This window comes from Acidovorax sp. GW821-FHT09A11, from assembly GCF_059418365.1.
Map to the genome: position 1 here is coordinate 677,119 of NZ_JBWKPS010000003.1, position 57,522 is coordinate 734,640.

48 protein-coding genes (2 of these 48 cut by a window edge) are annotated in these 57,522 nt (G+C 64.2%); 26 read left to right on the forward strand and 22 right to left on the reverse strand.

The genetic code is table 11. The features are described from left to right. The 6 genes in view from AC07PV_RS10710 to AC07PV_RS10735 are tightly spaced (at most 16 nt apart) and all read left to right on the forward strand, a layout consistent with a single transcriptional unit that may run on beyond the window. Positions 1–585: the 3' portion of an FAD-dependent oxidoreductase gene (locus AC07PV_RS10710; protein WP_494630200.1), read on the forward strand. The gene continues 558 nt to the left of window position 1, outside the view; 585 of the gene's 1,143 nt are visible here — the last part of the coding sequence; the start codon falls outside the window, past its left edge; it ends in the stop codon at positions 583–585. Then, positions 582–1,376: an NAD-dependent epimerase/dehydratase family protein gene (locus tag AC07PV_RS10715; RefSeq protein WP_494630201.1), complete on the forward strand. Its 795-nt coding sequence runs from the start codon at positions 582–584 to the stop codon at positions 1,374–1,376. Before AC07PV_RS10710 ends, AC07PV_RS10715 begins: the two co-directional genes overlap by 4 nt. Next, on the forward strand, positions 1,373–2,203 hold the full coding sequence (locus tag AC07PV_RS10720; RefSeq protein ID WP_218339306.1) for a sugar phosphate isomerase/epimerase family protein: 831 nt from the start codon (positions 1,373–1,375) through the stop codon (positions 2,201–2,203). The genes AC07PV_RS10715 and AC07PV_RS10720 overlap by 4 nt, the downstream gene beginning before the upstream one ends. Next, positions 2,203–2,559, forward strand: a complete 357-nt coding sequence (locus AC07PV_RS10725; RefSeq protein ID WP_218339307.1) for a DMT family transporter — start codon at positions 2,203–2,205, stop codon at positions 2,557–2,559. The genes AC07PV_RS10720 and AC07PV_RS10725 overlap by 1 nt, the downstream gene beginning before the upstream one ends. A 5-nt stretch (positions 2,560–2,564) precedes the next feature. Beyond that, positions 2,565–3,377 carry a glycosyltransferase family 2 protein gene (locus tag AC07PV_RS10730; protein WP_218339308.1) on the forward strand — a complete coding sequence of 271 codons (813 nt, stop codon included), beginning with the start codon at positions 2,565–2,567 and terminating at the stop codon, positions 3,375–3,377. A 16-nt stretch (positions 3,378–3,393) separates the two neighbouring features. Then, positions 3,394–4,902: a hypothetical protein gene (locus AC07PV_RS10735; protein WP_494630202.1), complete on the forward strand. Its 1,509-nt coding sequence runs from the start codon at positions 3,394–3,396 to the stop codon at positions 4,900–4,902. A gap of 223 nt (positions 4,903–5,125) precedes the next feature. Here AC07PV_RS10735 and AC07PV_RS10740 read toward each other — a convergent pair whose 3' ends face one another. The 3 genes from AC07PV_RS10740 to AC07PV_RS10750 all read right to left on the reverse strand — a co-directional run bounded on the left by AC07PV_RS10740 (position 5,126) and on the right by AC07PV_RS10750 (position 7,956). Next, on the reverse strand, positions 5,126–5,290 hold the full coding sequence (locus AC07PV_RS10740; protein ID WP_494630203.1) for a hypothetical protein: 165 nt from the start codon (positions 5,288–5,290) through the stop codon (positions 5,126–5,128). A gap of 133 nt (positions 5,291–5,423) precedes the next feature. Then, the gene (locus AC07PV_RS10745) at positions 5,424–5,753 is read right to left on the reverse strand and encodes a hypothetical protein (protein ID WP_494630205.1); all 330 of its coding nucleotides are present in this window, start codon (positions 5,751–5,753) and stop codon (positions 5,424–5,426) included. 1,201 nt (positions 5,754–6,954) lie between these two features. Continuing rightward, on the reverse strand, positions 6,955–7,956 hold the full coding sequence (locus AC07PV_RS10750) for a recombination-associated protein RdgC (RefSeq protein ID WP_494630206.1): 1,002 nt from the start codon (positions 7,954–7,956) through the stop codon (positions 6,955–6,957). Positions 7,957–8,279: 323 nt separating this feature from the next. Between AC07PV_RS10750 and AC07PV_RS10755 the strand changes: the two genes are divergently transcribed. Beyond that, positions 8,280–8,831 carry a Spy/CpxP family protein refolding chaperone gene (locus AC07PV_RS10755; RefSeq protein WP_494630207.1) on the forward strand — a complete coding sequence of 184 codons (552 nt, stop codon included), beginning with the start codon at positions 8,280–8,282 and terminating at the stop codon, positions 8,829–8,831. Positions 8,832–9,863: 1,032 nt separating this feature from the next. Here AC07PV_RS10755 and AC07PV_RS10760 read toward each other — a convergent pair. Beyond that, a complete protein-coding gene (locus tag AC07PV_RS10760) occupies positions 9,864–14,738 on the reverse strand; it encodes an EAL domain-containing protein (RefSeq protein WP_218339314.1) in 4,875 nt (1,624 codons plus the stop codon). A 301-nt stretch (positions 14,739–15,039) separates the two neighbouring features. Between AC07PV_RS10760 and AC07PV_RS10765 the strand changes: the two genes are divergently transcribed. Both AC07PV_RS10765 and AC07PV_RS10770 read left to right on the forward strand, forming a co-directional pair. Then, positions 15,040–15,507 (forward strand): MerR family DNA-binding transcriptional regulator, encoded by a 468-nt coding sequence (locus AC07PV_RS10765; protein ID WP_218339315.1) that lies wholly within the window; start codon positions 15,040–15,042, stop codon positions 15,505–15,507. Continuing rightward, positions 15,504–15,962, forward strand: a complete 459-nt coding sequence (locus AC07PV_RS10770; protein ID WP_370627748.1) for a PaaI family thioesterase — start codon at positions 15,504–15,506, stop codon at positions 15,960–15,962. Before AC07PV_RS10765 ends, AC07PV_RS10770 begins: the two co-directional genes overlap by 4 nt. Before the next feature lie 44 nt (positions 15,963–16,006). Here the strand turns inward: AC07PV_RS10770 and AC07PV_RS10775 are convergent, their stop codons facing one another. From AC07PV_RS10775 to leuA, 3 genes are all read right to left on the reverse strand, one after another. Then, positions 16,007–17,107 (reverse strand): 3-deoxy-7-phosphoheptulonate synthase, encoded by a 1,101-nt coding sequence (locus tag AC07PV_RS10775; protein WP_494630209.1) that lies wholly within the window; start codon positions 17,105–17,107, stop codon positions 16,007–16,009. A gap of 167 nt (positions 17,108–17,274) precedes the next feature. After that, positions 17,275–17,778 (reverse strand): C40 family peptidase, encoded by a 504-nt coding sequence (locus tag AC07PV_RS10780; RefSeq protein ID WP_218296386.1) that lies wholly within the window; start codon positions 17,776–17,778, stop codon positions 17,275–17,277. A gap of 131 nt (positions 17,779–17,909) precedes the next feature. Continuing rightward, a complete protein-coding gene (gene leuA, locus AC07PV_RS10785) occupies positions 17,910–19,589 on the reverse strand; it encodes a 2-isopropylmalate synthase (protein WP_218339318.1) in 1,680 nt (559 codons plus the stop codon). Positions 19,590–20,024: 435 nt separating this feature from the next. Here leuA and AC07PV_RS10790 point away from each other — a divergent pair, with 435 nt between their 5' ends. Continuing rightward, positions 20,025–20,387 (forward strand): YciI family protein, encoded by a 363-nt coding sequence (locus AC07PV_RS10790; RefSeq protein WP_218296384.1) that lies wholly within the window; start codon positions 20,025–20,027, stop codon positions 20,385–20,387. 9 nt (positions 20,388–20,396) lie between these two features. Here the strand turns inward: AC07PV_RS10790 and AC07PV_RS10795 are convergent, their stop codons facing one another. The 4 genes from AC07PV_RS10795 to AC07PV_RS10810 form a co-directional block, all read right to left on the reverse strand. Next, on the reverse strand, positions 20,397–22,340 hold the full coding sequence (locus AC07PV_RS10795; protein WP_255590943.1) for a putative bifunctional diguanylate cyclase/phosphodiesterase: 1,944 nt from the start codon (positions 22,338–22,340) through the stop codon (positions 20,397–20,399). An 8-nt stretch (positions 22,341–22,348) separates the two neighbouring features. Further along, the gene (locus tag AC07PV_RS10800) at positions 22,349–22,894 is read right to left on the reverse strand and encodes a YfiR family protein (protein WP_218296383.1); all 546 of its coding nucleotides are present in this window, start codon (positions 22,892–22,894) and stop codon (positions 22,349–22,351) included. Between the two features lie 3 nt (positions 22,895–22,897). Further along, entirely contained in the window at positions 22,898–24,913 is a 2,016-nt protein-coding gene (locus tag AC07PV_RS10805; protein ID WP_494630211.1) for a TonB-dependent receptor plug domain-containing protein, read from the reverse strand. 188 nt (positions 24,914–25,101) lie between these two features. Further along, the gene (locus AC07PV_RS10810) at positions 25,102–29,070 is read right to left on the reverse strand and encodes a WG repeat-containing protein (RefSeq protein ID WP_494630213.1); all 3,969 of its coding nucleotides are present in this window, start codon (positions 29,068–29,070) and stop codon (positions 25,102–25,104) included. A 260-nt stretch (positions 29,071–29,330) separates the two neighbouring features. Here AC07PV_RS10810 and AC07PV_RS10815 point away from each other — a divergent pair, with 260 nt between their 5' ends. The 5 genes from AC07PV_RS10815 to AC07PV_RS10835 all read left to right on the forward strand — a co-directional run bounded on the left by AC07PV_RS10815 (position 29,331) and on the right by AC07PV_RS10835 (position 32,738). Beyond that, a complete protein-coding gene (locus tag AC07PV_RS10815) occupies positions 29,331–29,747 on the forward strand; it encodes a YciI family protein (RefSeq protein ID WP_218339320.1) in 417 nt (138 codons plus the stop codon). Between the two features lie 29 nt (positions 29,748–29,776). Further along, complete coding sequence (locus tag AC07PV_RS10820; RefSeq protein WP_494630214.1) at positions 29,777–30,313, forward strand: SRPBCC family protein; 537 nt, start codon at positions 29,777–29,779, stop codon at positions 30,311–30,313. A 62-nt stretch (positions 30,314–30,375) separates the two neighbouring features. Then, complete coding sequence (locus AC07PV_RS10825) at positions 30,376–30,783, forward strand: VOC family protein (protein WP_218296378.1); 408 nt, start codon at positions 30,376–30,378, stop codon at positions 30,781–30,783. Positions 30,784–30,802: 19 nt separating this feature from the next. Continuing rightward, positions 30,803–32,107, forward strand: coding sequence for an RNA polymerase sigma factor (locus AC07PV_RS10830; protein ID WP_494630215.1), 1,305 nt, complete (start codon positions 30,803–30,805; stop codon positions 32,105–32,107). Positions 32,108–32,216: 109 nt separating this feature from the next. Further along, the gene (locus AC07PV_RS10835; RefSeq protein WP_494630216.1) at positions 32,217–32,738 is read left to right on the forward strand and encodes a GFA family protein; all 522 of its coding nucleotides are present in this window, start codon (positions 32,217–32,219) and stop codon (positions 32,736–32,738) included. Positions 32,739–32,758: 20 nt separating this feature from the next. On the opposite strand, the gene AC07PV_RS10840 is transcribed toward AC07PV_RS10835, so the two are convergent. The 3 genes from AC07PV_RS10840 to AC07PV_RS10850 form a co-directional block, all read right to left on the reverse strand. After that, positions 32,759–33,241, reverse strand: coding sequence for a reverse transcriptase-like protein (locus AC07PV_RS10840; RefSeq protein ID WP_370627749.1), 483 nt, complete (start codon positions 33,239–33,241; stop codon positions 32,759–32,761). Between the two features lie 48 nt (positions 33,242–33,289). After that, positions 33,290–33,556, reverse strand: a complete 267-nt coding sequence (locus AC07PV_RS10845; RefSeq protein WP_369640933.1) for a DUF3297 family protein — start codon at positions 33,554–33,556, stop codon at positions 33,290–33,292. A 157-nt stretch (positions 33,557–33,713) separates the two neighbouring features. Then, entirely contained in the window at positions 33,714–34,325 is a 612-nt protein-coding gene (locus AC07PV_RS10850; protein WP_492246111.1) for a 3'-5' exonuclease, read from the reverse strand. A 190-nt stretch (positions 34,326–34,515) separates the two neighbouring features. Between AC07PV_RS10850 and AC07PV_RS10855 the strand changes: the two genes are divergently transcribed. Next, entirely contained in the window at positions 34,516–35,547 is a 1,032-nt protein-coding gene (locus AC07PV_RS10855) for a M28 family peptidase (protein ID WP_494630217.1), read from the forward strand. Between the two features lie 9 nt (positions 35,548–35,556). Here the strand turns inward: AC07PV_RS10855 and AC07PV_RS10860 are convergent, their stop codons facing one another. The 6 genes from AC07PV_RS10860 to dinG all read right to left on the reverse strand — a co-directional run bounded on the left by AC07PV_RS10860 (position 35,557) and on the right by dinG (position 41,092). Then, entirely contained in the window at positions 35,557–36,825 is a 1,269-nt protein-coding gene (locus tag AC07PV_RS10860) for an extracellular catalytic domain type 1 short-chain-length polyhydroxyalkanoate depolymerase (protein WP_494630219.1), read from the reverse strand. A gap of 34 nt (positions 36,826–36,859) precedes the next feature. Then, a complete protein-coding gene (locus AC07PV_RS10865; protein WP_494630220.1) occupies positions 36,860–37,288 on the reverse strand; it encodes a CopG family transcriptional regulator in 429 nt (142 codons plus the stop codon). Between the two features lie 160 nt (positions 37,289–37,448). Then, on the reverse strand, positions 37,449–37,697 hold the full coding sequence (locus AC07PV_RS10870) for a hypothetical protein (protein WP_494630221.1): 249 nt from the start codon (positions 37,695–37,697) through the stop codon (positions 37,449–37,451). Positions 37,698–37,743: 46 nt separating this feature from the next. Beyond that, positions 37,744–38,247: a pyridoxamine 5'-phosphate oxidase family protein gene (locus tag AC07PV_RS10875; RefSeq protein ID WP_218296369.1), complete on the reverse strand. Its 504-nt coding sequence runs from the start codon at positions 38,245–38,247 to the stop codon at positions 37,744–37,746. 171 nt (positions 38,248–38,418) lie between these two features. Next, positions 38,419–38,775, reverse strand: coding sequence for a zinc ribbon domain-containing protein YjdM (locus tag AC07PV_RS10880; RefSeq protein WP_494630222.1), 357 nt, complete (start codon positions 38,773–38,775; stop codon positions 38,419–38,421). 142 nt (positions 38,776–38,917) lie between these two features. Beyond that, positions 38,918–41,092 (reverse strand): ATP-dependent DNA helicase DinG, encoded by a 2,175-nt coding sequence (gene dinG, locus AC07PV_RS10885; RefSeq protein WP_492255443.1) that lies wholly within the window; start codon positions 41,090–41,092, stop codon positions 38,918–38,920. 138 nt (positions 41,093–41,230) lie between these two features. On the opposite strand from dinG, the gene AC07PV_RS10890 reads away from it, so the two are divergent. Beyond that, on the forward strand, positions 41,231–41,527 hold the full coding sequence (locus tag AC07PV_RS10890; protein WP_218296367.1) for a hypothetical protein: 297 nt from the start codon (positions 41,231–41,233) through the stop codon (positions 41,525–41,527). A gap of 12 nt (positions 41,528–41,539) precedes the next feature. Here the strand turns inward: AC07PV_RS10890 and AC07PV_RS10895 are convergent, their stop codons facing one another. Further along, positions 41,540–42,094, reverse strand: a complete 555-nt coding sequence (locus tag AC07PV_RS10895) for an HAD family hydrolase (protein ID WP_255594801.1) — start codon at positions 42,092–42,094, stop codon at positions 41,540–41,542. 415 nt (positions 42,095–42,509) lie between these two features. Here AC07PV_RS10895 and AC07PV_RS10900 point away from each other — a divergent pair, with 415 nt between their 5' ends. The 9 genes from AC07PV_RS10900 to AC07PV_RS10940 all read left to right on the forward strand — a co-directional run bounded on the left by AC07PV_RS10900 (position 42,510) and on the right by AC07PV_RS10940 (position 56,440). Next, positions 42,510–47,087 carry a carboxypeptidase regulatory-like domain-containing protein gene (locus AC07PV_RS10900; RefSeq protein WP_494630224.1) on the forward strand — a complete coding sequence of 1,526 codons (4,578 nt, stop codon included), beginning with the start codon at positions 42,510–42,512 and terminating at the stop codon, positions 47,085–47,087. Positions 47,088–47,170: 83 nt separating this feature from the next. Further along, positions 47,171–50,299, forward strand: coding sequence for a transglutaminase-like domain-containing protein (locus tag AC07PV_RS10905; RefSeq protein WP_494630225.1), 3,129 nt, complete (start codon positions 47,171–47,173; stop codon positions 50,297–50,299). A gap of 354 nt (positions 50,300–50,653) precedes the next feature. Next, the gene (locus AC07PV_RS10910) at positions 50,654–51,151 is read left to right on the forward strand and encodes a hypothetical protein (protein WP_494601183.1); all 498 of its coding nucleotides are present in this window, start codon (positions 50,654–50,656) and stop codon (positions 51,149–51,151) included. A gap of 325 nt (positions 51,152–51,476) precedes the next feature. Beyond that, positions 51,477–52,499 (forward strand): hypothetical protein, encoded by a 1,023-nt coding sequence (locus AC07PV_RS10915; RefSeq protein ID WP_494630226.1) that lies wholly within the window; start codon positions 51,477–51,479, stop codon positions 52,497–52,499. Beyond that, positions 52,499–52,882 (forward strand): hypothetical protein, encoded by a 384-nt coding sequence (locus AC07PV_RS10920; protein WP_494601179.1) that lies wholly within the window; start codon positions 52,499–52,501, stop codon positions 52,880–52,882. Before AC07PV_RS10915 ends, AC07PV_RS10920 begins: the two co-directional genes overlap by 1 nt. A gap of 135 nt (positions 52,883–53,017) precedes the next feature. Next, complete coding sequence (locus AC07PV_RS10925) at positions 53,018–53,902, forward strand: hypothetical protein (RefSeq protein WP_494630227.1); 885 nt, start codon at positions 53,018–53,020, stop codon at positions 53,900–53,902. A gap of 670 nt (positions 53,903–54,572) precedes the next feature. Further along, on the forward strand, positions 54,573–55,403 hold the full coding sequence (locus AC07PV_RS10930) for a hypothetical protein (protein ID WP_494630229.1): 831 nt from the start codon (positions 54,573–54,575) through the stop codon (positions 55,401–55,403). Between the two features lies 1 nt (position 55,404). After that, positions 55,405–55,686, forward strand: a complete 282-nt coding sequence (locus AC07PV_RS10935) for a hypothetical protein (RefSeq protein ID WP_218296363.1) — start codon at positions 55,405–55,407, stop codon at positions 55,684–55,686. Between the two features lie 157 nt (positions 55,687–55,843). Then, positions 55,844–56,440 carry a hypothetical protein gene (locus AC07PV_RS10940; protein WP_494630230.1) on the forward strand — a complete coding sequence of 199 codons (597 nt, stop codon included), beginning with the start codon at positions 55,844–55,846 and terminating at the stop codon, positions 56,438–56,440. 243 nt (positions 56,441–56,683) lie between these two features. Here AC07PV_RS10940 and AC07PV_RS10945 read toward each other — a convergent pair whose 3' ends face one another. Further along, a protein-coding gene (locus AC07PV_RS10945) for a B12-binding domain-containing radical SAM protein (RefSeq protein WP_494601173.1) crosses the window boundary here: on the reverse strand, positions 56,684–57,522 show its 3' end. Its footprint extends 1,072 nt past the window's final position; only the last 839 of its 1,911 coding nucleotides appear in the window; the start codon falls outside the window, past its right edge; the stop codon is at positions 56,684–56,686.

Sequence of the window (57,522 nt, forward strand, 5' to 3'; positions counted from 1 at the left end):
CTGGAGAGCACTCATGAGAAAAAACAGACCATCCACAGCAAGTATCTTTTCAATTGCACTTACAGCGGCCTCAATCAACTGAAAGGTGATTACCCCGGCAGCCACACCAAACTGAAGCATGAAATAACTGAACTGGCGCTCATAGAAATGCCTTCAGAAATTAAAAAAATAGGGATTACCGTCATGGATGGCCCCTTCTTTTCGGTGATGCCTTTTCCATCGCAAGGATTGCACACCCTCTCGCATGTTCGATACACGCCGCATTTCAGCTGGGAAGACAAGCAGGATTCAGATCCCTATCAACAGCTTGCCAACTATGATGGTGCTACGCGATTCGACCGCATGATCCGAGACGTAGCCAGGTATATTCCGATAGTCCAGAAATCCAAACACGTTAGATCATTCTTCGAAGTTAAAACCGTACTAAAGAAGAATGAAAATGATGACGGTAGGCCCATTCTCTTTGAAAAATACACCGAATTGCCGGGATGTTATTCCATACTAGGCGGAAAAATAGACAATATCTATGACGCACTGGAAAAACTAGACTCTGAAAATCTCTCGATACCCCAAGGCATTTCATGAAAACAGCACTGATTGGCTTCTCTGGATTTGTGGGCAGCACATTGCTCAAGCAATTTTCGTTTGATGAGCTCTATAGATCAAAAAATATTCAGGATATTCCAGGAAAAAGATTCGACATGGTCGTTTGTGCCGCGGCTCCTGCACAAAAATGGATAGCCAATCGCGAGCCTGAAGCCGACAAGAAAATAGTAGATGCCCTCATCCATCATCTTAATGCAATTGAGTGCGGGAAGTTTATTTTGATCAGCACCGTGGATGTTTTCAAAAAACCTGTGGAGGTGACCGAAGAGACCACGGTCGATGAAGAAGGTTTACATGCCTACGGATTGCATAGGCGTTATCTCGAGAAATTCGTCCAGTCCCGGTTTCCCGAGCATCTCATAGTTAGACTACCGGGATTGGTAGGCCCTGGACTGCGAAAGAACATCGTTTACGATTTTCACAACAGTAACAACCTCAAATCCATTGATAGCCGGAATATTTTTCAATTTTATCCGATGGTCAACCTATGGAGCGATATAGAAATCGCCCTGGCGGCTGAATTGAAATTGGTTCATCTCACGGCAGAACCGGTACGTGTTGAAGAGGTGGCACGCCAAGGCTTCGGCATGCCCTTCCAGAATCATTTGGAAGGCATTCCCGTTAAATATGACATGAGGACTTGCCACGCGTCCCTTTTCGGAAGCCATGGTAGCTATCAATACAGCTGCCGCGAGACCCTTCAGGCGATTCGCTCCTACGCACAATCCGAGCCTTCTTCATCGATCTCCAATCCACACGTGGCTTCATGAGAATATCTTTTTCCAATATTGCGTGGGACACCGCCGAAGACGAAGCGGTGGCCCAGGTCCTCCATGAGCAAGGCGTGGATGCCATCGACATAGCTCCAGCGAAATATTTTCCCCACAATGACACAGTTACTGACAAGGAGATCGCCACCGTCAGGGATTGGTGGGGTGCGCGCGGCATCACCATCGTAGGGATGCAGGCGCTCATGTTTGGTACTACGGGGCTGAACATGTTTGGCGCCGATGAGTCCCGGAGCGCGATGCTCAGCCACCTCGCTTCCATATGCAGGATAGGAAGCTGCTTGGGTGCCACCAAACTGGTCTTCGGCTCTCCCCGGAACAGAGACCGATCAGGATTGGAAGTCAATGAAGCAACAGATCGTGCCGTTTCCTTCTTTCGCACATTGGGAGATATTGCGCAGACCCATGGCGTTGAAATTTGTCTCGAACCGAACCCTCCATCCTATGGGGCCAACTTCATGATAGACAGCACTGAGACAGCGCACGTCGTCAATATTGTTTCGCATCCTGCCATCCGCATGCAGCTGGATACCGGGGCTATGTTCATCAACGGCGAATGCGCTCCCGAGGTGATCGCGCAAAACGCCCATTTGATTGGCCACATTCACGCAAGCGAACCACAATTGTCACCCCTGGGCGACCCGGGAACAGATCATCGTGGCATCAGGGAAGCGCTGATGAACTACTTGCCCAAACACATCCTGACGATAGAAATGCTTGCGACCAGCAATGAGCCGCATCTAGCGGCTATCCAGCGTGCATTGGCCTTTGCAAAAAGCACTTACCAAGTTCAACAAGGCTCTATTTGATGAAATGGGTCATTCTTTTGATGGGTATTGCGGCCAATGCCTCAGCGAGCGTATTGATTAAACTTGCAATGCTGCCTCCCCGAAAATTCCCTTCGCTTTCAGACCCGATGGCAGCATTTACCAACTGGCCATTCTGGCTTGGTCTTGGTCTATACGGTGGAGCATTTCTACTATATGCCGCGGCGCTTGCAAGATTTCCTCTGAATGTTGCCCATCCCATATTAACCAGCGGGGCTGTCGCCACCGTGGCAGTACTCTCAGCCATAGTTTTCAAGGAACCTTTTCATTGGATGACCGTGGCGGGAATATTTTTGGTGATTGCTGGCGTATTCCTTATCTCCTCACGCATTACATGACAACCATGCCAACCATGTCCGACATTGCTCCTGAAGCAAGAGCCTCTTGGCAGATTCCCGACTTTGATGCGCCTCTCTGGTTGGGTCGTGAGCACCCTTGGTGCGTTGTGGTTCCCGTCATCAATGAAGGGGAACGCATTCAGAAGCTGTTGCAGCGCATGCAGGCGTGCGACATTTCGAAGCTGGCTGACATCATCATCGTGGATGGTGGAAGCAGCGACGGTTCCACCAATCCCGCCACCTTGAAGAACCTTGATGTCAGTGGTTTGCTTGTCAAGAAAGGGCCTGGAAAGCTCAGTGCGCAACTACGCTGTGCCTATGCCTTTGCCCTCGACCACGGATATCAGGGAATTGTCACCATCGACGGCAATGACAAAGATGATCCAGAGGCCATTCCGCGCTTCATCCAAGCCCTTCAAAAGGGGGTCGATTTTGTTCAGGCTTCCCGTTTCATTTCAGGCGGAATCGCGGAAAACACGCCGGCGTCTCGATATTTTGCCATTCGATTTATCCACGCCCCCGTTTTAAGCATTGCTTCTGGCTTTCACTGGACAGATACAACCCAGGGCTTCCGGGCCTACAGCAGACAAATGCTCCTGGACAGAAAAATATCTCCCTTCAGGGAAATTTTTTCTGCTTACGAGCTTTTGGCCTATCTCTCGTACAAAGCGCCAAAAGAAGGCTACAAGTGCTTGGAAATTCCCACAACAAGAAGATACCCTGCAGGTGAAGTGCCCACGAAAATAAGCAGCTTCAGAGGAAATATCTCGGTACTTTCAACACTTTTTCGCGCCTGCCTGGGAAAGTATGACGCATAAGGCGCATTGAGCATAAATGAAAAGATTAGTTTATTCCGAGTCCGGAAATAATGGATTCAACTATATTCTCGGCTTCTTGTTCCTGCTGTGCACGATACTAGGGACAAGGTATCAGTATTTTCTTCTCAGGCAGAAGGAATGGGGAGATGAATCAGAAACCATCGTAACAGCCAAGATGATGGCAGCCGGAAAATATCTGTATTCAGAGATATTTAACCATCATGGCCCCCTTACATTTCTATCCGGCGTGGCCATGGAATCCATGGGGGATTTTGGAGTGCGCGGCCATCGGGTTCCCATCGCCCTTTTACAACTCATCAGTCTCTGCGCAATATACTATTCACCCATATTAAAAAATAATACAACACGCATATTTTCCGTTGTTTATGCGTTTTCATTCATAATTTTTCTCATGCCCCTATTCCTGGGGCACATGTATACGTATCAAGCAATTGTCGGACCGCTCATTCTAACAATACTGTTCCTATACACATTTCCTTCAATCATTGATCGAAATCTGTTGACCACGAACAGGGTCTTCGTCGGGTCTTTGCTTCTTTCTTGTCTTCCGTTCCTGGCTGTTACCTACATTCCCATTGCCATTATTCTATTTTTCTCCTCATTGGTGAGGCCATATATATTAACATCAGTAGGTGGAATAATTTCAGGCACGGTGTTGAATCTACTTTTTCTGAATTTCTACGGCTCAGCGAAGGGATATTTAGCATTCCACTTCTATCTAAATTCGGAAATACTTCCGATTTATATAGGAACGCCTTCAATCCTCTCAATCATCCTGTCCGCCTGGGAAAAATTGACAAGTTATCCTCTCACCATCCTGAGCTTGGCAATTACATCCGCAGGAATCTTCAGTCTTTCCCGGCATGAAAATAAAATACCCTGGCGGTCAGGACTTCTAGTCGCTGGCGTTGGCAGCGTGCTAGTCCGGGGCGCTGACTTTCACGGCTTGGCTTACTATTATTTATTTGTTGCCATTTCCATTCTGCCGATGTTAGGGAATATACAGGGATACACACTTTCCCTGAAATACGTCACCCTAGTCATCTGTCTATTTTTCATTGCCAAATCTTCCCTACTCCTTCCAGGAGCGCGGCAAGAATTCAAGGAAAATAGATTACCGACTGAAACCGAATTTTCATTGCTCGTGAAAAAATATACCAACAAAGACGACAAAATAATCGCCTATTCATTCCAGAATTTTCAATACATAGCCTCTGAAAGACTCCCGGCTTCGGGGCATTTTTTCTACCTACCTTGGCAGGAAAAATACAATGAAAACCCCATATTCGGGATCAAGATCGATGCCTGCAAGGAAATATCAGAATACCTTCCCAAAGTCATGCTGATTGACCAATGGAAAGTATGGAGCCTATACCCGTGGGAGGCATATGGAGGTTGTATTCAAAATATACTGGATAATTTCTACAACAAAACCCCCGACCGCCCATACTATATTAGGAAAGATATTCCAGCAGAAGAAGTTCTTCCGAGGGGAAGTAGATGACTCTATTCATTGAACAGGCTATCCAATTTCAGAATTATCGATATCGATTTTCAGGTTCATGCCCCAACTGGTCGGGGGCAGACCAGGGAAGAAATGGCGAAAAATTTTGTGCGGAAGTTCGGCAGTCTGGCGTCCGCAAAACCTCAGGGACACAGATGAAGGGGAACTGAATCCATCCCCTACCACTCAGCAAGTGGCTCAACTCCCGTTTACTCTTTCCTCTTCAATGGCCCAGTGCGTATTCCACCGCCCGTGCCAGGGCAACTCCCATCAACTGGCTTTCTGCCATTGTGAAGTGGCCTGAATCGACATAGAGCTGAATGTTACTACGCTTGACATAACAATATTGGACATCGAAGAGATCGCTCGAATTATCGAATATGGTCACGCCCCATAATCCATGGACTGAGCGTTCTATCAGGGCATCATATTCGCGCCGCTCCCATTCGACGGTCTGCCTCGGCCTCGCGCAATCTGCTGACTGCGCGTGCCAAGCAGGCCGCAATTCGTTACTTAGGCCATCACCGTGGACAGCATGGGATATATGGGAACGGATTTGACCAAAACCACCTTTTTGTTTTCTGCAACAAGCGCTGCGTAGCCCGACGCAAGCTGTTTTCATATGCCTGTGCGGCAGTTTCCGCAGACTGATCCTCCTCCACACTGCGCAGGTTGTCCTGAGGCAGATACCTCATGTAGGCTGTGGACAAGATTTCCGGGTCGGATTCGATAGTTTGCAGCGCTTGCTGCGTCATATCCGGGCTGCCCTTTTGATCACGATGCGGAACAAATCCGAGGTCGAACATCACTCCATCGAGATAGAGCCACCCCGGCGTCGCGGTGCTCGCCAAGCGGCCTCCATACAATAAGGAAAGACCATGAAAAAATGCCCGGCATTGCTGTCACCCAACAGATGAATCTTGCCCTGGCTCCCAGTTTCCGGCCTTTCATAGCCATCGAGTGGCCCTGCGGACCGGGGCACCGAGGGGCTTTGCAGGCCATGGAATCCAAGCCAGGCCAACGCGCCCTTACCTAGTATCAGGATGGCCAGCAAACACTAGCAGGGGCCAATGCCACAGATACAACGTACGGATAGCTGAGTCTTCCGATGTACACCATCACTGGATGCGAAAGGGGTTTCCGGTTAAACCATGCATCCGATACATCCCCTACCATCAACACGGCGGCCAGCACCACTACGGTATAGATCTCGGGAAACCTGCCTGGATTTATAGGCAAAAATTGCATGGCAACCAGCAAACCCATACCGAGCCATGCCAACGCGCCACGGCCACGCTGGCGGGACCGCCAACCGCAGGGCCCGCGCCAACTGCCTGCGTACGACTCTATTAGATGCACGCCAGCGCCCGCCCGATGACAACTCCCCCAGTCGTCCAAAAGGCAGAAAAAAGGCGGCCGGGGGGCTTCTACTGGTAAGAACGAGGTTGCCGGCAAGAGAAGCCGGCAGCCATCCCACACATACCAGCACCAGCGAACGCCGGGTACGGTGGGCCCACAGCAAAACCAACGGCCACGGCAGGTAGAACTGCTCTTCCACCCCCAAAGACCAAAGGTGCAGTAGCAGCTTGAACTTGCTCGCTACATCCCAATAGCCCGATTCCAGATAGAAATAGATATTGGCGCAAAATATCGAGCTGAAAAACACAGACTTGCTCATCAGCCAATATTCGGACGGATACATACACCAGGGGCCGGCGATGAGGTAAAACAGCAGCACCAGCAGCAGGGCCGGAAAATGCGGTTGATCCGGCACACATAAAACTCGCGGACGGAAAATCTTCTCTGCACAAACTCACGGTACCAAATGGGAGTGATGACGTAACCGGAAATAACAAAAACAGATCGACGCCTACAAATCCATGGGAAAACACGCCTGAGAGGCGTGCACTGCAAGAGCCATCAATACGGCAATGGCCTGGGTGCCATGGATATCCGGGCCATATCTGAAATTGTTTTCCACCCCCCCCCGTCGTCCCCCCAAACAGTGCCAGCAATTGGCTGTCACTCAACACAAAATCTCCGTGCCCTCCCTCAAAACGGCGCCGATGCTGGATCTTCGTCTGCTGGTGCATCGACCGGACCCGTCACTGCAGTGCCTCCCTCTGGAGGGGATGACGCAGCAATAGCCACCGCGCCGGCCACCCCACTCTCCGCCTCGCCCCCCAGCGCCTCGATGAGGTCCGGAATCAGCTTGACCAGCTCGCCCGTGGCGATCGCCACGTCGGTGTCAAAGCCACCGTCATCGGCCTTGGTGCCTTCGAACACCGTGTCCAGGAACGAGACCTTCTTGATCTGCAGCCCCTCGGTGAGCATGAAGCTCACGCGGTCGTCCCAGGTGAGTGCGAGCTTGGTGGGCAGCTTGCCGGCGTCGATGTGGGCCTGCACCTCTTCGATGTCCAGCGGGTGGCGGGCATAGCGCACCACGGCCTTTTCCTCGGTGGCGCTCTTGAGCTCGCATTCGCGGTCCACGGTGAAGCCCACGGGCGGCTCTTGTTCCTTGAGCCAGTGGGACATGGCCGCTTGCGGGCTGGTCTGGGTGTTGATGAGCGACACCGACAGGCCGGGCAGCGATTCGACCAGCAGCGTGACGACTTCGTCCGCACGGCCCTGGCTGGAGGTGTCCAGCACCAGCAGGCGCGATGCCGTATCGATCCACACCCACATGGAACCCTGCTTGGTGAACGCCATGGGCAGCAGGTCCAGCTTGGCCTCGTCCTTGAGTTCCTTGCTTTCCTTCTTGCCAGGCTTGCGGCCGGTTTCCTGCTCGATGCGTTCTGCCTTTTCCTTCACGCGGCGTGCCAGCACGCTGCCGGGCAGCACCTTGGACTCGACCATGAAGCGCAGGATCCATTGGCCCCCGACCGACTCGGCCAGCGGGCCGTGCTGTTCGCCACGCGGCGGCACCCAGCCCAGGGACTTTTCCTGCGTGGCGCCGCATTCGATGAAGGGCGCCTTGGCCAGGGCCTCTTCCACTTGTGTCAATTCGACCTGCCATTGCGGCGCAATGCGGTACACGATCATGTTCTTGAACACGGAAAACCTTTTCTTTTCTGGGACGGAATGCGCCATTGTCGGTGGTTCTGCGGGAGAGGTTTCCTGCCGTCCATCCCTGGCGGTCCGCGCACCCGCGAGCGGATGAACAGGCACGATCACAGCCGGCAGACGCCGTGGAACGGGCCTTGCCGTGCCACTGGCGCCGTCCCCCTTCACGAGACATGCGCGGGGTGTTTCTTTTGGAAACTTTACACAGCCTCACCCAACCGGTATGGCGGCGATACATGTGGGGCGGACACTGGCCCTCAATCGCCGGAACGGTCGTCCTGGCGAGTTCCCAACCCTGTGAAAGGACTCACACCATGGTTTTCAGATTCCAACACCGCCTGGCCGCCACCGCTGTTCTCGCTGCACTGGCCCTGCCGGTCCTGGCCCAGCAACCTCCAGCCGCCCCGCCTGCAGCGGGTGCCACCGCAACTACCGAAGGCCGCCACAAGGCAGGGGTTGACCGCCACGAGCACCATGCGCGCCACCAGGCCCACATGGCCAAGCGCATGGCCACCCTGAAGGACCAGCTCAAGCTGAGCGCCGCCCAGGAACCCGCCTGGACGGCCTTCAGCACCGCGATGCAGCCTGGGGAACGCACTGCCCGCCTGGACCGCAAGGACATGGACAAGCTCACCACGCCCGAACGCATCGACCGCATGCGGGCCCTGCGCGCCCAGCACGCCGCCGAGGCCGACCGCCGGGGCGAGGCCACCAAGACCTTCTACGCCGCCCTGACGCCAGACCAGCAGAAGACCTTCGATGCGCAGGCGCACCGCGGCCACCAGCGCATGCGCGACCACCACCACGGCGGCGGCGGCATGCGCGGCGGCGAGGGCCATCCATCGCCCGCCGCACCGGCGAAGTAACGCCCCACCCAACCCCCACCGCCCCCGCACGCCCTGCGGGGCGGCGGCCCTGGGGACGGGTCTCCGGCGTGCAGCCGGCGCTGCCTTTTACTTTTTCTTCCCGTGCTCCCCAAGCCCGGGGTCCTGACTGGACCCCGGGCTTTGTGCTTTGCGGCCACGCAGGCGGTCGCCTTGGACGGCGTTTGTGGATAACCCTGGGGGCAGTTGTGGCACAACCTGCTGGTTATCCACAGAAGAAGGCGCTGCGCCGAAGTTGTTGTCTGTGAGCCCCGGACTTTGCGCCGCCCGCCGCACAGAGTTTGCGGCCACGCAACCCCGCGCCAGCATTGGAAAAAAACCCCTTGTCCACAAAAAATGGGGTGCTCTACTACTACTGCTATTTATATATAGAACCATAAAAGAATAACCAGAACCTCTTTTTCGTGCCCCCAACGCCCGTGGGGCCGGCCCCCGGCACCGGTCCACACGGCGGCTCGCGATGAGGCGGCCGGCGCCGAGCGGACAGGGCTCCGCGCCAGCCCGCAGGTTCCTTACCGCCACCGCCTGGGGGGCCTTTATATTTCTCATTTGCTATCAATTGAGTAGCTGTTGGCGCTTCCTCCATCAGCGCTTCATGCCATTTCAATGCCAATCCTCTCTGTGGGAATGTTCAGTGCGTAAAACTGGGGATAGTTTTGGCACAACCGCCTGGTTATCCACAGAAAAAGGCCGTGGCCGTGTTTTGTCCCCTTTCGCGCGACATCGGAAAGAGGGATCGGTGCACAGGGTTGGGCGGCGTGCAAGTGCGCGCCACGGCGAGGGAAAAGGCAGTTGTCCACATCCTGGGCCGCCTTCTACTACTACGACTATGTATTTATAGAAAACATAAGAAGAAGACAGGGGAGAACTTCCCGCGCCGGGCACGCGGTGCCGCGGCAACACCTTGTGGGGCCTTGCGGACGGACCGGTGCACGCAAAGGAGGGCGAAGGCAGGGGCGCGGCGATCCGCCGCGGGTGGGGACTGAATCCCGAAGACGGGCCGGCGGAAGCTCGCTACGCGGCGCAGGACCGCAGGAAGGCCCCCAGAACGTCCGCGGAGAGGGGTCGGCTGAAGAGGTAGCCCTGGTAGTGCAGGCAGCCCGCGCGGGCCAGCAGCTCGCGTTGCTCGGGGGTTTCCACCCCTTCGGCGATGACTTCCAGGCCCAGGCTGCGCGACAGGCCGATGATGGTGTCCACGATGGCCGCGTCGTTGGGGTCGGTCAGCAGGTCGCGCACAAAGCTCTGGTCGATCTTGAGCTGGTCCAGCGGCATGCGCTTCAGGTAGCTCAGGCTGGAATAGCCGGTGCCGAAGTCGTCCAGCGAGAAGCCCACGCCATAGGAGCGCAGCGCGGCCATCGTGGCGATGGTGGTTTCCATGTCTTCCACCAGCAGGCTTTCGGTCAGCTCCAGCTTGAGCAGATGCGCCGGCGCGCCGGTGATGGCCAGCACGCGGGCCACGTCGTCCACGAAGCTGGCGTGGCGGAACTGGCGCGAGCTCACGTTCACCGCCATGGTCAGGTGGGCCAGGGCCGGGTCGTCCTGCCAGCTGGCCAGCAGCTTGCAGGCCGTGTGCAGCACCCAGCGGCCCAGGGGCAGGATGAGGCCCGTCTCCTCGGCCAGCGGGATGAACTGCGCGGGCGGCACCATGCCGCGCTGCGGGTGGGCCCAGCGCACGAGCGCCTCCACCCCCACGCAGCGGCCGGACAGGTGCATCTGCGGCTGGAAGTGCAGCAGGAATTCCTCCTGCGCGAGCGCGGCGCGCAGGTCGGTCTCCAGCCCGGCGCGGGCGGTCACCACGGCCTGCATGTCGGGGTCGAAGAAGCGCAGCGTGTTGCGCCCCGCCGTCTTGGCCTGGTACATGGCCAGGTCCGCCTGCTTGAGCAGCTCGCCCACGCTGGTCTGCTCGCCCGTGAACGGCGCGATGCCGATGCTGGGCGTGCTGCGGTACTGGTACCCTGCCAGCGCGTAGGGCACGGCCAGCATGGTGAGGATCTTCTCGCCCACGCTGCGTGCGTGCAGGGCCAGTTCGTGTGGCCTGGGGCTGAGCTCCTCGAGCATCACCACGAACTCGTCGCCGCCCAGCCGGGCCACCGTGTCCACGCTGCGCACGCAGGTGTTCAGGCGCTGCGCCACCTGTTGCAGCAGCAGGTCGCCCTGGTCGTGGCCCAGGGTGTCGTTCAGGGTCTTGAAGTTGTCCAGGTCGATGAACAGCAGCGCACCGCCCTGCAGGCGCCGGTGGGCGTTGGCCAGCGCATGGCCCATGCGGTCCATCAGCAGCATGCGGTTGGGCAGGCCGGTGAGCGCGTCGTAGAACGCCAGGCGCTGGATCTCGCGCTCGTTGGCCTTGCGCTGGCGGATGTCGGTGTTGATGGCCAGGATGGACTGCGGCTGGCCGCTGTCGCCGCGCACCAGGGTCCAGCGGCCCTCGACCTCGATGGTGCTGCCGTCGCGGTGGCGCTGCACGATCTCGCCCGTCCACTCGCCCTGCTCCAGCACCGTGCGCGTGGCGTGGCGGAAATGGGTGGGGTCGTCGTAGAGCAGCGTTTCGATGGACTGGCCCAGCGCCTGCAGCTGCGACCAGCCATACAGGCGCTCGGCGCTTTTGTTCCAGAAGATGATGCGGTGCTCCAGGTCGCGCACCAGGATCGCGTCCTGCGCCTTGTCCAGCAGCGAGGCCTGGTGGCGGATGCGGGCATCCGCCAGCTGCCGGTCGATCTCGGACGAGGCGCGCGCGGCAAAGATCTGCAGCGTGGAGGTGATGAAGTCCGTCTCGGCGATGGGCTGGCGGAACAGCACGAACACGATGCCCACCACCTCGCCATCGGCATTGCACAGCTGCTGGCCCGCATAGCCCTGCGCGCCCACATGGCGCAGCATGGGCGCCTCGGGGTGCAGCTGCTGCACCTTCTCGGTCACCACATACGCGCGCTGCGACAGCAGCATGAGGCTGGGCGTGCCTTCCAGGGTGTATTCGTCGTTGGGCAGCATCTGGCCATCGAGCACCGCCGCGAGCGTGACCACCCGCGGGGCCTGCCCCTCCACCGGTGGCAGCAGCCGCACCACGCAGCCGCCCTGGGCCCCCAGCGCATCGGCCATGTTGCGCACCAGCTGCACGAAAAACTCCGTGCCCGTGCTCGCCGACACGGCGGCCGCCACCTTGAGCACCGAGGCCTGCAGCCGCTGCTGCGCCTTCTGCGCGCGCAGGCTGGTGATGCCAAAGGCCAGGTCGTTGGAGAGCTCCTGCAGCAGGGCCGCCTCTTCGGGGCTGATCTGCAGGATGTCCGGCGCATACAGGTACAGCAGGCCGAAGGTGCGATCGCGGTCGCGCAGCGGCAGGCAGATCACGCCGTGAAAGCCGTTGTCCAGCATGCGCTCGGTCCAGTCGGCAAAATCGCCCTCGGCGCGGATGTCCTGCACGATCACCGGCTTGCCCGAGCGCACGGCCATGCCCGCGGGACCCCGGCCGTAGCGGTCCTCGGCCGACCAGGACAGGTGCAGGTTCTCCAGGTAGTTCTGGTTGTGGCCCGCGTGGGCCACGGGCTGGATGGACTTGCGTTCGTCGTCCAGCGCGAAGCCCACCCATCCCATGCGGTAGCCGCCGATGTCCACGGCGATGTGGCAGATCGCCTGCAGCAGCGCGGTCTCGGACGTGGCGCGCACGAGGGTTTCGTTGCAGGCGCTCAAGAGGCGCTGCGCGCGGCCCATGCGGGCCAGTTCGCGTTCGGTGCGCAGGCGCTCGGTCACGTCGGTGGCCAGCACCTGGCGCGCGGGGCGGCCGTTGAAGCTGATGCTGCCCGCCGTGATTTCCACGTCCATGAACGTGCCGTCCTTCTTGACGTGGCGGCTGATGACCGGCTTGTTGCGCTGGTCCATCGCAATCGCGTTGATGGTGGCCCGGATGCTGGCGCGGCGCTCCGCCGGCCACAGGTCCGTCATGTCCATCCCCAGCAGCTCGGCTTCGGCATAGCCGTAGTGCGTCTCCATCGACTGGTTCACGGCCTGCAGGCGCAGCGTTTCCCTGTCGTACACCCACATCGGATGGGGGTGCTCGTCGAACAGCATGCGGTACTGCTGCTCCGATGCCCGCAGCTGCCCCGCCACATGCCGCAGCTGCACCATCGCGCCCAGGGATTCGGTGAGGATCTCCAGGTGCGCGACGTCGCGCCGCGAAAACGCGTGGGCCTTGTCCGAAACGACCTTGAGCGAGCCCACCACGCCCTCGGCGGTGCGCAGCGGCACCGCCATCACGGAGCGCACGCCGTGCCGGTGGGGCAGCGAAACCATGTCCCAGCCCTCGGCCTCGGTGTCATTGCACACCACGGTGCGCCCTTCGCGCAGGGCGGGCCACAGCAGGCTCTGGTCGGCCGCCAGCATGTGGCCCACGGGCCGCACGTGGTCGCCCGCCGATGCCTGCGCCACCAGCTGGCGGCCCTGCAACAGCTCCACCAGCGCCCCGCGCGCCAGCGTCTGGCGCAGCACGGTGTCGGCCACGAGCTGGAGCACCTCGGGCAGGGGCATGTCCAGCGACGAGATGCGCTGCTGCACCTGCAGCAGCTCCGCATGGTTCTGCGCATCGCGCTGGGCATCGAGTTCGGTCAGCTTCTGCGCGCTGATGTCGGTCATGCCGCCCACCATGCGCACGGCCTTGCCTTCGGCGTCGCGGATCAGGAAGCCCCGGTCCAGCACCCAGGCATAGCTGCCGTCCTGGCGCCGGAAGCGGTATTCGGCGGACCAGTGGTTGTCCGTGCCGCCAATGGCCGCGTGGAGGCCCCGGAGGATTTCCTCGCTGTCTTCGGGATGCAGCCGCAGCGTCCACGAGGTGCTGTCGGGCGGCAGCTGGTCGAGCGGCACGCCGAACAGGTTCTGCATGCCTTCGTTCCACCACATGAGGTCGGTGTCCAGGTTCCAGTCCCAGACGGCATCGGCCGTGGCGCGCGAGACGAGGTGAAAGCGCTCCTCGCTTTCACGGCGCGCCTCCTGGGCCAGGTGCTGGGCCGTGATGTCCTGGAAGGCCCCCTGGATGCGGACGATGCGTCCCCCGGCATCGCGCGCCGCCTGCCCGGCGGTGCGCACCCAGAAGCGCCTGCCGCCCGGCATGTCCACCTCGGCTTCCACGTCAAAGGGCGTGCCGTGGTGCCGGCAGTCATCGAACGCCTTTTGCATCTGCGGCCGGTAGGGCGGCGTGTACAGCTGCAGGACCTGCGCCAGCTCGCCCACGCGGTGGTGGAGCCCATAGGCGGCCGCGATCTCCTGCGACCACACGAGCTGCATCCCGGGCAGTTCGACCGTCCAGCCGCCCACGCGGGCGATCCGCCCCGCCACGCGCTGTGCCTCGCCCTGCGCGACCATCTCGGCATGCATCTGGTCGCGCTCCCGCACGAGCTGGGCCAGCAGCCTTTTCTGGCGGCGCAGCTCCAGCTGCACCATGGCCTGGCCCGCGAGGATCGTGAGGGCCTCGATCTGCCCTTCCTCCAGCGTGCGGGGCACGGTGTCCACCACCGCGAGGGTGCCCAGGGTGAACCCCTCGGGCGTCACCAGCGGCACGCAGGCGTAGAAGCGGACATGGGGTTCGCCCAGCACCAGGGGATTGCTGGCGAACACGGGGTGGAGCGTGACGTCGGGCACCACCACCGGTTCGCGGCCGCCGTCCAGTGCCTGGGCACAGAACGCGATGGCGCGCTCGGTCTGCTGGAAGGGAATGCCGACCGCCGCCTTGAACCACTGGCGCTCGCTGTCGAGAAAATTGACCACGGCGATGGGGCAGCCGCACACCCGTGCGGCCAGCGTGGCCAGCTGGTCGAAGCCTTCTTCCGCGGGGGTGTCGAGGATCGCGTAGGACTGCAGTGCCGTGAGCCGCGCTGCCTCTTCGGGTGCGTGGGCTGGCGGCATGGTCAGGCCGCTGTGGCGTTGGCTGTGCCCGCTGGCGCGCACCCCAGTTCCAGCGCCCGGGGGGCCTGGAGCTTGTTGCGCAAGAACTGGAACAGCGTCGTCGTCAAAGGGGTCGGGCGGCAAGAAAAGAACCGGACGGGGTGCGGGCAGAAGAAGCACGCGCTCGCGCTGCCCCCTGAAACGTGAATCCTACACCGCAGAGCGCCGGACCGAGCGGTCACCACCATGCGGGTTTGCCCCAGAACGCCGCCAGTCGCCCCGGCAACCTTCGCGCAGCGCCATGCTTGCTAGGCTGCGTGCCATGCAGATATCCGAACTCGCGCAACGCACCTCGGTTTCCGTCCACGCCCTGCGCCACTATGAGCGGCTGGGGCTCCTGCAGCCGCGCCGGCGGGCCAATGGCTACCGCGACTATCCACCGCGCATGCAGCGCGAGGTCGTGTTCATCGCCATGTCGCGCCAGCTTGGCTTCACCCTGCCGCAGATCGCCCTGCGCCTGGGCGCCTACCGGGCAGGCACCCTGCGCACCGAGACCATGGTGCAGGCCCTGCAGGAGCGCGCGCAGGCGCTGGACGAGCAGATCGATGCGCTGCGGGCCCAGAAGCAGCGCGTGCTGGAGCACCAGGCCTGGCTGCAGGCGCAGCAGGCAAGGCCGCGTGCCGCCGCGTCGGCGCCACCGGCGCCCTGGCCGCGCGTGCGGCCCCTCGCCACGCCACCCCCATCGGCCCGCACCCGTCCATCCACCACCTCCGCAAGGAAAGCACCATGACCTCTTTGTCCGCACATTCCGCCGCCGCGCCCATGGACCATCTTCGGTCCCTGGTGCTGGCCATGCCCATGGCGCGCACGCTGGGCCTGCGCTTCGTGCGCGCCGAGCCGGGCGCGGTGGAGGTGGAGATTCCGGTGAGCGACGCCTTCTGCTTTCGCCCCGGCCAGCTGCAGGCCACCGCCGTGTTTGCCGTGGCCGACTTCGCCGCCGTGGGCGCGGCCGGCAGCGTGCTGCCGCCGGGCTGGGTGAATGCCACGGTGGACGCCACCGTGAAACTCGTGGCCCCCGCACGGGGCGTGTGCCTGCGGGCGCGCGGGCGCGTCATCGACGCGGCGCGGCTGCTCACGGTGTGCGCGTCCGATGTGTTCGCTGTGGATGCGGATGGCAAGGAAACGCTGTGCGCCACCCTGCTGGCCACGGCCCGCAACATCGACGCCACCGTGGCGCCACGGTAGCTGCCGTGGCCCGCTGCAGAGAGAGCGCCGGGCCGGCGGGTCGGTCAGGCGCGTGCGCGCCGCGCGCGCACGGCGGCGGCCAGGCCTTCCAGCACCGGCACCGTCTGCGCGAAGCTGATGCAGGCATCGGTCACCGACACGCCGGGCGCGAGCGGCTGGCCGGGCACGATGTCCTGGCGGCCTTCCTGCAGGTGGCTCTCGATCATGAGGCCGGTGATGCGCCGGTCGCCCGCGGCGATCTGCCGGGCGACGTCGTCCGCCACGGTGATCTGGCGCTGGTGCTGCTTGCTGCTGTTGGCGTGGCTCACGTCGATCATCACCTGCTCGCGCAGGCCCGCCGCCTGGAGCATGGCACAGGCGGCATCCACATCGGCCGCGCTGTAGTTGGGCTGCTTGCCGCCGCGCAGGATCACGTGGCAGTCCTGGTTGCCGCGCGTCTCGAAGATCGCGGCCTGGCCCATCTTGGTCATGCCCATGAAGGCGTGCGACGCCTGCGCGGCCTGGATGGCGTCGCTGGCCACCTTCACGCCGCCGTCGGTGCCGTTCTTGAAGCCCACGGGGCACGAGAGGCCGCTGGCCAGCTGGCGGTGGCTCTGGCTCTCGGTGGTGCGCGCGCCGATGGCGCCCCAGCTCACCAGGTCGCTGATGAACTGCGGCGAGAGCAGGTCCAGGAACTCGGTGCCCACCGGCAGGCCCGTGGCCAGCACGTCCAGCAGCAGCTGGCGCGCCAGCTCCAGCCCCTCGTTGATGGCGAAGCTGCCATCCAGGTGGGGGTCGTTGATGTAGCCCTTCCAGCCCACGGTGGTGCGGGGTTTTTCAAAGTAGACGCGCATCACGACCAGCAGGTCGGCCTGCAGCGCGTCGGCCTGGATCTTCAGCTGGCGCGCGTAGTCCATCGCCTGGTCGTGGTCGTGGATGGAGCAGGGGCCCACCACCACGATGAGCCGGTCGTCCTGGCCGTGCAGCACGCGCGAGATGGCGGCACGGCTGGTTTCCACCAGGGTCTGCGCGGCGTCGGGCGTGGGCAGCCACTCCTGCAGCAGCGCAGGCGTGATGAGCGGGCGCACGGCCTTGATGCGCGTGTCGTCGATGCGTGTCGTGTCGTGGGTGGAGATCGGGGTGGCGGAGCGGTGTGCGTGGGTCATGGTGGCCCCGATTGTCGCGCGGGCGGGGCCATCGGCTGGCCGACGATGTGGTCACACTGCCTGCAACTGGCGCGTCCCGGGCGAGGGACGCCGAGCAAGGGCCGCCCCGCAGCAAGGGCGTCGTCCCCCTCAGGGGGAAGGCGCCGAAGGCGACTCAGGGGGAGCCGCTACGGCCGCCGGAACGCCGCATTCTGCCGCGACCAGTGCCGCGACTGCAGCTGGTCGAGCCGCACCGTGCCGCCGGTGGACGGCGCGTGCACGAAGCGCCCTTCCCCCACGTAGATGCCCGCATGGTTGGGCTGACGGCCCGTGCCGAACACCACGAGGTCTCCGGCGCGCAGCTCGCTGCCGTCGATGGGGTAGCCCCAGCTGTTGAGCTGCGCCACCGTGCGGGGCGGCGGGGTGCCCACCTGGTTGCGGTACACATAGCCGATCAGCCCGCTGCAATCAAAGCCCGCATCGGGCGTGTTGCCGCCGTAGCGGTACGGCGTGCCCACCAGGCCGAGCGCGTGGATGGCGATGTCGTGCGCCTGCTCCGCGGTCAGGGGTGGGGTGGTGCGTACCGGGGCTGACGAAGAAGGCGACGGGGGCCGCGAGGTGCCGCAGCCGCCCAGCGCCAGCAGGGCGGCGGTGCAGGCGGCCAAGGCCAGTCTGTGAAAAACAACGCGCATGGCCCGAAGGGTAACGGATAGGCCCCGGCGCCTGCGCGGACTCCGTCCATGGCCTGGGGCTATTGGCCAAAATGCCGCCAGCGCTTGGTGGTAAAGCGCTGGCAGCTATCTTTTTTACAACAGCGGCGGGGTCACACCGCCGCCGTGGCGGCCACGCCCTGGCGCCGCTCGGCCAGCCGGTTGGCCACGCTCACGATGGCCAACACCGACGCCGTCACGATGTTGTGGCTCATGCCCGCGCCGAAGGTGGAGCCGGCCACGCCCTCCATCGCGGCCTCCACGATGGCCAGCGCCTGGGCGTGGGCTCCCGTGCCGGTGGCGCGCTCTTCGTAGTGGTCCACGCGCAGCGGCAGGCCCAGCGCATCCACCGTGGCGGCGATCGGCCCGTTGCCCTGGCCGCGCAAATGCTGGCGCATGCCGTCGATGGTGACGTCGAGCTCGATGCCCTGCCCGTCTTCATCGAGCCGGTGGCTGTGGCAGATGATGGCCGCCTGGGCCGGGGCGCGCAGGTAGGTGGCCTGGAACAGGTCCCACAGTGCCTCGCCGCTCATCTCGCCTTCGCTCGCGTCCGTCTGGCGCTGCACCACGGCGCTGAATTCGACCTGCATGCGGCGCGGCATCACCACGCCGTGTTCGCGCTCCAGCAAGAACGCGATGCCGCCCTTGCCCGACTGGCTGTTCACGCGGATCACGCTGTCGTACGTGCGGCCCAGGTCCGCGGGGTCGATGGGCAAGTACGGCACTTCCCACAGCGCGTTCGGGTCCTGCGCCGCAAAGCCCTTCTTGATCGCATCCTGGTGCGAGCCCGAGAACGCGGTGAACACCAGGTCGCCCGCGTAGGGGTGGCGCGGGTGCACCGGCAGCGAGGTGCATTCCTCCGCGATGCGCGCCACCGAGGTGATGTCCGAGAAGTCGAGGTTCGGGTGCACGCCCTGCGTGTACATGTTGAGCGCCAAGGTCACGATGTCCACGTTGCCGCAGCGCTCGCCGTTGCCGAAGAGGCAGCCTTCCACGCGGTCGGCGCCGGCCATCATCGCCAGCTCCGCCGCGGCCACGCCGGTGCCGCGGTCGTTGTGCGGGTGCACCGAGAGCACGATGTGCTCGCGGGGGGCGAGGCGCCGGTCCATCCATTCGATCTGGTCGGCGAACACGTTGGGCGTGGCGTTCTCCACCGTGGTGGGCAGGTTGATGATGATGGGGCGGCCGGGGCCCGCGTTCCAGGCCGCGATGGCGGTCTGGCAGGCCTTGAGCGACACGTCGAGCTCGGTGGCGCTGAAGGTCTCGGGCGAGTACTGCAGCGTCCACGCTGTGGCGGGCTGCGCGTCGGTGAGCTGCTTGAGGTAGCCCACATGGTGCGCGATGAGCTGCATCACCTGCGTCACGTTCATGCCGAACACGATGCGCCGCCAGGCAGGCGCCGTGGCGTTGTACAGGTGCACGATGGCGCGGGGCGCGCCCTTCACGGCCTCCACCGTGCGCGCGATCAGGTCCTCGCGCGACTGGGTCATGACCATGATGGTCACGTCATCGGGGATGAGGTTTTCGTCGATGAGGCGGCGCACGAAGTCGAAATCGGTCTGCGACGCGGCCGGAAAGCCGACCTCGATCTCCTTGAAGCCGATGCGCACCAGCTCCTGGAAGAGCTTCATCTTGCGCTCGCCGTTCATCGGCTCGAACAGCGCCTGGTTGCCGTCGCGCAGGTCGGTGGAGAGCCACACGGGCGCGCGGGTGATGCTGCGGGTGGGCCACTGGCGGTCGGTCAACGCGACCGGGGCGATGGGCTGGTACTTGGTGGCGGGCTTGGCAATCATGAGAGGCTCCACGAACGGTGTGTGCGGTGCGCTGAAAAGAAGAATGCGCGGTGCACGGGTCAGACGAAATGAATGAAGAAAACAAAACGTGTGACATCCCCTGCAGCCCTTTGCGTGTGCAAAGGCTGGTTCGCGGGCCGGGGTCAGGGGGAGATCAGGTGTTGCGCTGAGCGGATCAGGCAACGGTGGCGAACGCAGGCAGACCCCGGCCAGGCACTAGTAGGCCTAGCGATAGGGTGGGTAGGAGCATGCTGCGTTGCATAGAGGCCTGAAGATAGCACAGGCTTGCTGCGCTGCGCAAGGCTTTGATGAAAAGTGCCGCCAGCGCTTGATGGATAAGCGCTGATAGCTATAAAAACAGTAGTAAAGGCGGCTGGTAGGATGGCGCCTTTCGCTTTGCCCCCCTCCCCTCTCGCTTCGCCAGGAGACCCTCTCATGCCCTACATGCTGCTCATCATGGAACCCCACGGCCAGCGGGCCGAGCGCGGGCTGGCGGGAGGCCAGGAGGCGTATGCCCGCATGCTGCGCTTTGGCGAGGGCCTGAAGGCCCGGGGCCTGCTGCGCGCCACCGAGTCGCTGGCGTCCACCGACCAGGCCGTGCGCCTGCAGGTGCGCGAAGGGCAGTCCCGGCTGGTGGATGGGCCGTTCGCCGAGACGAAGGAAATGGTGGGCGGCTTCTTCCTGCTCGACTGCGCCACGCGCGACGAGGCCGTGGCCATCGCCCGCGAATGCCCGGCCGCCGAATGGGCCACCATCGAGGTGCGCGAGGTGGCGCCGTGCTACCACGGGGCATCGTGACCTGGGCGGCTAGGCGCGGCGCGTGGTGCCTTCCTGCAGCAGTGCCTGAAACTGCTCCACCGGCATCGGCCGCGCAAACAGGTAGCCCTGCAGCACGTCGCAGCCCTGGTGCACCAGGTAGTCGGCCTGTTCCGGCGTTTCCACCCCTTCGGCCGTGATCTGCAGCCCCAGGCCATGGGCCAGGGCCACGATGGCGTTGACGATGGTGCGGCTGTGTTCGTGGCCGGGCAGGTCCTTGACGAAGCTGCGGTCGATCTTGAGGCGGCGCATCGGCAGCTGCCGCAGGTAGGCCAGCGACGAATAGCCGGTGCCGAAGTCGTCGATGGCCAGGTGGATGCCCAGCTGGCTCAGGCGGTGCAGGGTGTGCGCGCCCGCTTCCATGTTGTCCATGAGCACGGTTTCCGTGAGCTCGATCTCCAGCAGGTGGGCGGGCAGGCCTTCCTCGCGCAGGATGTCCATCACGCGTTCGAGGAACTGCGCATCGCCCAGCTGCCGCGCCGAGATGTTGACCGATACCCGCAGGGGCCCGCCGGCCTGCCACCGGGCGGCATCGCGGCAGGCGGTGCGCATCACCCAGTAGCCCAGCGGGACGATGAGGCCGCAGTCCTCCGCCACCATCACGGCCTCCAGCGGCGGGACATGGCCCAGCTCCGGGTGCGACCAGCGCAGCAGCGCCTCCGCGCCCACCAGCGCCTTGCCGGCGGCGGCGAACAGGGGCTGGTAGTGCAGCGCGATGCCCTCGCCCTGGTCGAGCGCGGCGCGCAGCGCATGCTCGATGGCCTGGCGGCGGACCACCGCCAGGTTCATCGACGCGTCAAACCGCACGCACCGGTTCTTGCCCATGTCCTTGGCCCGGTACATGGCCGTGTCGGCGTTGCTCACGAGGCTGTCCATGTCCGCCGCATCGTCTGGAAAGATGGCGATCCCGGCGCTGCAGGTCATGGTCACCTGCTGGCCCACTTCGGTGAAGGTGGGGCGAAAGACGCCCACGATGCGCTGGCCGTAGGTGTTGAGCGCCGCGTCGTCCATGTCCAGCCGCAGGATCACGGCGAACTCGTCGCCGCCCAGGCGCGAGATCGCGTCGGCGGCGCGCACCACGGACTGCAGGCGCCGGGCCACCTGGCGCAGGAGGCCGTCCCCGGCCGCGTGCCCGAAGGTGTCGTTGAGGGTCTTGAAGTTGTCCAGGTCGATGTAGACCAGGGCGACGCGGGAGCCCAGGCCGCGCGCGCGCTCGATCTCGGCGGCCAGGCGTTCGTTGAACGCGTGCCGGTTTCCGGTGCCGGTGACCGCGTCGGTGTGGGCGAGCGTGTGCAGGCGGTTTTCGGCGTTGCGCACGGCCGCCTGGCTGCGCAGCACCATCGCGGCCGCCAGGGCCATCACGCACCCCGCGATCAGCAGCGCGCTGACGAAGCGGATGGCCAGGCGGGCGTACACCGCGCTCATGGACTTGCGAAAGTACAGCGTGCCCGACACCACGCCGCCCATCTCCACGGGCCGTGCGATCTCCAGCACGCGCAGCCCCGCGCGCTCGGCCACACCGGCCATGCCCGCGGCCGGCAGCGTGGCGGGAAAAGCCTGGTCCGCGTCGCGTGCGTAGTGGGCCAGCAGCCGGCCCTGCCGGTCGTAGACGTCCGCGCCCAGCACCATCGGCGACGCCTTCAGCGCCCCCAGCATCTCGCTGGCCGTGTGCGCATCCTGGAACATCACCGCGGCCGAGATGTTGTCGGCCACGATCGCCGCCTCCACCCGGCTGTCCTGCAGCATGGACTGCCGCGTGCTCCAGTAGTCCACGCCCGTGAGCGCCAGCACCACCGTCAGCAGCGCCAGGCCCGCGGCCAGGAGGCCGGTGGCCACGAGCCGCGACGACGGCAGGGGCTGCGCGGCCCCCGGCTCCTGCGCGGGGGCCTGCGGCATGGCGGGCGCCTTCGTTTTTTCCTGATTCTTCTTCGTCATCATCGTCATCATCTGGCCGCCCTGGCCAGCCGCAGCAGTCGGGAACTCACGGACAGGCCCGCGCGCGCGGTGGCATCGGTGTTGATGGCGAACACGATGCGGTTCTTCTGCTGGCCGAGCGTGATCATGATGTCGGGGCTGCCTGCGGCGTCCTCATCGGCCACCGTCAGGATGCCGTGGGCGGGCGGCAGGGCCCGCAGCGCGCGCAGCACCGGCTCGATGTCGGCGCCGTGCAGGATGAGCACGCGGCAATGGCGCAGCTCGGCCAGTTCCAGCAGCCTCACCCGGATGGGCCGCCCCTTGCGGGCGGGCTTGCCCTCCAGGGCCGTCAGGGCGCGCTTGAGCGGACTGAAGGGAGAGATGCACAGGGGCCAGTCGCCGTCGGTGGCCAGGTCGCTGTCGGGCCATTCGATGAACTGGATGAAGTTGAAGATGTAGGCGGCCTTGAGATCGGGTTCCTCCACGGGGTTGGTGGCATGCGCCAGGCCCCCCGCCCAGCACAGCACGCACAGCCCGGCCCACAGCAGGTTGCGCAGGCGCAGGGCGTGGGACATGGCTCAGAACCCGTAGGTGAGCTTGACGCGGTAGGTCCGTCCATCCTGCCGGATCGAGTCTTCGCGGATTTCGTAGGAGGCGGGGTCCGCGTGGCGGCGGTTGAAGACGTTGTACACGCCCACCGACACATCCACGTCCCCCAGGCGCTTCGTATAGACGAGGTTGGCCAGGACGTGCGCAGGCAGGCGCGCGTTCGCGAGCGTCCTGCGCGCGCCCACGCCAATGGCCTCGACGGCATACTGCCCCGGCCTGCCCTGCCCCGGCGCCGCGAGCGCCAGCGTGTCCGACCACTGCAGCTTGAGCAGGTGCCGGGGGGAGTTGGTCAGCGTCTCGGGTGCGCCCGCGTCGCGCGCCTTCTGCCACCCGTAGGCCACGCGCAGGCGCGACCCTCCTTGCCAGCGCTGCTCCACCTCGGTCTCCATGCCATGCACGCGCACGCCCCGCGCGTTGCTGAACCTGAGCCTGTCCGGGATGCCCGCGTCCCCCAGCGAGATCAGGTCGGTCACCTCGGACCTGAACGCCGTCAACAGCATGCGCGTGGTGCCGGTGGGGGCGTGTTCCAGCGCCAGCTCCGTGGTGCGCACCTTTTCGAGCCGCAGGCCCGCCAGATCGACGATGCCGCCGGGCAGGTCCACCCGGTAGTCGCGCTCGTAGGCGTTGGGCGGCCGGTAGGCCGTGCCATGCAGCAGCTTGACGGCCGTGGCCGGGTTCCACCAGTACACCAGGCCCAGCCGGGGATGGAAGCTGCCGTCGCTGCCCGACTGCTTGCCCCACCGCAGGCCCGCGTGCAGGGTGAGCGTGGGCGCCAGCGCGAACTCGTCCTGGACATAGATGCCCAGCGCGTTCCCCGTGCGGCGGGTATCCAGGTATTGCACGGGCGGATCCACGTCGGCATTGAGCTGCCGGATGCGGGTGTCGCGCCGGTAGTCGACGCCCCACGCGAGCTTGTGGCGTGCAAGGGCCGTGCTCACCCACTGCCATTCCGTGCCCCACCATTGGCCGGTGCCCACGTCGCGGTTGAGCGTGGGCGGCGGATAGTCGTACGCGTAGTCGCCCACGAAGCGGTAGTGCCCGGCGTGGACGCGCCCGGTGAACGCGAGGGAGGGCTGCAGCTGGCTCGCATACTCGGCCGCGACGCGGGTGGTGGTGTCGATGGACCGCGAGCGCGGGTCATTGAAGGTCTGCGAGAACGCCGCGGTGGGCGTGCCCTTGCTGCGCTCGCCGTGCGCCAGGGTGAGGCTCAGGCCGTCGCGCTGCATCCGCGCGAACAGCTGGGTGCTGCGGTCGAAATCCAGGCGCTGCGCGACGCCCTGGTTGCTGGCCGGCGTGTCGAACGCGGCGAAGTACTGGTCCGCGCCCCGGCTGCTCGCGCGCGTCAGCGCGATCAGCCAGTCCCCGCCCTGTGCGTCCACGGTTCCCACCGAGAAGCGGGCCCTGGCGCTGCCGTGGCTGCCGGCCGCCACGCTCAGCTGCGGGCCGGCCAGCTGGCGGCCGTCGCGCGTGATGACGTTGACCACGCCGAAGAACGCATTGGGCCCATAGACGGCGGAGCCCGGCCCCGGCACGAACTCCACGCGGTCCACCAGGTCCAGGTCCAGCGGGAAGTCGGTGCCGATGGTGGCCTGGTCGTAGAGGTTGTCATTGAAGCGCACGCCATTGACCAGCAGCAGCACGCGGGTGTTGTAGTCGCCCGGCGTGGCGAAGCCGCGCGTGCCCAGGTAGTGGTAGGAGCGGTCGTACGACACATACAGCCCGCGCATGCTGCCCAGCACCTCGGCCAGCGTGCGGTAGCCGAAGAGCCGGATGTCGTCGGCGGTCACCACGCTCACCAGGGCGGGTGCTTCCAGGGTGGTCTGCGTGTACCGGCTGGCGGTCCGGACTTCCATCTGCACGAGCTGTTCCAGCGGCAGATGGGCGATGTCCGCCTGCGCGATGGCGTGGGAGAGTCCGCTGCAAAGGAGGGCCAGCGCCATGCGCTGTGGCCACTGTGCCGGGCGATGGTCCGATCCTCTTGTCATGGGCGTTGCACCCGCTGTGGCGGTGGCTCCTGTGTGCGAGACCAAGCGTTCCGGAGGTTCGTGGGTCGGTGGGGCGAGTGTTTACAAATTGTATCCACCAGCAGGCCCGGCAGGCCCCCGGGGGGATCGGTGATGACCCTAGGAAAAATGTAAAAGGTGGCCGCAGCAGCCGGTGGGCCGGCTGGGGCTCAGTCCCCCGCCGCCGAATCCCCGCGGTGGGCGAAGGCCAGGCCCACGCGGCGGTACAGGCGGCGCCAGCCGAACAGGTAGACCACCACCAGGGCCGCCGCGACCGCGAGCCAGGGGCTCTGGGGGCTGGCGAACACAAACCGCCACGCCCAGTACAGTTCGGAAAAGCCCATGAGCGCGAACGTCCCCAGCCCGATCCACGCGCCTTCCGCCCGCCAGGCGGCCACCGAGACGAACGCGTGGCCCACCCAGGCCGCCAGGCCCAGCAGCAGGTGGGTGGCCCAGGCCAGCACCGGCCGCTGCTCGAACCAGCCCGCCAGTCCGGTGAGGGTGGGCGGCGTGCCGGACCGGGCGGTCACGGCGGCCTGCACCAGGAACGCGGCCAGCACGCCCTGGTGCTGCAGACGGCGGGCGGCGGTGCCCTGCCCCTTCAGCGCGGAATCGACCACGTGGCGTGCCAGCCAGCCGCCCACGCCGCCGGCGCGGGGGGTGCCGTCTGCGGCATCCCCGTCATCGCGGGGCAGGCGCGCGGCGGCTTCCCGGGCCTGGTCGTGCAGGGCCTGGGGCACATGTTCCATGGCGCTGGCGCTGCGGCGCACCGCGTGGGCGCAGACCGCCACGGTGCGCAGCGCGGGCGGGATCTGCTCCAGCCGCCAGCCGCCCTCCTGCACATGCGCGATGCAGGCTTCCTCGCTGAGCATGTCGGGAGGGATCTGGCCGAAATCCTTCACGCCCTGGCGCAGCGCCGCCGCATAGCGCGCGGGGGTCATGAGGCGCTTGGGCACGAAGCGCACCGTGTCCTCGTCGGCCGCCAGGGCGGCATCGACCATGGCGTGGGTGATGCGTTCGCGCGGCACATCGGCCAGGGTGCGCGGGTGCGACTGCAGCTGTGCGATCAGCGTGGCGTCATCGGCCGCCTGGGCCTGGCCCTGCGCCAGGCCTTGCAGCCAGCGCGTGTCCTCGGCGGCATCCCACTGCGCGGCGTAGGGCGACTGCAGCGACAGCACCGTGGAGGCCTCGAGCGCCACTTCCTGCGTGCGGCCCAGGGCGCGCAAGGCGCTGGCCAGGATGTAGCGCGCATGCTCTTCGTGGCGCACGCGGCCGAGGCCCAGGCGGGCGTCGGCCATCGCGCCTTCAGGGTCGCCCGCCCACAGCCGAGCCCAGGCGCGCTGCACGTGCCAGTGGCTGGCCTCGCGGGGTTCGCCGTCCCGGCGGGCCTGGTCCAGGTCGTCCGCGATGAGCCGGGTGGTGACGTCCTCGCGCAGCGCGGGCGGTACGGCGAGGAACATGTCCCAGCGGTCCTGCAGCGCGGCCACGCACACGTCGGTGGTGCGCAGCGCCGCAGGGATCTTGTCCAGCGACAGGCCGTTGGCGCGCGCCGAGGCCAGGCACAGCGCGGGCGTGAGCATGTCGGCGGGAATGTGCTCGATCAGGCAGCCGTAGTCGTGCCGCACGGCGCGCTCGGCCAGCGCGGGCGTGATCTTGCGCGGGTCGATGTAGCTGATGTTGTAGATGTCGGCCTGCAGGGCGGCCTGCTCCACCGCATCGGTGCGCAGCCAGTGCGCCAGGTCCTTGAGCGGCGCCTGGGCGCGCACCGCCTTGAGCGCGAGCTCGGGCGTGAGCAGGCAGCCCCACACGTCGCACAGGCTGTTGTGGTCCCAGGTGGCGGGGATGCGGCTGTTGCGCTCGTCGCGCCAGTCCCATTCGGGCTGGCCGGCATACAGGCTGCGTGCCAGGGCCAGGGCTTCGGCGGTCATGCATTCGGGCGGGATGCCGGCCGCCTCGCGCAGGCCCCGGCGCACCAGCGATCCGAGCCGTGCGGTTGTCCGCCAGGCCGCAGGCACGTATTCCAGCGCCGCCACGTTCGCATCCAGGGCGGCATCCACCACCGCATCGTCCAGCCACTGCGCGGGCACATGGGCGATCGCATGGCGGTCGTTGCACACGGCGTGCAGCCATTCATCACGTGTCCGGGGCGGCTGCGTGGCCGGCGCGCCCTCGGGGGGCCGGCTGTCCAGCGCCGGGCCGTCGCTGTCCGGGCCTTCGGGCTCGCCGCCGTGGCCGGGCGGTTCCGTGGCGGGGCCGGCGCCGCGCGCGCGCTGCGCCAGCTGCAGCGCGTCGATGCTGGGCGCGGCCATGAGCCACAGTTCCCACCACACATCGCCGTCGCCCGAGTCCGAATGCTTGTACAGCGTGAGCCACTGTTCGCGCGCCTCGTGCAGCGCGCCGCCGTCGCCCGGCAGGGGCTTGGCCATTGCCACGGGCCAGGCCTGCGTGTAGTCGCCCTGGCGGCGCCAGGGGACGGCGTGCTCCGGGTTCGGGTCGGCGGCGCCAAAGCGCGCGCTCAGCTGCTGCACCATCGCCACGCGGGCTTCGTCCACCGCGCGGTTGAGGTCGGTGCACAGGAATTCGTAGGGGCCGTTGTGCGATTCGCTCAGGTAGGCGCGCATCACCCGCCGCACGACCACGGTGCGGCCGGCCTGCACCTGGCCGGGGTCCTGCTCCCCGTCGTCATCTTCATCTTCATCGTCGCCGTCCACGGGTTCGTCGGGCGCGAGTTCATCGCCCGCCGCCAGGCGGTGCAGCCGGGCCTCGGCGTCGGCCAGCAGGTCCACGGCCAGCGGCACGATGCCGTCGAGCGTCTTGAGGTTTTCCAGGTGGTCGGTGAGCGGCGCGTGGAAGAACGGCCCGGGGGGCCAGCAGTTCTCGCGCACGCCGCTGCGCCACAGGGGCGTGCCCCCGGCGTCGAGCAGGGCCACCTGCTGGCCGTCGTAGTGCGCGCGCCAGGCGACGGCGCCCTCGCCGTCGATAAAGGCCAGTTGCCCGTCGCGGGTCAGAAACGGCACCAGCGGCGTGTCCGGCGGGTGCCCCACCAGCCAGCCATCGCCATCGGTCAGCGGCTCCAGCAGGTGGTCGGGCGCGGGCACGAAACGGCCGTCCGGGTGCAGCAGGCCCCAGTGCGCCGGGGCCGCTGTGGTGGCATCGGCCGCGCCCTTGCGCACGGCGGCGGCGGTGCGCACGACGGCAAAGCCGCTTTCCGCCGAGAAATCCGTGCCGTAGCTCAGCGGCGGGGCCGCAAGGGGTTTGCCGTCGGCCGTGAGAAAGCCCGTGCCGTCATAGCTGTTGGCGGCCACGCCGCAGGCCATGCGCCGCGAGAGGTGGCGCCCGCCTTTCACGACCACCTTGCCGCGCGCGTTGAGGTAGCCATGGCCGTTGTCCCAGGCATGGGGTTCGTCGAAGAAGGCCAGGCCCTCGGCATTGAAGGCATCGATGCGCGGGTAGCGGGGCTCCAGCACCCAGCGGCCTTGTGCGTCGATGAGGCCGTAGGTGTCGCCGTCCAGCGAGGCGGCCGTGGCGGTGGATTCGCCAAACGGCCGCGCGTCGCGAAAGCGGGGCTCGATCACCCAGCGCCCCGTGCGGTCCACGAAGCCCTGGGTGCGCTGGTTGCTGGCCTTCTTCCACAGCGTGGCGCGCGCCAGGCCATTGGCGCCGAAGGGGCTCAGCTCATGGAACACCTCGTCGCAGGTGGTGTGGCCGGTGCGGTCGAGGATGCGCCAGGCATCCTGGCCCACCTGCACCGCGCACAAACCGTTGCGAAACGGCTGGGCGTTGTCGAATGTGGGAGGGATGGCCACCGTCCCCGCCAGGTCCATGAACCCCCAGCGCCCGCCGTCGCAGAAGCGGGCCAGCCCGTCCTCGGAAAAACTGCGCGCGTTCTGCAGCGTGGGCGGCACGCGCCACCGGCCCTCGCCGTCGATGTAGCCCCACGGGCCGTGGGCCGCGCGGGCTGCGCCGATCCAGCCGCCGCGCCCGTCGGCCCAGAAGCGCAGCACCTCGCCCAGGCCTTCGGCGGGGACCACGGCCCGGCCCGGGTGGACGATGACCAGCGCGAGGGCCTGGTGGCCGGGCATGAGCGGGATGCTGGCCAGCCAGGGGGGTGTTGGTTCGGTGTCGTTGTGGCTGGTCATTGCGGTCGGGTCCCTCGCGCGGCATCCTACCGAGGCAGATCGCTATGGCCGGTAACCATTTGCACGGCTTGGCGGATACGCCACAGCGGGCGGCGCTGCGGGCGTGTGGCGCAGGCCGGGCCGCGCCCCTCCCTCTTTTTCTAAGTAAAAACCCTGAACCAGCCACCAAGCTGTCGATCTGCCACGGGTTCGTCCGTCGTGCTGGTGAAGGCCATGGATCGCGCCATGGCCCGCCCCCTGACCCCCCCGAGGAGAACCCCATGCGATTCATGATCATCGTGAAAGCCACCGCAGAATCCGAGCGCGGCGACATGCCCACCGAACCCCTGATGGCCGCCATGGCCCGCTACCATGAAGAGCTGGCCCGGGCGGGCGTGCTGCTGGACGGCAGCGGCCTCAAGCCCAGCGCGCAGGGCTGGCGCGTGCGCTACGGCGCGGCCGGGGCGCGCACCACCATCACCGACGGTCCCTTCACCGAGACCAAGGAGCTCATCGCCGGCTACACGCTGATCCAGGTGCGCGACCGCGACGAGGCGCTGGAATGGACGCGCCGCTTCCCCAACCCGCGCGGCGAGGGCCTGGAGGCCGAGATCGAGGTGCGCCCGCTCTACGAGATGGAGGACTTCGCCGCCGTGGAGGGCGTCGAGCACTTCCGCGACCTGGAAGCCCGCCGCTGAACCGCTGCCCCTGCCTGGAGACCATCGCCATGATCAAGACCATCGCCCTCGTGCTGCTCGCCGCCCTGGCGCTGCTGCTGGCGTTTGCCGCCACCCGCCCCGACGGCTTCCGCGTGGAGCGCAGCCGCGTGATCCCCGCGCCGCCAGAACGTGTGTACGGGCTCATCCACGACCTGCGCCAGTTCAACACCTGGAACCCGTATGAACGCAAGGACCCCGCCGCCAAGGGCCAGTACAGCGCCACCACCGCAGGCCCCGGCGCGCGCTATGCGTGGCAGGGCGACAAGGTGGGCACCGGCAGCATGGAGATCGTCGACGCCACGGCCCCCGCGCGGGTTGCGATGAAGCTCGACTTTGTGGCCCCGTTCGAGGCCCACAACCAGGTGGAATTCACGCTCCAGCCCGAGGGCTCCGGCGCTACGCGCGTCACCTGGGCCATGCAGGGTCCCGTGCCGTACGTCGCCAAGATCGCCCACCTGTTCTTCAACATGGACCGCATGGTCGGCCAGGACTTCGAGGACGGCCTGGCCAACCTGCAGGCGGTGGCGCAAAAACCAGCGACCTGAACCGCGCACCTTTGCCAAACCTTCTGTTTCCCTTTACCTTCCCACCCCTTCAGGAGCCTTTCATGCACAAGCAAATCTTCGTGAACCTGCCCATCGAGAACATGGCCCGCTCGCAGGCGTTCTTCCGCGCGCTGGGCTACGAGTTCAACCCCGAGTTCACCAACGAACAGGGCGCCTGCCTGGTGGTGGGCGAGAACCTGTTCGTGATGCTGCTGGTCAGGGACTTCTACCAGACCTTCACCAGCAAGGCGATCGCCGACGCACGCACCACCTCGGAGGTGCTGGTGTGCTTCTCGTGCGACAGCCGCGAGGAGGTCGATGCCCTCGTCGCCAAGGCCGTGGCGGCCGGCGGCACCTCGCCGCGCCCGGTGCAGGACCTGGGCTTCATGTATTCGCGCAGCTTCGACGACCTGGACGGCCACAGCTGGGAGTTCGTGCACATGGTGGATGCCAGCAAGGCGCTGGGCTGAGCTTTCACCGAGGCCACCGATGCACAACCCCCGCAGTCCCGATGCCGACGCCGGCGCCGATGCCCTGCACCGCACCATCGATTCGGTGTGGCGCATCGAGGCCGCGCGCATCATCGCCAGCGTGGCGCGCATGACGCGCGACGTGGGTCGGGCCGAGGAGCTGGCGCAGGACGCGCTGGTGGCCGCGCTGGAGCACTGGCCCGCCACCGGCCTGCCCGCGAACCCGGGGGCATGGCTCATGACCACGGCCAAGCGCCGCGCCATCGACCACCTGCGCCAGCAGACGGTGCATGCGCGCGAGCACGAGGCGCTGGGCAAGGACCTGGAGGCGCTCGAAGCCCAGTACGCCCCCGACGTGGTGGACGCCCTGGTCGCTGCGCAGCAGGACGACATCGGCGACGACCTGTTGCGCCTGATCTTCACCGCCTGCCACCCCGTGCTGCCCACCGAGGCGCGCGTGGCGCTCACGCTGCGGCTGCTGGGCGGCCTCACCACGGCCGAGATCGCACGGGCGTTCCTGGTGCCCGAGCCCACCGTCGCGCAGCGCATCGTGCGGGCCAAGCGCAGCCTGTCGGCCGCTCACGTGCCCTTCGAGGTGCCGGGCGCGGCCGAGCGCGCGCCGCGCCTGGCGTCGGTGCTCGAAGTCATCTACCTCGTCTTCAACGAAGGTTACGCGGCCACGGCGGGCGACGACTGGATGCGCCCTGCCCTGTGCGGCGAAGCCCAGCGCCTGGTGCGCGTGCTGGCCAGCCTGGTGCCCGACGAGCCCGAGGTGCAGGGGCTGGTGGCGCTGCTGGAAATCCAGGCCTCGCGCCTGCCCGCGCGCACCGATGGCGAGGGCAAACCCGTGCTGCTCATGGACCAGGACCGCGCGCGGTGGGACCGGCTGCTGGTGCGCCGGGGCCTGGCCGCGCTCGACAAGGCCGAGGAGCTGGCGCGCGCGGGCCATGCCTGGGGCCCCTACGCGCTGCAGGGCGCGATCGCCGCCTGCCATGCCCGCGCGCGGCGCGCCCAGGACACCGACTGGGCCCACATCGTGGCGCTGTACGACGCGCTCGCGCAGGTGGCGCCCTCGCCCGTCGTGGCGCTGAACCGCGCCGTGGCGGTGGGCATGGCCGAAGGCCCGGCGGCGGCGCTGCGGCTGGTGGACGAGATCGCGGCGGACCCCGTGCTGGCCCAGTACCACTGGCTGCCCAGCGTGCGCGGCGACCTGCTGGCCAAGCTGGGCCGCGTGGCCGAGGCGCGCGCCGAGTTCGAGCGCGCGGCGGGCCTCACGCGCAACGCGCAGGAAAAGGCGCTGCTGCTGGCGCGCGCGGGCGGCTGAACGGCGCTTGCACCCCGGGGCCGGGCACCGCGCGCGGCGGCCGCGTGATTTTGTCCCGCGCTTTCGCCAAAATGGTACCTCGTTCAGTTTTGCCGCCCACCGCCCTGCCATGACGTACCCAGACCCCGTGTTCCCGCTGGACGGCGGCTGTACCTGCCGCCATGTCCGCTACCGCATGCTCACCGCGCCGCTTTTCGTGCACTGCTGCCATTGCCGCTGGTGCCAGCGGGAAAGCGGGGCGTCGTTCGCCTTGAACGCCATGATCGAGGCCGACAGGCTGGCACTGCGGGTGGGCGAGGTCGACCTGGTGGACACCCCGTCCGAAAGCGGCTTTGGCCAGAAGATCGCGCGCTGCCCGCACTGCCGCGTGGCGGTGTGGAGCCACTACTCCGGCGCGGGCCCGCTCGTCGCCTTCGTGCGCGTGGGCACGCTGGACGCGCCGGACCACCTGCCGCCCGACATCCACATCTACACCGCGTCGAAGCAGCCCTGGGTGGTGCTTGCGCCCGGCACGCCCGCCGTGGCGCAGTATTACGACCGGGACGCCCACTGGCCCCCCGGCAGCCTGGCCCGCCGCCAGACCCTGCTGCCCCGCATCAACGCCTACCGCGAGGCCCTGGGCCTGGACTGAGCGCGCAGCGCGCCGGCCGGTCAGCGCCGCTTTTTCCTGGTGCGGGTGTGGTGCTTCGTGGACGGCTTGGGCGCCAGGCCCAGCGCGCCGCGCGCGAGGGTGTCGGCCTGACCATTGCGGTGGCGCGGAATCCAGCGCACCGCCACATCGCCCACGGCCTGCATCAGCCCGCGCACCTCGTCGAACAGCAAGGCCAGCCGCGCGATGGGCGCGGCGCGCGCACCACCGGGGGCGAGCTGCTCCACCAACACGCTGTTGTCGCTGTACACCCGCACGCCAGCGGTTGCAGCGGTGCCCTGGGCCTGCAGCCAGCGCAGCGCCAGGGCCAGCGCCCTCAGCTCGGCCTCGTTGTTGCAGCCGGTGAAGGTGGTGGCCTCGGACAGCTGCTGCGCCACCGTGCCATCGGGCGCGTGCACCACCGCGCCCAGCCCCATGCGCCCCGGGTTGGGCACGGCGCTGCCGTCGCAATGGATCACCCAGGGGGCGGCGTTGTCGTCAGGCACGGAAAACGCGCGGCAGATACCGGCGCGGCGCGGCCGCGCGGGGCGATGTCACTTGTAGAAAGCCTCGACCTTGCCCTTGAGCTTGATCATCAGCGGGTGGCCCTTGCGGTCCACCGTCTTGCCCGCGGGCACCTTCACCCAGCCTTCGCTGACGCAGTATTCCTCGACATCCGTGCGGTCCTTGCCGTTGAAGCGGATGCCGATGTCGTGCTGGAACACCGCGGCCACATGGTGCGGGCTGCGCGGGTCCACGCTCAGGTGGTCGGGGAGTGCGGGGCGGTCGGCGGCGGCAGCGGCTGGGGTGGTGTCGGTCATGCGGTGGTCTGGTTGAAAAGCGAAAGCGCGGATTTTCCGGGATTTGGCCGGGGACCCGGATCAGGTGCCCCTGGGGCACGGCTGGAACATGAATGAAAATGCCTTCTGGCGCACTGTGGATAAGCGCCGCAAGCTATTAAATATGTAGCAAACGCATTCAGGGCGTGGCGTGCCGCGCGAGCAGCGCGCCCACCGCGGGTTTGGCGCAGCGCTGCACCAGCTGCAGCAGTGCGTGGCTGGGTTCGGCCACCCGCCAGCGCGTGCGCAGGTCGTGCTGGATGCGCGCGAGCAGCGCGGCGGCCATTTCGGCATCGGCCAGCGCCCGGTGGGCCTGGCCCGTGCGCGGCAGGCCGTGGTAGTCCACCAGCGTACCGAGCTTGTGGCTGGGGGCCTGCGGGTACAGGCGGCGCGACAGCAGCACGGTGCAGGCGAAGGGGTGCGGCGCGGCCACGCCGGCCCGTGCCAGTTCGGCCTGCCAGAACTTGCTGTCGAACGACGCGTTGTGCGCCACCATGGGCGCATCGCCCACGAAGCGCGCGGCATCGGCCATGACGCCTGCGGCCTCTGGGGCCGCGTTCACCATGGCGTTGGTGATGCCGGTGAGCTGGGTGATGAACGGCGGAATCCACGCGCCGGTTTTCAGGAGGCTCTGGAAGCGGTCCACCACCTGGCCTTTTTCCAGCAGCACGATGGCGATCTCTGTCGCGCGCGCGCCCTGGCCGGGCGAGACGCCGGTGGTTTCAAAGTCGATGACGGCGATGGGGGGCATGGGTGTGTGTCGGGGTGATATGCCAGGCTGGTGGGTGGCGAGGGTCGGGTGGCTGTCGATGCAGGTTTGGCGACTGCGTGGTGAAGCAGCGGCGCGCAGCCTTCGGGGGCCTGACCAATTTCGATCATCATTCTCGTTCACGCGGCCGTACAGCCCGCGACAGAAACCATACTTCACTGCCACCCTTTCCATGATCCTTCGAACCATCGCCCTGCGCCTGGGAGCGAGCCTGTTGCGCATTGCCGGAGCGCTGCTGTGCGTGGCCTTGCTGGCGCTGGCCGCCGTGCTGGTCCTGACCCAGATGCCGTCGCGCTCTTTCAGTGGGCCCCTTGCAGCCGCGACGGCCGAGGAGCAAGCACTGGCGCAGCGGCTGCGCCATCACGTGACGATGGTCGCGTCCGAGGAGCACAACATTCGCACGCATGCCGCGCTGGAGGCGGCGGCACGCTATCTGGAAGCGGAGCTGACGTCGTATGGCTACACCGTGCAGCGCCAGGAATTCGACGCATCGCGCCAAAAGGTTCGCAACCTGCTGGTCACGCTGCCCAGCCAGAAAGCCCCGGGCAAGCGCTTGCTGGTCATCGGCGCGCACTACGACTCCGCGCACGAAACCCCGGGTGCCAACGATAACGGCACGGGCACTGCGGCGGTGCTGGAGCTGGCGCGCAGCCTCAAGGGCCTGGGTGAGACGGCAACGTCCGATGTGATGTTCGCGCTGTACACCAACGAAGAGCCGCCCTACTTCAAGACACGGCTCATGGGCAGCCGGGTGCATGCCGAGGCATTGAAGGCGGCGAATGCGCCTGTGCAGGCCATGCTGTCGCTGGAGACCATGGGCTACTTCTCCGACGAAGCTGGGTCGCAGAAGTACCCGTGGCCGCTGAACCGCTTCTACCCTACGCAGGGCGATTTCATCGCCTTCGTGGGCACTGCTGCAGACCTGGGTTTGGTAAGGAGGTCGGTCAAGTCCTTCCGTACCCATGCCAGCTTTCCGTCCGAAGGCATCGCGGCGCCGCGCTTCGTCCCCGGCGTGGACTATTCGGACCATGCGCCGTTCATCGACGAAGGCTATCCCGCGCTGATGGTGACCGACACGGCGCCCTACCGCTATCCGCACTACCACACGCGCCAGGACACGCCTGACAAGGTGGACTACGAGCGGCTCGCGCGGGTGGTGCGCGGCCTGGAAGGCGTGGTCCGCGATCTGGCCACCCAGCCCTGACCGGCTGCGCTAAGCACCAGGCGCGAGCCGCTGCGCCAAAAAGAACCGCAGCATCTCGCCCGTGGCATCCACCCCGCGCGGGTCGGTGTGGCTGCCCTGCGCGTTGCCGCCGGCCCAGGCGTGGCCCGCGCCGTGGAGGACCCAGTGCTCTGCGATCACTGCGCCGGTACCCCCTGCGCCATCCCCGGTCGTTGCACGGCGGCGGTACACCGTGCGCGTGTAGCCCTGGCCACCGGCCGACTGGCCCTGGTGCGTGCCCAGCTCCACGGTGCCCGGGGCGCTGGCCCGCGCCGCCTGCACCAGCTGCTCGCCGTTGCGGGCGTGCACGGTGGTGTCGGCATCGCCGTGGAAGACGATCAGGGGCGCCGCCACAACAGCCCCCGGAGCCGGGGTGCCCGCCGCCGGCCTGGCGCCATGCTTCATGGCCGACAGCGCCCCCATCACGTTGTGTGCCGCGCCGGCCTGCAGGCCCGAGTGCACGCCCACGGCCGCAAACACGTCGGGGTACTCGCGGCCCAGCAGCGCGGCCATGGCGCCGCCGGCCGACAGGCCCGCCACGTAGACGCGCCGCGCATCCACGGGGTGGCGCGCCATCACGTCCTGCACCATCGCCACCAGCAGAGCGGGTTCGCCGCCGCCCCGGCGCTGGTCTTCGGGGCGGAACCAGTTCCAGCAGCCGTTGGGGTTGGCGCTGTGGGGCTGTGCGGGGTACAGCACCAGCGCGTTGGCCGGGGCGGCGGCGGCGTTCATCCCGGTGCCGGTGGCGAAGTCCACGGGGTTCTGCGTGCAGCCGTGCAGCATCAGCACCAGGGGCATGGGCGTGCCGGCCCCCGCGCCGGGCGGCACGTACAGGCGGTAGTGGTGCGGGTTGTGCGGGGCGCCAGGGTGGCTGAAGGCGACTGCGGTGAAGCTGTCCGGGGGCTCGGCGGCGTGCGGCGCGGCGGCCGCCGGGCGGGCACCCGGCCCGGACGGTGGGGCGGGCCGGGCCGCGCCCGGGGGGACTTGCACGGTGCCGCGCTCGACCACCACCGCGTCCTCCACGTCCTGCGCCGCGCTGCTGCGCCACGGGGTTCCCGTGCGAAAGGCGAAGGGGGCTGCCGGTGCCTGCACCGGGGCGGGGCCCGCGCGTTCCGGCGGCGGCGCGGCGGGCCCCGGCGCCGTGGCCGAAGCGCTGCCCAGCGCCTGCTGGATGGCCCGCGTGGCATCCGCCAGCTGGCCGCTGCGCACCAGGTGGGTGGCCTGACCCATCAGCTGCTTGAGTTTGAGGTTCCAGTCCATGGGGTTCTTTCGTGGTGGTGGTGGTGCGCCGCGCTCAGCCAATGCGCCCTGCCAGGGCGGCCTTGACCGGGGCGCTGGCGTGAAACGCGCCCAGCACCGTGATGGAGGCAATCGTGGCCTGCGCCAGGGTGGGCGGCACGTCGTCGTCGATGCTGACCAGGCCGAGCACGCGGATCTCGAGCACCTGGCCCGCTGCCTGCACGGCTTGCAGCTCGGCGCGGCCAAACCGCTGCAGGCCCAGCACAAGCATCTTGCGGGCCACCACCTGCCGCACGGCGTCGCCCTGGGCGGCCAGCTGCTGGCGGATGGCCGTGCGGATGAAGTCGGTGCGGTTGGCATAAAACCCTTCCGACACCAGCAGGTCGATGTGGCCCAGGTCGACAAAGCCCAGGTTGATCGTGATCTTTTCGGAATCGGGAACCTTGCCGCGCACGGCCAGGGACGAAGCGGGAGCTGGGGTCATGGGCCCTCCGTGGCCGGTGGTATGGATGATTTCCATCCATATGGATGGTTTGTGGATGGTATATGGATGGAAAATCCCTTGCTTCAAGGGCCACGCGCAAAAGAAAAGAGCCCGAAGGCTCTTTGCGCATGGGTGCGAGCGGTGCCGGTGCCGGCGGCGCTCAGCCCGCCCCGCGGCTGCCCGCAGGGCCGCTGCTGCCGGCGGCGCCCCGGCGCGACTGCGCCTGGTTGCTGCTGCCCAGGTGCGTGTCGCGGTCGCCCCGGCTTTCGGGGGTGCGGCGGCCCTGGTTGATCTGGGTGGTGGGCTTGTCGCCCGTGCTGTTGTGGGCCTGGGCGACCTTGCCCGAGCCCTCGGTGTTGTCATTGCCGCCCGATGGGTCTTCCTCGCGGCGGTTTTCCTCGCTGCTCATGGAACCTCCTGGAATGGATGGTGAAGAAAAGGCGTGGCGGTGCCGTTCACGGCAGCGTCAGTTCCTTGTGCTCGCCCAGCTGGCGCGGGGGCTGGCCGGTGACGGCCGCCTTGGCCATCTTGAACAGCTGCACCATCTTGCTTTCGTCCACGTCCCAGTATTCGGCATGGCGGATGCGCACGGCCAGCAGGGCCAGCTCCGGATCGGTGTGGCCGCCCGGAAACCATGCCTGGGCCGCGGTCGACCACAAGGCTTCCTTTTGCGCCAGATCGTCCACGAAACGCGCCTGGCCCGAGAGCGAGACATAGCTGTCCGCGCCGGGGTCGGCGTACGAGACGTTCACCTCGCCATCGGTGAGGAGGCGCTCGTACAGTTCGCCGGACTTGGGGATGAAGAAATAAAGCTCCGCCTGTTCGTCCATGCGGCGGTTCTGCGTGGTCAGCGGGTGGGCATGCAGCATGCCGCTGGCGGTGCGGTGGGTCAGCATCCCGAAGCGGATGTCCTTGATGAGCTTCCACAAGGTGTCGTGGGCGGGGGTGTCGTGGGGCATGGGCTCTCCGTGCGGTGGTGAAATGGGGGAAGGGGTCGGTGCTTCCATTCACTCTAGGCAGGGTGGCGCGCGCACCGTGTCGGCCCGCCGCCCGCCGGGGCGTGGGTGTTTATCTGACACCGCCGCGCCCCGTGCCCTGTATCGCGGGCGGGGGCCCGGGGCCGGGCCCGATCAGGCCTTTTTCAGGAACTCTGACTTGAGCAGCATGCTGCCCAGCTCCGTCTTGCAGTCCACGTTGTGGCCGTCGGCGCCATCGACGAGGCGGATGCCCTTGATCTTGGTGCCCTTCTTGAGCGTGGATGAGGACCCCTTGACCTTGAGGTCCTTCACCAGGATCACCGCGTCGCCATCGGCCAGCGGGTTGCCGTGGGCGTCCAGCACGGCGCCGCCGCCCTCGGGCGCGTCGACCTCGGCGGATTCGGCTACCTGGGGCCATTCGAAGGCGCAGTCAGGGCAGATGTAGTGGTTGCCGTCGGGGTAGGTGTTCTCCAGGCCGCATTGGGGGCAGGCGGGGATGGCGTTCGTCATGGGGTTCTCGCTGGGGATGGCAAATGGGGAGGAAGGGAGGGAAGGAGGGGCAGCACGGCGCGTGGGACGGGTGCAGCCCCCGGCCCGTGCCGCCGTGGCGCCCGCTGGTGGGGACGGCGCCGCAGGCGACTCGGGGGGCATCCTACAGGGGCGCGCGTTGCTCCAGCGCAAAGGGCGGCAGGCCCTTGAGCAGGCGCTGGCCGTAGCTCGTGCGCATGAGGCGCTTGTCGTAGCAGTAGACATGCGCCTGGTCGTCCTCGGTGCGGATGGCGCGGCCCACCCACTGCGCCAGGCGGATGGCGGTGGCGGGCACCACCAGTTCGCTGAACGGGTCGCGGCCCACGGCGCGCAGCCATTCGGCGCGGGCCTCTCCCACCGGGTCGTCGGGCGGGGCGAACGGCAGCTTGGTGATGAAGACCGACTCGCACAGCCGCCCGGGCAAATCCAGCCCCTCGCCGAAGGACTGCATGCCGAAGATGACCGAGGGCTCGCCGTTCTCCACCCGTTCGCGGTGGCGCTTGAGCAGCTGCGTGCGCGGCAGCGCGTTCTGCACCAGCACCACGCCGCGCATGGCGGTGGGCAAGGCGTCCACGGCCTGGCGCATCTGCTCGCGCGAGGTGAACAGCACCAGCGCGCCGTACTCCACGCGCGCGATGTCGTGCAGCAGCGCATCCACCATCTCGGCCGTGAACTGCGCGGCGTTCTTGGGGTCGGCGCGCGTCTCGGCGGCGATCAGCGTGCCCTGGGCGGCGTAGTTGAAGGGGCTGGGCACCTCCAGCGTGGTCGCGGCCTCGTCGCCGTGCAGCCCGGCCTCGCGCAGGAAGAAATCGAAATTGCCGCAGCTGTTGAGCGTGGCCGACGTGAGCACCGCGCCGCGCACCGCGTTCCACAGGTGGTTGCGCAGCGTGGTGCCCGGCAGGATGGGGCTGGCGTGTGCCTTGACCACGATGAAATCGCCATCGACCTCCAGCGTGAACCACTTGGCCGCAGGCACGAAGCTGCGGTCTGCGCCCTGGGGGGCCTCCTGCAGCAGCAGCTGCGCGGTGGCGTGCAGCTCTTCCAGGCGCGGCGCCAGCATGCCGATCTGCGCATACAGGGTGGACAGGCGCTTGGCCTCCTCGGGCTTGTCGCGCATTTCGGCGCGCAGGGCCTTGCTGATGGCGCGCAGGGCTTCGAGGAAGCCGTCGGCGCTGGCGGCCAGCAGCCCCAGCGGCGCGGTGAGCGGCTCGGGCAGCTCGCCGCGCGGCACCCGCACCCGGGCCGGGCCCCAGGTGTCCTTCTGGCTCTTGAGCGCGGGGCCGTACACGTCCATCACGATGCGCGCGAGGTCCTGCAGTGTCTGCCGCAGCTGGGCCGCGTGGCGCGGGATGTCGGCGATCTCCTCCACCTCCAGCAGTGCGCCGATGCGCAGGCCCCGGCTGGAGAGCCGGTCGATCCACGCCAGGCGCGACAGGTCCATGCTGCAGGCGAACTGGTCGAGCGCCGTGGCGGGCAGGTGGTGAGCCTCGTCCAGCACCAGGAGGCAGTTGTCCAGCTCGGGCAGCACGCGCGCGCCCAGCGACGACAGCAGCAGGTCATGGTTGGCCACGATCACCTGCGCGCCCACCAGCTCCTTGCGCTTGTCGTAGTAGGTGCATTGGCTGAAGGCGGGGCAGTGTTTGCCCGTGCACGACGCGCCCTCGGCCGCCACGGGGCTCCACACCTCGGGCTCGGGCGGGGTCTCCAGGCTGTCGCGGTCGCCGTCCCAGGCGCCCTTGGCCAGCGTCTGCGCCATGGCGCCGTAGAACTGGATGCGCGCCTCGGTTTCCTGCCGGGGGCGCTTGGCGCGGGCGGCGGCCTCCTCCTCGGCGAACAGGTCGTCTTCATCGGACGCCTCGGCCTCGCCCGTGCCCGCCAGCCGGTCGAGCTTGAGCTTGCACACATAGCGCCCGCGCCCCTTGGCCAGCGCGAACTTGAAGGGCTGGGGCATCAGCGCGGCCAGCGCCGGCAGGTCCTTGTTGACCAGCTGCTCCTGCAGCGCCACGGTGGCGGTGGAGATCAGCACCCGCGTGCCGCGCGACAGCGCCAGCGCGATGGCGGGCGCGCAGTAGGCCAGCGACTTGCCCACGCCCGTGCCGGCCTGGATGACGGCGATGGAGCGCGTGGGCGCCGCCTCGCCGCCCTCCTCGTCCACCTTGCCCAGCGTGGCGCTGCTGAACGTGTGCGCCACCTGCTCGGCCATGCGCCGCTGGCCGTCGCGGCTGCGAAACCCGGGCGTGGCCTGCACCACCGCATCGAAAGATTCAAGGGCCTGCGCGGCCCACACCTGTTGAGACATACAGTAGTGTCGCATGGGTTGGCGCCTGCGCCTTCGCGGCCAGCGGCCGCTTCACCCGGCGGACAGATGGCGCCGGGGACTACACGGCGGCTCCAGGGGCTTTCCTACGATGAAGCCCTGTACCGCAGGAGAGATCACATGCCCACCGCCAGCACCCCGGACCACCCCAGCGCCGCCCCCACCGGCCAGCCCAGCGTCAACACCACCACGCCCCAGTCGCCCGCCACCGCCGGCCGGCGTACCCCACAGGCCGCGCCGCCGCCCGAAAGCGCCGACAAGCCCAAGCTGCCGCACGAGCGCGATGAATCGGTGGACATGACCCACGGCCAGCCCGATGCCCAGGTGGAGCAGGCCTACCGGGACGTGCAGCGGGGCCTGCAGGACACGGACCGGGGCCCGCCAGCGGACAAGGCCTATCAGAAGCAAAAGCAGTAGATGCTCTGCTTTTCATAGCTGCTGGCGCACATGGTTCATGCGGTGGACGCCAATCTGATTGATCCGCGAAATGTGGCGGTGGTCCCAAGCGCCGTGGGCGGCAGGCGCTACGCCACCCCGATCCGGTGAAACCAGCGCGGCAGATGGCCGGCGCCACCATCGGCGATTCGCGCACGCCATGGCATGCGCTCCAGAATTTCCCGCCGCAGGGTGCTCGAGGTCCGGGACGACGACAACCGCCACGCCGGCTGCCTGTGCGGCGCACGCTCCGTTCTCGCTGTCTTCAAACGCCAGGCATTGGGCTGGCTCTACCTCCAGCCGTGCAGCGGCCAGCCGGTACAGCGCCGGGTCGGTCTTGCTTCGCTCCACCTCGTTGCAGCCCGCCAGGGCCTGGAAGTGGTGCAGCACCTCCATGCGGCCCAGGCGGTGCTCGATCTCGTCGCGCCGTGACGATGACGCCACCATGATCGATTCCGGCAAGGCCCGGCCCACTACCTGTAGATAACCCGCCTTGGCCGGCAGGAGGCTGTGCGCCCGCGCTGCATTGATGCAGGCCCGCAGAGCCATGCGCTCCGAGTCGATGACAAGCCGTCCATGTCGAAGACGGGGGCGGAGAACCGGCGGGCGCCGTATCGCCCCGTCAGTGGGCAAAGATGCTCTGCATTCAATAGCATGTGGCGCGTTTCATCCAGGCACTGCGGCCATTTTGGCTTGAGTTTCGGGGGGGACCAGACACTCCCTCGTCACGCTGCAAATGAATGAAGGTAGCTTGAGTAAATTGGGCGCAATTTGATGATATTGAGAAAACAATATCACAAAATTTAACAACTGAATGCGCCATCGATTGCTACGCTCCGCCCCTCTTTGGTGAATGGTCGCCAAACGGAGATTTGCACTATTGGCGCTGGATGCCGGAGCTGGCGTAGATCAGTACCGGTATCCCCCACGGCGCGCGGTGTGAAGAAAATAAGAGAGGGTCCTCATGCGCGCGCCGATCACAGGGTGCGCAGTGGTTGGCTGCGTGCGACTGCTGTGCTTCGTTTTCGTTTTCCTGCTCTCCCACACTGCCTGGGCCGACGAGGCGCTGGGCCTGTCATGGTTGCAGGGGCAGGTTCAACCCAGCGGGGGTCTGGCGAGCGAGGCAGGTTCTGTTGCGCTGCCCGTGCAAAGCCGCTCGGAAGCCGCCGCCACCTTGCGTGCTTGGAGCAGGCCGGTGCCGCCGGTGCTGCTGGATGCGATCGCTGCGGCGAGTGACGACACCGTCGAGGTACTGGCCCGGAAGTCCCTGGCAAAACAGCTCCAATCGGCCAGCACGGCCCATCTTGACGCCCTTGCGCCCAAGCAGAACGCGGATGGCGGATTTGGCGCCACGGTGGGCTATGCCAGCAATGTGCAGGACACGGCGTGGGCCGTTGCCGCATTCACGGCGTCACGCGCTTCGTATCCCGAAACCGCCGATCAGGCGCTGGCTTGGCTGCTGGCCGCGCAGCAGGTGGACGGCCGATGGGCCCTCGCCACCGATGGCGATGCGCTTCTCTCCACGGCGCAGGCCGTACAGGCGCTCCACCCCTATCGCCAGACCTCTGCGGTGGCATCGGCACTGTCGAACGCGCGCACCTGGCTGCTCGCCGAACGCGGCGCTGCCCCGTCGTGGGGCGGGTCCCTGCGCAATGCGCAGGCCCTGCTGGCGGTGCTCCCGGGGCTGTCCACGGCAGCCGCCGTGCAGCCCGCCGTAGATTCGCTCAAGGCCGCCCAGCGCGCGGATGGCAGTTGGGATGGTGACCCGTACGTCACGGCCCTGGCGCTGCGCGCGCTCTGGATCGCGGGCCAGCCCAGCACGAATCCCGATCTGGCCAGCGTGCAAGGCCTTTTGGTGAGCGACACCACGGGCCAGCCGCTGGCGGGGGTGTCAGTGCGGTTGACCGGCAGTGCCCAGCCCGCCGTGACCAATGCCCAGGGGCGTTTCGAGTTTCTGCAGTTGGCTGCCGGCACCCACAATCTGGCGATCGAGGTCGCTGGATACCTTTCGCTGTCCGCGGACCTGGGGCTGCTCAAGGGCCAGCAGCTGGATCTGGGCACCATCCGCCTGAAGGCGCTCACGGTCGGCAATGCGAGCACCGTCACCATTTCAGGCGTTGCCAAGTTCACCAACGACGGGGTGAGTTTCCAGAACGCCGCCAACGCCACCATTTCGGTCGGCAGCTCGACCACGCAGACCAACGCCCATGGTGAGTACGTCCTCGAAGGTATTGCGCCCGGTGCGATGGGCCTGAAGGCAAGCTATTCGTCCTATCAAGCGGTCGAGGCCAGTTTCAGTGCCTTGGCGGGGCAGCAGGTGCGGTTCGACCCGGTTTTCCGCCGCAGCACCGCGCAAAGCACGCTCAAGGTGGTTGTAAGCAACCAGGCAACAGGCGCGGCGATTGCAATGGCCAGTGTGTCACTCAATGGCCTGATCCGCAGCACCAACGCCCAAGGTGAGGTTGCCTTCGACGCTGGCGTGGTGGCAGGAGACAACACCGTCACGGTGTCTGCCAGCGGCTTTGCAACGCGCATCATCACCATGAACGTGCAAGGCCATCACTCCATCGTCCTGCCTGTCACGTTGACCGCAAGCAACATCGGTTCCGATCAAACGGTGCTGCAAGGCATTGTTTCGGATGCCTCCACACGGCTGCCTCTGCAGGGGGTGTCCGTGGTCGTGGATGGCACCGGCCGCACAGCCACCACGGATGCTGCCGGGCGCTACACCATTGGTGGTGTGCCGGATATTGCTGGCTCACGCACCGTTTCCATGGAGAAAGCGGGCTATCAACGTTTTGAACAAGCCATCACGCTCGTGCAAAACGGCACACACCAGTTCGACGTGCCGCTGCACCCCAGCGTCGACCCTCAGCAACCCATCGCCATCCAGGCCACCGTCACTGACACAGCCACCCACCAGCCCATTGCAGGTGCCACGGTGACCCTTTCGGGCAGCAACCCGCAGGTGCTGCAGACCAATGCCCAGGGTGTGGCGGAAATCTCGGGCCTCAACGCGGGGGCTACCCAGGTGCAGGTGTCTGCACCCGGGTATGACAACGTGGCCTTTGCGGTGGATCTGGCGGCGGGAACGCGGTACGTGCTGCCGGTGGAAATGACCCCCAAGGTGCAAGGGCAAGACCGCATATACGGGGTGGTGCTCGATGCCCAGAGCCAACGCCCGGTGCCAGGGGCCAAGGTGGTCCTGGCGGGGGTCAGCCTGCTGGAGACCACCTCGGGGGTCGATGGCCGCTATGAATTTGCCAACATCACTGCGGGCCGCTGGAACCTCGCGGCAAACGCCCCCGGCTACCAGGGCAGCAGCAGCGGCTTTGACATCGCCACGAGCACCGCCATCAACCTGCCGCTGAAGCCGGACTATGGCCTGGAGGCCAGCAACACCCTGCGAGCCGTGGCAGTGGGGCATCCGAACTACCCCACGACCTCTGCGGGACCTGTTGGATACCTCTTCATATTTGGCGAGCAAGGCACCACGGGCCAGGTTGTGAGCAACGACGGCGCCATCAACTACAGCTTTGTTGTTGGTGCCAGCGGCGTAGCGGAACTCATGGTGCCCAACAACCAGTTTCTGCACGAGGCGGGCAAGGTAGTGGACAAGGCGCTGCAGGTGTACGCCAGCAAAGGGGTGAGCGCGTATTTCCTGAACCGCGAGATGTACACCACGGACATGTCGTACCTGCTTGACGTCACGGCGTTGGGCCTGGAATACCGCATCGTCGACTGGAACCATGCGTACAGCGTCATCCAGTTTTCACTGACCGCCGTGGAGGACGGCACGGTGGCCACCGTCACGCCTGCCAGCAGCCTGACGACGGGGCAGCCTGCGAATGTTCCCTTTGACGTGACCCTGCAAAAAGGCCAGTCCGTGATCTACACCGCCTACTCCGGCAATGAAATCACGGGCACCCGCATACAAACCAACAAACCCGTGGCGGTATTTGCGGGAGGGCAATGCGCCAACGTGCCACTCCATGCTGGCTACTGCGACCACTTGTTCACCCAGTTGCCGCCTGTGAAGCACTGGTCCGCTGAGTATGTGGCGCCCAAAACAGCCAACACCGGCACAGCGGGCAACCTTGTTCGCATCGTGGCCAACACCGCTGCCACCCAAGTGCGGGTGAACGGTGCGCTGGTGGCCACCCTGAATGCGGGGGAGTTCCATGAGGTGACTGACGCGGAGAGCCTTCACATCGTAGCCTCCGCTCCCGTGCTGGTGGGGCAGTTCCTGAAGGGGTCCACGATCACGACCGGAGGAGTGCTGGGGGACCCAGCTTTTACCTACGTGGGCGGGATCGATCAAACCCTTTCTGACTACGTGTTCACGGCGCCGACCAACCTTTCGCCCTACAAGGAAAACTACCTGAACATCGCAATTCCGACTCCTGCGATGAACAGCCTCCAGCTCAATGGCCTGCCTGTGGATGTGTCTGGTTTCACAACCTTGGGTATTAGCGGCTACAGCGTGGGCCATGTCGCGATACCTACCGGCCCAGGGCGCATCAAGGCGGCCAAGCCGTTTCTGGCCACCATTGCTGGCTTCAGCCGAGACGACAGCTACCTCACCATCATCGGGGCCAAGTACTCCGCCGGGGCATCACCCGACGACATCGTTGCGCGTGTCAGTGCCAGCACGGACAAGCCCTCTTACGCCGCCAATGCCGCGGTGCAGTTGGGCGCCTCCGTGCTCAACCTCGGCACGACATCGGCGGCGTTGACGCTCGTGCTGCGCATCCATGACGCCATCGGGGTCGAAGTTGCGCGATTTGCCCCGCACGAACTGGGTGACGTGGTTGCGGGCGCAACGCTGCCGCACAAGCAGCCATGGAACACCGCGCGCTACCCGGCCGGAACCTACACACTGGTCGCCACACTCCTGAACACCCAGGGCGAAACAGTGGACGTGGGCAGCACATTGTTCGCCATCGTTGCAGATGCACCGCAGGGCGCCGGCAAGGCTGCGCTGACCGTGGTGGTGGACAAGGCTCAATACGCACCCAATGACCGCGTACGCATCAGCAACCTGGCCCGCAATCTCACGGTAAATGCGCCAGTGGACAACGCCCGTGTGCGCATTACCGTGCGCAACCCCAACAATGCCGTGGTCTACACCCACACCCACCTGCTGGGCCAACTGCAAGCCAACGGTCTTCGGTCCACAGACACCCAGCAAACGCTTAGAACCGCGATGGAGGGAATCTACACGGTGGAGGCCCTGCTGATCGGCAGCGGCAACAACCTCAAATCGGCAACTGCACTGCCCACAAGCCAGGCCAAGGCGTATGACGTGGATGTGGACCTGGCAACGGCGACGGTTACCTACGTGGTGCGGGCCAATGCGCCAGGGGGGCCTGGAGGCCCCGGTGGCCCAGGCACACCCGGCGTCACCAATTCCATCCCCGTCAACCAGCCGTGGTTTCTGTGGCTCGCCGGCGTATTGCTGGCGGTGGTTGCCGCGTATCGCCTGCGGGCTAGCTCCTGCCAGCCTGGCCTCGCATACCGCCAAGGTGGGGGGGCGCAATGACGCAGTTGCGAAACCCCGTTGCCGCCACCGGGCTTTTGATACCGGCCACCACTGTCACTCCCCCTTTGAGAGAGAACGACCCCATGCGCCCATTGCAGGCCCCCGGGCACCAGCACACCCGCAGTCACCCAACCCAGCCCACTCAGCAGGACCGCCCGGTGGGCTGGTTCAAACGCGCGGTGGTGTGGCTGCTCACGGCCTCGGTGCTCAACACCGTGGGACTGCCCCTCGTCCACGCGCAAATGGCGCAGCGCAACCAGCTGGCGGTGCAGCAGCGCCTGCAAAGCGGTGCGCCAGCCGAACAATACGCTGACACCCTGGAGCAACTGGCCAGAGCGCTGAATCCCGAATCTGGCACCCCCGGCATCGCCGCCACCTTCACTGACGCAGCCTCGAGCCTGCCCGCCGTGCAAACGCTGGACCGCCAGGCCCGGGCGCTGCAGCGGGAATGGGAATCCCTGCGCAACACCTGGCAAAACGCAGGCGTTGAAGGCAGCGTTCTTGACCGCCAGCTCGTTCAGGAAGCCGCCTTTGCAGACAAGCACGAACAGCTGGTCAAGCGCCTCCAGGCCGTGCAGGAAGGCAGCAGCAATGGCAAGGCCGCGGCCTTGCAGGTGCTCAAGGAATTCATCGACGCAGAGGCCCCCGGCAAAACCCACCTGCCCCTCAACCTGAACAAGCTGCCCTGGCAGGCAGAGCGAGCCCGCCCCCAAGCGCCCATCCAGATGGATGGCCCTGAGGCAGAGCAGCCTCCATCCGCCGCCAAGGCCGCCACCGTGCAAAGCGCTAAAGCCGCCAGCGCCCCCAGCGCAGCCGACCTGGCCCCCACGCTGGATGCCCCCCACACCGACGCCATCAAGGCCCTGGCCCAAACCCTGGGCCACAACCCCCACAAGATCTACCAGTGGGTGCACGACAACATCCACTACGTGCCCACCCAAGGCAGCGTACAAGGCGCGCAAGACACGCTCGACAAAAAATCCGGCAACGCCGTGGACACCGCCAGCCTGCTGGTGGCCCTGCTGCGCGCCAGCGGCATCCCTGCGCGGTATGTGGCCGGCACCGTAGACATCCCCACCGCCCAGGCCCTCAACTGGGTGGGCGGCGTCCGCACCGTAGACGCCGCCCAGCAAATCTGGGGCCAAGGCGGGGTCAGCAATGTAGCCCTGGTATCGGGCGGGCAAATCAAGGCCCTGCGCATCGAACACACCTGGGTCGAAGCCCTCATCCAATACCAGCCCGGCCGAGGCACGCGCCACACCCCAGGCCAAAGCACCCCCGACACCTGGGTGCCCCTGGACGGCAGCTTCAAGCAATACACCTTCAAAGAAGGCATGGACCTGCAAAGCGCCGTACCGCTGGACGCCCAGGCCCTGTTGAACGCAGCCCAGCAAGGCGCAGAAACCAACCCGGCAGAAGGCTGGGTGAGAAACCTCAACACCAGCGCCCTGCAAAGCCAGCTGGGCAGCTACCAGGCCCGCCTTAAAACCTACATCGACAGCCAAAACGCAGGCCAAAGCACAGTAGGTGACGTCCTGGGCACCCGGCAAGCCACCATCGACCCGCTGCCCTACCTGGCAGGCACCCTGCCCTACAACATCAAGACGCGCATCCAAACCCACAGCGACCTGCCCACGTCCAGCAAAACGCACTTCAAATACGAAATCTACGCAGACGCCCGCAGCGCCGCGTGGGGCGACAGCCCCCTGCTGAGCTGGCAAACCCCCACCGCAGCCATCGCCGGTAAGAAGATCACCCTGGCCTGGGTGGCAGCCAGCGCAGCGGATGAGGCCGCCATCGCAGCCCTCATCCCCAAGCCCGCCCCCGGCCAACAGCTGGACCCCAGCCAACTGCCCAGGGGGCTATCGAGCAGCATCAACCTCAAGCCCCAAATCTCGGTGGACGGCACCGTCGTAGCCACCGGCCCCGGTATGCGCGCAGGCAGCGAACCCGTAGGTCAAGGCGGCTTCACCCGCTATGGCAGCCAGGACTGGGACGAAACCCAAGACCAGCTCATCGCAGGCCAGCAAACGGCATTGGGCCTGAGCATCCAGGGCATCAGCCAAGCCCAGCTGGAAACGCTGAGAGCCCGGATGAAGGTGAACAAGCAGAAGCTGGAACAAGCGCAGGCCGCTCCTGAAGCGCAGCGGGCGGCCATCTTGCAAGGCATGACTGGCGAAAATTTGACGGGGGATCTGCTGACAGGAACGATGTGGAGTTACTTCGCCAGCCTGCAGAGCCACGGCGCAATCGCCAGCGCCCAGGCCCAAACGATCGACCGGCCCGCCTTGAGCTACGGCCTGTTCCACGCCCAAGTCAAACCCAACAAGCTGTACGGCATCGTCACCACGGGCATCAGCTTCCAGGGGCTGAACATGGACATCGGGCACCTGCGGCACATCCGGTGGGTCAAGAACGACGACCCCAGTGCCGCGATCAACAACAAACCCGAACTCACCGCTAACGGCAAAACTGCAGCGCAAAACCGGTGGATTGCGTACAACAAGCTGCGGGGGCAATACAGCAGCGCCATGGAGCACGCGGTGCCCGAGCAGTTGTGGGTGGACGCGACGCAGTGCCAATACACCGACGAGCTAGGCCAAATCCAAAACCCCAACAAAGCAGACTGCGCACAAGCGGTCTCGGCAGTGAAAGCCATTGCCATCGCCCAGGCAGAAGGCCAGCGGATCTACACCATCAACCAAAGCAACGCAGCCACGGCATTGGCAAAGCTACCAGTGGGCGGCACAGTGGGGCAAGAGATTCAATCAGCCATCCAGGCGGGCAAGGAAGTGACCTTCCACGAGCGCGGAATCAACGCGCATGGGTTCTCGGGGTATGGGTACATCATTACCGACCCGGAGACGGGGGCTGGGGCTTACATGATTGAGGGTAGGGGGAATGGAGGGATATTGCTTGGACTAGCTCTTGGTCTTGTGTCGGGAATTGCGATCATCGTTGCTGGGCCTCTGCTTGCGGCGATAGTGGGAGCAATTGGGTTTGTGATTGGTGTGTATTTGGCTATGTATGAAGATAACAAATACAATCTAAATTTTTCTGGCGCAAGGCTTATAGGTTTAATGGCTGGGATCATACTTTCTGTAATTTTTGGCGGATATGTTGCTATTTATTTTCCGATTATATTTATTGGTGGGGCGGCTTGGCTGTTGTTGACGGTGGCTCGCTTGCTTGTCATTGAGGTTTTTACTTGATTTATTAATATGAAAGATTTCAAAGATAATATTAGAATAAAAAAAAATATGAAAATTACAGGATGGTTCCTGGTGCTGGAAGGAGCTGTGGTGACATTCTTGTGGATAGCAAATTATTTCTTTAAATGGTTTTGAGGCGATCTCCAAACCGCTGCGCAAAATTCTCCAATCGCGAGTATGCAGAATGCTCTTATTTTGATAGCTGCTCGCGTTTGTCCCAATTGCGCTAGAGCCTGATTTGTTTGTGAATCCTGTGGCCACTCATTTGCCCTCGCCTGCTCGCTTCAGGCGCGGTGGCGTTGGCACAAACGCCCGCAGGTATACACCATCAACCAAAGCAACGCAGCCACGGCCTTGCCCAAGCTGCCAGTGGGCGGTACGGTGGGGCAGGAGATTCAATCAGCCATCCAGGCGGGCAAAGAGGTGACGGTGCACGAGCACCAGATCAACGCGCATGGATGGACAGGGTATGGCTATGTGATTACTGATCCTGAAACTGGAGCAGGTGGATACATTATTGAAGGGAAGGGGAATGGGGGGGCGTTGATCTACGGGATCGCAGCTTTTGTCTTTGCGATAGCTGCCCTATTTATATTGGCGTGGTTGGGACCTTTTGCAATTCTCGGATACGGTTGGATGCTGATGGCAGCTTTTGCTTCGGCTGGAGCATATTTGGATGCGATCGGCGCGCAGGTCAATTGGTCTGCAATTTCTAATTGGATTGGTTTAACCTTGGCGGTAATTGGTCTTGCGGCTGCTATTCCAGCATTGGGTGTCCTGCTGGTGGGTAATGTTGCGATTGCTGCTGGAATAATTGGATTGATTTCCGCTATATATTCTGTGTTGAGTTGAATGAAATGTTTAAGATAATTTGCAAGGCATTTCATGAATACCGTGAAAGAAAACTAACAGTGGGGAGTTTTCTTGTTGGTTTGTATTTTTTGGCGCTGACAATTTTTTTTGTATATCAAGTTGGGCGCTATTTCTGATCGGCTTTGGTGTGCAAATCAGCCCGGTTGTGCAGACTTTGAGGGTGGTGGGCGCGAGATACAGAGCCTTGGGAAGGACTGAGTGGCTTCATTTACTCAGTGAAAACCCTCTATTCACCAAATGCAAGACGATCTTCTTTTGATAGCTGTTTGCGCTTTTCCTGCTTGCGCTAAAGACTTGATTTGGAATGAATCCTGCGGTTGCTTATTGGTCGTCGTCTGCGCGCTCCAAGGGCGTTGGCTTCGACACAAGCGCCCGCAGATGCCAATCCCCGCTGCTCATCCCATTTCAGCCCTGCGGAGGCGACAGCCAAAACGCAGGCCAAAGCACCGTAGGCGACGTCCTGGGCACCCGGCAAGCCACCATCGACCCGCTGCCCTACCTGGCAGGCACCTTGCCCTACAGCATCAAAGCGCAGTTCAAATACGAAAACCGCTGGATTGCGTACAAAAAGGTGCGGGGCCAGTACAGCAGCGCCATGGAACATGCCGTGCCTGAGCAATTCTGGGTGGACAAAACGCAATGCCGGTACACGGACGACCAGGGGCAAACCCAGAACCCCACCAAAGCAGACTGCGCGCAAGCAGTCTCAGCCGTCAACGCCATTGCTATCGCCCAGGCAGAAGGCCAGCGGATCTACACCATCAACCAGCGCAACGCAGCCACGGCATTGCCCAAACTGCCGGTGGGCGGTACGGTGGGGCAGAAGATTGCTTCGGCCATCCAGGCTGGCAAGGAAGTGACATTCCATGAGCGGCAAATCAATGCGCATGGGTTCTCGGGGTATGGGTATGTCATCACGGACCCGGAGACGGGAGCTGGGGCCTACATGATTGAGGGCCGGGGTAATGGGGGGTGGATGGATTTGGTGAATTGGGTGAAAGATAATCCTGGGTGGTCCGCAATTGCGGCCTTGGCTTTGGGGATAGTGGCAGGGGTTGGTGGATGGTTTGGTGCAATTCTATTGCTGATGTCTTTTGTTATTTCTGCTATTTCTATTTATCATGACATGATCGCGATCGCGAATGCAGAATGTGGAGTCCTTGGCTTGCAAGCATTGTTTGGGGCGCTAACAGCTATTGTTTTTGGGATCGGTCTGCTTGGAGGTGCAGTGGGCGCTGCGATTGCATTGGCAATAGCCGGATCTCTCATTTCGGCCCTTTATGCTGACGTGGCGAGTGCCATTAAAAAAATTCCTGGTGTCTGCTGATGATAGTTTTATCGATGGTTATATGGATTTTGACTTGTGCCTATGTTTGGTATTTCAATATCTATGATTTTGCATATTATTTAATTACGGCTTTTGTGTTCTTTGTGCCATGTGTTGATTTGATTGAAATCGTCGGGAGGGCCTTGGGGAAGGGGCGGGTGAGAAAAATGTGGGCCATCAATGGATTGGGTCTGATCTTCGGATTGTGGATATCTGCAGGAATTGCGTTGACCTCCTTTAGGATTAATGATGGAGCACATTTTTCTGATGTGATTTATTTGCCGTGGACGCTTGGATTTTTCATTGCCTTTTATTTTCTTGTGAATTTTTTTCTATTTTCTCGAAAATTGGTGTTGTGGGGCTGCAAAGGATGGCCTGCATAACTCCATGCGGTCTGTGATGGAGCGGGCTCGGGTGATTTGCACTACCTCCGGCTCGCAACGGTTATGTAGGCCGCCTTAAAGATATTTTTCAAACACCGCCTCGTGACCACGGGCATCACCTTCTAGGGGCTGAACATGGACATCGGACACCTGCGACACACTCGCTGGGTGAAAAACGATGACCCTAGTGCCCCGATCAACAACAAACCTGAGCTGATCCAAAACGGTAAAACCGCAGCGCAAAACCGGTGGATTGCGTACAACAAGATGCGGGGGCAGTACAGCAGCGCCATGGAACACGCCGTGCCTGAGCAATTCTGGGTGGACAAAACGCAATGCCGGTACACGGACGACCAGGGGCAAACCCAGAACCCCACCAAGGCAGACTGCGCGCAAGCAGTCTCAGCCGTCAAAGCCATTGCTATCGCCCAGGCGGAAGGCCAGCGCATCTACACCATCAACCAGAGCAACGCAGCCACGGCCTTGCCCAAACTGCCGGTGGGCGGTACGGTGGGGCAGGAGATTCAATCAGCGGTGATGGCCGGGAAAGAAGTGACGGTGCACGAGCGGCAACTCAATGTGCATGGATTCTCGGGGTATGGCTACATCATCACCGACTCGGAGACGGGAGCTGGGGCCTACATGATTGAGGGAAGGGGGAGTGGTGGATATATGGATGATAAAGCTCCTAGCTCTGTGAGCCTCCTGTTTTCATATTTTGTAAACTTAATTGGTGCTGCTGCCGATAAGTTATTTTCTTTGCTGGGTAATTTTCTTGGAATTATTCTTAATGTCTTGGGTGCGCTCGATATATATGACGGTTCTGAAGAGTGTAGAGGGGCTGGCGATGCTTTTGTGAGAGCCATTGCTTTTTACTCTTTTGTGACGATTTTTGGTCTTTTGCTTGGTTATGCAATATTGGGTCTTGGTTTTCTAGTGGGTATGGTTGCTATGTTTTACTACACTTTATTTGTTATGTCACTCAAGGATGCTTTCATACGTTGCCCAGTCAAAAATTAGTCTATTATGTTAAATCACTGGCCTATCCCATTATTTATTATTTTATCAATCGCTGCTTTTGAAAGAGGGAGTAATTTGGGTGCTGCACTGGCCTTTGTGTCTGCCGTACTGAGTGTTAGTGGCCCTATTTCAGTTCGAGAAAGAGGGCGGGGGCGAACTGTTTTCTTATTGATGGCAATTCTGTTGTATTTATCTCTTCGATTTTTCCGTCTGTGATGTTAATTTTTTGCATCATCGTGGAAAATTGTGCTGTTGCAATGCGCTATATTTTTTTGACGGCTACCATAAGCGTGCTTGGCGAGGCGAAAAAATAAATATATCACGTGATGTGGAGATTTTTATTTGTCGTGAGATTATTATTGACTTGGTTTTTGTGTCATTCATATTTTTGTGCGGGGCTTTTACTTTTTTCTTTGAGGGTGTTCTTCAATATTCATTATTCGCGAGGTTTGTGGGATTTTTGGTGGGTATTTTTTTGTTTCTATGGTTTTGGCATGTTCGTTAAAAGTAGGTTGATGATGGATGATCTGCTTGGCGACAAGGCGTCGCAGAAATATTGTTTTTTCTGTTGGGTGTTGAGAGCTGTGGGGGCGCGATCCTGAGTTTTGTTGAGCAGCCCCAAATCTGAAATCCAACTCCTGAATATCAGGTAGCTTGCACAGAGGACTTCATGAGATACGTGTATGTGCAGCCAGAATATCGCCTCACTGCGGTATTCCCCTTGCCGCAAGGCTGGAAACAACGATTGGTGACGAGGGGTGGCCTGCAGCACCAATGTTGGTACACGGACGACCAGGGGCAAACTCAGAACCCGACGCTGGCGGACTGCGCGCAAGCGGTCTCAGCCGTCAAGGCCATTGCCATCGCGCAAAGCCAAGGGCAAAAGATCTACACCATCAACCAGAGCAATGCAGCGACAGCGTTACCCAATTTGACAATTGGAGGTGATGTAGGCGCAGAAATCCGCAATGCCATCCAGGCAGGCAAGGAAGTGACATTCCACGAAAGCCAGATCAATGCCCACGGATTCACGGGATACGGATACATCATCACTGACCCGGAGACGGGGGCTGGGGCTTACATGATTGAAGGGAGGGGAAATGGGGCGATGCTTTTTATCGCGATAGCGTTGCTTTCGTTTGCATTCCCACCCCTTTGGTTTGTTATGGCTGTGAGCGTCTACTCCATCGCCACATTTGCTTCTCTCGCTGTACTAGTTGCTGCAATGATCTATGGTGTCCTGAGTTATATAAAGACTTTGGATAAGATACTGAGTCAAGAGAACTTGTCTCAGGATGAGAAGGATGGGGTCATAAAGGCTATATCAGCGTTGGTTGTGTTCTCGAATATATTAGGCGGGATAAAATGCGCCACAGAAAAAGGTGCTGCGTGGGCGGCGGCCGGCCTTGCGATACTGTCGACAGTCTTGCAACAAGCTGTAGGCTATTTGGTTGTTGCTATAGATTTGCTTCGTGAGGCAAAAAATGAAACTATCACATAATATGAAGATTGAAATCTTTTCTGGAATTGTAATTATTTCAGATATTTTATTTTCGTCGTTTGTGTTTTTGTGTGGTGCTGTTTTTTTTATTTTTGAAGATTCGGTGTCTCATTACTTTTTTCTTGTTGGAATAGTGGGGTTGTTGGTTGGTTTTTTATATTTCTATGCGTTGGCGATAGTTGCAAAAAAAATGTCAATTATTGAGGGTTTTCTAAAAAATACAGTTTCAAAAAGGCTTTGCCTATTTTGTTGGGTGTTGAAGGTTGCGGGAAGGTGGGCCTGAGCCCTGAACGTGGTATGGGATGCCTTTCATTACCGTGTCGGTGGCCTTAAATCAGACGTGCAACACACTCCCGTATCCAGGCGGCCTCAAATCCGAAGTGCGACACCTTCGATAATTGAGGCCGAGATGAATCAGAAAAGCTATGCACAGCTGAGTGATGCCTATAGTCCTGAGCCTGAGCATCCAGGGCATCAGCCAGACCCAACTGCAAACGCTCAAAACGCGCATGGAGGCCACAAAACAAAAGCTGGAGCAAGCACAGGCGGCCCCTGAAAGCCAAAGAGCAACGATCCTGCAAGGCCTGACAGGTGACCACCTCACTGGAGACCTGCTCACCGCCACCCTGTGGGGCTACTTCGCAGCACTGCAAAGCCACGGCGCCATCGCCAGCGCCCAGGCGCAGATGGTGGACCGCCCAGCGCTCAGCTACGGCCTGTTCCACGCCCAGGTACGCCCCAACAAGCTGTACGGCATCGTCACCACGGGCATTACCTTCCAGGGGCTGAGCATGGACATCGGGCACCTGCGGCACACCCGGTGGGTCAAGAACGACGACCCCAGTGCTGCGATCAACAACAAACCCGAACTCACTAGCAACGGAAAAACTGCAGCCCAAAACCGCTGGATTGCGTACAACAAGATGCGGGGGCAGTACAGCAGCGCCATGGAGCACGCGGTGCCCGAACAGTTCTGGGTGGACAAGAGCCAATGCCGGTGCACCGCCGTTGCGCAAACGGGGCGCCGCCAGCGTTGAGTCTGCGCCGGTTCCGGCTTGGTCGCTGAGGCGGCGGCTTGTGAAATGCCCGCCGTGACCACAGGTTCTGCTTGTGTAGGGTCTGTCGAGGAAGGCGGGCTGTCTGCGGTGTGCAGGCTGCTGACTTTGGAAACTGCGCCAGAACTCCGAGGGAAGCAGGGTCCCCCTGACACATCACCCGCAAAAATGGCTTGAAACGCCGATGTACCGGGCGCTAGCAGCTATCAAAGGAGATATACATCCTCATCCCCGCTCGCGCAGCGCCCGCTCGATGCGGTCGCGCCGCACCGTGGTCTTGGGCACCTTGAACGGGAACCACGTGCGCACGTCCTCTTCCAGGCCGATGCCGTGCATGTAGTTGTAGATGGCCTTCTTGAGCGCGCCGCCCAGCGCATCGTGGTCCACGCCCGTGGGGTCGATGAAGGCCACGTCGTTCTTGGCGAAGTCGCCCGGCGGCAGCGGCGCGAGGGTCACGCCGTACTCCTCGGGGTTCTTGCCCACGGGCGAGTGCACGGTGCAGGCAAAGCGGTGGAAGAAGCCGCTCTGGATGCAGCCGTTGGCGAACAGCTGGCGCACGTATTCGAGCGCGTCCACCGTGTCCTGCACGGTCTGCGTGGGAAAGCCGTACATCAGGTACGCATGCACCAGGATGCCCGCGTCGGTGAAGGCCCGCGTCACGCGCGCCACCTGGTCCACCGACACGCCTTTTTTCATGAGGGTGAGCAGCCGGTCGGACGCGACTTCGAGCCCGCCCGAGATGGCGATGCAGCCGCTGTCGGCCATCAGCCCGGCCAGGTCGGGCGTGAAGGTTTTCTCGAACCGCACATTGCCCCACCAGCTGATGCCCGCGTTGCGCGCGATCAGCTCGGTGGCCAGTGCTTTCAGCGCCTTGGGGGGCGCGGCTTCGTCCACGAAGTGAAAGCCCGTCTGCCCCGTCTCGCGCACGATGGCCTCGATGCGGTCGGCCAGCACCTCGGCGCTCGCGCCCTCGTAGCGGCTGATGTAGTCCAGGCTCACGTCGCAGAAGCTGCACTTCTTCCAGTAGCAGCCGTGCGCCACCGTGAGCTTGTTCCAGCGCCCGT

What these genes read in the sequence shown, in the direction of transcription:
- AC07PV_RS10715 (WP_494630201.1), top strand. Translation starts at nt 582, where the DNA reads ATGAAAACAGCACTGATTGGCTTCTCTGGATTTGTGGGCAGCACATTG.
- AC07PV_RS10720 (WP_218339306.1), top strand. Translation starts at nt 1,373, where the DNA reads ATGAGAATATCTTTTTCCAATATTGCGTGGGACACCGCCGAAGACGAA.
- AC07PV_RS10725 (WP_218339307.1), top strand. Translation starts at nt 2,203, where the DNA reads ATGAAATGGGTCATTCTTTTGATGGGTATTGCGGCCAATGCCTCAGCG.
- AC07PV_RS10730 (WP_218339308.1), top strand. Translation starts at nt 2,565, where the DNA reads ATGCCAACCATGTCCGACATTGCTCCTGAAGCAAGAGCCTCTTGGCAG.
- AC07PV_RS10735 (WP_494630202.1), top strand. Translation starts at nt 3,394, where the DNA reads ATGAAAAGATTAGTTTATTCCGAGTCCGGAAATAATGGATTCAACTAT.
- AC07PV_RS10755 (WP_494630207.1), top strand. Translation starts at nt 8,280, where the DNA reads ATGGTTTTCAGATTCCAACACCGCCTGGCCGCCACCGCTGTTCTCGCT.
- AC07PV_RS10760 (WP_218339314.1), bottom strand. Translation starts at nt 14,738, where the DNA reads ATGCCGCCAGCCCACGCACCCGAAGAGGCAGCGCGGCTCACGGCACTG.
- AC07PV_RS10765 (WP_218339315.1), top strand. Translation starts at nt 15,040, where the DNA reads ATGCAGATATCCGAACTCGCGCAACGCACCTCGGTTTCCGTCCACGCC.
- AC07PV_RS10770 (WP_370627748.1), top strand. Translation starts at nt 15,504, where the DNA reads ATGACCTCTTTGTCCGCACATTCCGCCGCCGCGCCCATGGACCATCTT.
- AC07PV_RS10775 (WP_494630209.1), bottom strand. Translation starts at nt 17,107, where the DNA reads ATGACCCACGCACACCGCTCCGCCACCCCGATCTCCACCCACGACACG.
- AC07PV_RS10780 (WP_218296386.1), bottom strand. Translation starts at nt 17,778, where the DNA reads ATGCGCGTTGTTTTTCACAGACTGGCCTTGGCCGCCTGCACCGCCGCC.
- leuA (WP_218339318.1), bottom strand. Translation starts at nt 19,589, where the DNA reads ATGATTGCCAAGCCCGCCACCAAGTACCAGCCCATCGCCCCGGTCGCG.
- AC07PV_RS10790 (WP_218296384.1), top strand. Translation starts at nt 20,025, where the DNA reads ATGCCCTACATGCTGCTCATCATGGAACCCCACGGCCAGCGGGCCGAG.
- AC07PV_RS10795 (WP_255590943.1), bottom strand. Translation starts at nt 22,340, where the DNA reads ATGACGAAGAAGAATCAGGAAAAAACGAAGGCGCCCGCCATGCCGCAG.
- AC07PV_RS10800 (WP_218296383.1), bottom strand. Translation starts at nt 22,894, where the DNA reads ATGTCCCACGCCCTGCGCCTGCGCAACCTGCTGTGGGCCGGGCTGTGC.
- AC07PV_RS10805 (WP_494630211.1), bottom strand. Translation starts at nt 24,913, where the DNA reads ATGACAAGAGGATCGGACCATCGCCCGGCACAGTGGCCACAGCGCATG.
- AC07PV_RS10810 (WP_494630213.1), bottom strand. Translation starts at nt 29,070, where the DNA reads ATGACCAGCCACAACGACACCGAACCAACACCCCCCTGGCTGGCCAGC.
- AC07PV_RS10815 (WP_218339320.1), top strand. Translation starts at nt 29,331, where the DNA reads ATGCGATTCATGATCATCGTGAAAGCCACCGCAGAATCCGAGCGCGGC.
- AC07PV_RS10820 (WP_494630214.1), top strand. Translation starts at nt 29,777, where the DNA reads ATGATCAAGACCATCGCCCTCGTGCTGCTCGCCGCCCTGGCGCTGCTG.
- AC07PV_RS10825 (WP_218296378.1), top strand. Translation starts at nt 30,376, where the DNA reads ATGCACAAGCAAATCTTCGTGAACCTGCCCATCGAGAACATGGCCCGC.
- AC07PV_RS10830 (WP_494630215.1), top strand. Translation starts at nt 30,803, where the DNA reads ATGCACAACCCCCGCAGTCCCGATGCCGACGCCGGCGCCGATGCCCTG.
- AC07PV_RS10835 (WP_494630216.1), top strand. Translation starts at nt 32,217, where the DNA reads ATGACGTACCCAGACCCCGTGTTCCCGCTGGACGGCGGCTGTACCTGC.
- AC07PV_RS10845 (WP_369640933.1), bottom strand. Translation starts at nt 33,556, where the DNA reads ATGACCGACACCACCCCAGCCGCTGCCGCCGCCGACCGCCCCGCACTC.
- AC07PV_RS10850 (WP_492246111.1), bottom strand. Translation starts at nt 34,325, where the DNA reads ATGCCCCCCATCGCCGTCATCGACTTTGAAACCACCGGCGTCTCGCCC.
- AC07PV_RS10855 (WP_494630217.1), top strand. Translation starts at nt 34,516, where the DNA reads ATGATCCTTCGAACCATCGCCCTGCGCCTGGGAGCGAGCCTGTTGCGC.
- AC07PV_RS10860 (WP_494630219.1), bottom strand. Translation starts at nt 36,825, where the DNA reads ATGGACTGGAACCTCAAACTCAAGCAGCTGATGGGTCAGGCCACCCAC.
- AC07PV_RS10865 (WP_494630220.1), bottom strand. Translation starts at nt 37,288, where the DNA reads ATGACCCCAGCTCCCGCTTCGTCCCTGGCCGTGCGCGGCAAGGTTCCC.
- AC07PV_RS10870 (WP_494630221.1), bottom strand. Translation starts at nt 37,697, where the DNA reads ATGAGCAGCGAGGAAAACCGCCGCGAGGAAGACCCATCGGGCGGCAAT.
- AC07PV_RS10875 (WP_218296369.1), bottom strand. Translation starts at nt 38,247, where the DNA reads ATGCCCCACGACACCCCCGCCCACGACACCTTGTGGAAGCTCATCAAG.
- AC07PV_RS10880 (WP_494630222.1), bottom strand. Translation starts at nt 38,775, where the DNA reads ATGACGAACGCCATCCCCGCCTGCCCCCAATGCGGCCTGGAGAACACC.
- dinG (WP_492255443.1), bottom strand. Translation starts at nt 41,092, where the DNA reads ATGTCTCAACAGGTGTGGGCCGCGCAGGCCCTTGAATCTTTCGATGCG.
- AC07PV_RS10890 (WP_218296367.1), top strand. Translation starts at nt 41,231, where the DNA reads ATGCCCACCGCCAGCACCCCGGACCACCCCAGCGCCGCCCCCACCGGC.
- AC07PV_RS10895 (WP_255594801.1), bottom strand. Translation starts at nt 42,094, where the DNA reads ATGGCTCTGCGGGCCTGCATCAATGCAGCGCGGGCGCACAGCCTCCTG.
- AC07PV_RS10900 (WP_494630224.1), top strand. Translation starts at nt 42,510, where the DNA reads ATGCGCGCGCCGATCACAGGGTGCGCAGTGGTTGGCTGCGTGCGACTG.
- AC07PV_RS10905 (WP_494630225.1), top strand. Translation starts at nt 47,171, where the DNA reads ATGCGCCCATTGCAGGCCCCCGGGCACCAGCACACCCGCAGTCACCCA.
- AC07PV_RS10915 (WP_494630226.1), top strand. Translation starts at nt 51,477, where the DNA reads ATGAATCCTGCGGTTGCTTATTGGTCGTCGTCTGCGCGCTCCAAGGGC.
- AC07PV_RS10920 (WP_494601179.1), top strand. Translation starts at nt 52,499, where the DNA reads ATGATAGTTTTATCGATGGTTATATGGATTTTGACTTGTGCCTATGTT.
- AC07PV_RS10925 (WP_494630227.1), top strand. Translation starts at nt 53,018, where the DNA reads ATGGACATCGGACACCTGCGACACACTCGCTGGGTGAAAAACGATGAC.
- AC07PV_RS10930 (WP_494630229.1), top strand. Translation starts at nt 54,573, where the DNA reads ATGAGATACGTGTATGTGCAGCCAGAATATCGCCTCACTGCGGTATTC.
- AC07PV_RS10935 (WP_218296363.1), top strand. Translation starts at nt 55,405, where the DNA reads ATGAAGATTGAAATCTTTTCTGGAATTGTAATTATTTCAGATATTTTA.
- AC07PV_RS10940 (WP_494630230.1), top strand. Translation starts at nt 55,844, where the DNA reads ATGCCTATAGTCCTGAGCCTGAGCATCCAGGGCATCAGCCAGACCCAA.